General features: G+C 74.2%; 50 protein-coding genes (1 of these 50 running past the window's edge). 25 read left to right on the top strand and 25 right to left on the bottom strand.

The window, feature by feature from the left end:
* Positions 1–103 precede the first annotated feature (103 nt).
* Positions 104–1,621 (bottom strand): sugar ABC transporter ATP-binding protein, encoded by a 1,518-nt coding sequence (locus tag J7I94_RS07585; protein WP_215166119.1) that lies wholly within the window; start codon positions 1,619–1,621, stop codon positions 104–106.
* A 269-nt stretch (positions 1,622–1,890) separates the two neighbouring features.
* On the opposite strand from J7I94_RS07585, the gene rhaI reads away from it, so the two are divergent.
* The 6 genes from rhaI (at position 1,891) to J7I94_RS07555 (ending at position 9,607) form a co-directional block, all read left to right on the top strand.
* Positions 1,891–3,051, top strand: coding sequence for an L-rhamnose isomerase (rhaI, locus tag J7I94_RS07580; protein ID WP_215166118.1), 1,161 nt, complete (start codon positions 1,891–1,893; stop codon positions 3,049–3,051).
* A gap of 109 nt (positions 3,052–3,160) precedes the next feature.
* Positions 3,161–5,200, top strand: a complete 2,040-nt coding sequence (locus tag J7I94_RS07575; RefSeq protein WP_215166117.1) for a bifunctional aldolase/short-chain dehydrogenase — start codon at positions 3,161–3,163, stop codon at positions 5,198–5,200.
* A complete protein-coding gene (locus J7I94_RS07570; protein WP_215166116.1) occupies positions 5,197–6,645 on the top strand; it encodes a rhamnulokinase family protein in 1,449 nt (482 codons plus the stop codon). Before J7I94_RS07575 ends, J7I94_RS07570 begins: the two co-directional genes overlap by 4 nt.
* A 72-nt stretch (positions 6,646–6,717) precedes the next feature.
* Positions 6,718–7,473, top strand: a complete 756-nt coding sequence (locus tag J7I94_RS07565; RefSeq protein ID WP_215166114.1) for a (Fe-S)-binding protein — start codon at positions 6,718–6,720, stop codon at positions 7,471–7,473.
* Positions 7,470–8,975 (top strand): lactate utilization protein B, encoded by a 1,506-nt coding sequence (locus J7I94_RS07560; RefSeq protein ID WP_215166112.1) that lies wholly within the window; start codon positions 7,470–7,472, stop codon positions 8,973–8,975. Before J7I94_RS07565 ends, J7I94_RS07560 begins: the two co-directional genes overlap by 4 nt.
* A complete protein-coding gene (locus tag J7I94_RS07555; protein WP_215166110.1) occupies positions 8,972–9,607 on the top strand; it encodes a lactate utilization protein C in 636 nt (211 codons plus the stop codon). Before J7I94_RS07560 ends, J7I94_RS07555 begins: the two co-directional genes overlap by 4 nt.
* Here J7I94_RS07555 and J7I94_RS07550 read toward each other — a convergent pair.
* On the bottom strand, positions 9,594–10,235 hold the full coding sequence (locus J7I94_RS07550) for a hypothetical protein (RefSeq protein WP_215166108.1): 642 nt from the start codon (positions 10,233–10,235) through the stop codon (positions 9,594–9,596). The genes J7I94_RS07555 and J7I94_RS07550 overlap by 14 nt on opposite strands.
* Positions 10,236–10,377: 142 nt before the next feature.
* Between J7I94_RS07550 and J7I94_RS07545 the strand changes: the two genes are divergently transcribed.
* Together J7I94_RS07545 and J7I94_RS07540 are read left to right on the top strand one after the other, a co-directional pair.
* On the top strand, positions 10,378–11,124 hold the full coding sequence (locus tag J7I94_RS07545; protein WP_374198363.1) for an ABC transporter ATP-binding protein: 747 nt from the start codon (positions 10,378–10,380) through the stop codon (positions 11,122–11,124).
* Between the two features lie 18 nt (positions 11,125–11,142).
* On the top strand, positions 11,143–12,453 hold the full coding sequence (locus J7I94_RS07540; RefSeq protein ID WP_215166127.1) for an FtsX-like permease family protein: 1,311 nt from the start codon (positions 11,143–11,145) through the stop codon (positions 12,451–12,453).
* A gap of 136 nt (positions 12,454–12,589) precedes the next feature.
* Here the strand turns inward: J7I94_RS07540 and J7I94_RS07535 are convergent, their stop codons facing one another.
* Both J7I94_RS07535 and J7I94_RS07530 read right to left on the bottom strand, forming a co-directional pair.
* The gene (locus J7I94_RS07535) at positions 12,590–12,949 is read right to left on the bottom strand and encodes a cupin domain-containing protein (protein WP_215166104.1); all 360 of its coding nucleotides are present in this window, start codon (positions 12,947–12,949) and stop codon (positions 12,590–12,592) included.
* Between the two features lie 152 nt (positions 12,950–13,101).
* On the bottom strand, positions 13,102–14,742 hold the full coding sequence (locus J7I94_RS07530) for a glycosyltransferase (protein WP_215166102.1): 1,641 nt from the start codon (positions 14,740–14,742) through the stop codon (positions 13,102–13,104).
* 45 nt (positions 14,743–14,787) lie between these two features.
* On the opposite strand from J7I94_RS07530, the gene J7I94_RS07525 reads away from it, so the two are divergent.
* The 4 genes from J7I94_RS07525 to J7I94_RS07510 all read left to right on the top strand — a co-directional run bounded on the left by J7I94_RS07525 (position 14,788) and on the right by J7I94_RS07510 (position 17,903).
* Positions 14,788–15,201, top strand: a complete 414-nt coding sequence (locus tag J7I94_RS07525; RefSeq protein ID WP_215166100.1) for a GntR family transcriptional regulator — start codon at positions 14,788–14,790, stop codon at positions 15,199–15,201.
* Positions 15,198–16,097 carry an ATP-binding cassette domain-containing protein gene (locus tag J7I94_RS07520; protein WP_215166099.1) on the top strand — a complete coding sequence of 300 codons (900 nt, stop codon included), beginning with the start codon at positions 15,198–15,200 and terminating at the stop codon, positions 16,095–16,097. Before J7I94_RS07525 ends, J7I94_RS07520 begins: the two co-directional genes overlap by 4 nt.
* The gene (locus J7I94_RS07515) at positions 16,094–17,050 is read left to right on the top strand and encodes a transporter (protein ID WP_215166098.1); all 957 of its coding nucleotides are present in this window, start codon (positions 16,094–16,096) and stop codon (positions 17,048–17,050) included. Before J7I94_RS07520 ends, J7I94_RS07515 begins: the two co-directional genes overlap by 4 nt.
* A gap of 61 nt (positions 17,051–17,111) precedes the next feature.
* Positions 17,112–17,903, top strand: a complete 792-nt coding sequence (locus J7I94_RS07510) for a class I SAM-dependent methyltransferase (RefSeq protein ID WP_215166097.1) — start codon at positions 17,112–17,114, stop codon at positions 17,901–17,903.
* Positions 17,904–17,939: 36 nt separating this feature from the next.
* Here the strand turns inward: J7I94_RS07510 and J7I94_RS07505 are convergent, their stop codons facing one another.
* On the bottom strand, positions 17,940–18,245 hold the full coding sequence (locus J7I94_RS07505; RefSeq protein ID WP_215166096.1) for a hypothetical protein: 306 nt from the start codon (positions 18,243–18,245) through the stop codon (positions 17,940–17,942).
* Between the two features lie 172 nt (positions 18,246–18,417).
* Here J7I94_RS07505 and J7I94_RS07500 point away from each other — a divergent pair, with 172 nt between their 5' ends.
* Together J7I94_RS07500 and J7I94_RS07495 are read left to right on the top strand one after the other, a co-directional pair.
* Positions 18,418–20,082, top strand: a complete 1,665-nt coding sequence (locus J7I94_RS07500; protein WP_215166095.1) for an alkaline phosphatase — start codon at positions 18,418–18,420, stop codon at positions 20,080–20,082.
* A gap of 229 nt (positions 20,083–20,311) precedes the next feature.
* Positions 20,312–21,688: an alpha-lytic protease prodomain-containing protein gene (locus J7I94_RS07495; protein ID WP_215166094.1), complete on the top strand. Its 1,377-nt coding sequence runs from the start codon at positions 20,312–20,314 to the stop codon at positions 21,686–21,688.
* A 16-nt stretch (positions 21,689–21,704) separates the two neighbouring features.
* Here the strand turns inward: J7I94_RS07495 and J7I94_RS07490 are convergent, their stop codons facing one another.
* The 6 genes from J7I94_RS07490 to J7I94_RS07465 all read right to left on the bottom strand — a co-directional run bounded on the left by J7I94_RS07490 (position 21,705) and on the right by J7I94_RS07465 (position 26,296).
* The gene (locus tag J7I94_RS07490) at positions 21,705–22,778 is read right to left on the bottom strand and encodes a serine hydrolase (RefSeq protein ID WP_215166092.1); all 1,074 of its coding nucleotides are present in this window, start codon (positions 22,776–22,778) and stop codon (positions 21,705–21,707) included.
* The gene (locus tag J7I94_RS07485; RefSeq protein ID WP_215166090.1) at positions 22,775–23,695 is read right to left on the bottom strand and encodes a hypothetical protein; all 921 of its coding nucleotides are present in this window, start codon (positions 23,693–23,695) and stop codon (positions 22,775–22,777) included. The genes J7I94_RS07490 and J7I94_RS07485 overlap by 4 nt, the downstream gene beginning before the upstream one ends.
* Positions 23,692–24,624, bottom strand: a complete 933-nt coding sequence (locus J7I94_RS07480) for a hypothetical protein (protein WP_308114509.1) — start codon at positions 24,622–24,624, stop codon at positions 23,692–23,694. Before J7I94_RS07480 ends, J7I94_RS07485 begins: the two co-directional genes overlap by 4 nt.
* The gene (locus J7I94_RS07475) at positions 24,621–25,316 is read right to left on the bottom strand and encodes a hypothetical protein (protein WP_215166088.1); all 696 of its coding nucleotides are present in this window, start codon (positions 25,314–25,316) and stop codon (positions 24,621–24,623) included. Before J7I94_RS07475 ends, J7I94_RS07480 begins: the two co-directional genes overlap by 4 nt.
* A gap of 21 nt (positions 25,317–25,337) precedes the next feature.
* The gene (locus J7I94_RS07470) at positions 25,338–25,526 is read right to left on the bottom strand and encodes a hypothetical protein (RefSeq protein WP_215166086.1); all 189 of its coding nucleotides are present in this window, start codon (positions 25,524–25,526) and stop codon (positions 25,338–25,340) included.
* A 131-nt stretch (positions 25,527–25,657) separates the two neighbouring features.
* Positions 25,658–26,296: a bifunctional 2-polyprenyl-6-hydroxyphenol methylase/3-demethylubiquinol 3-O-methyltransferase UbiG gene (locus J7I94_RS07465; RefSeq protein ID WP_215166084.1), complete on the bottom strand. Its 639-nt coding sequence runs from the start codon at positions 26,294–26,296 to the stop codon at positions 25,658–25,660.
* Positions 26,297–26,544: 248 nt separating this feature from the next.
* On the opposite strand from J7I94_RS07465, the gene J7I94_RS07460 reads away from it, so the two are divergent.
* Positions 26,545–27,483 carry a LysR family transcriptional regulator gene (locus J7I94_RS07460; protein ID WP_215166082.1) on the top strand — a complete coding sequence of 313 codons (939 nt, stop codon included), beginning with the start codon at positions 26,545–26,547 and terminating at the stop codon, positions 27,481–27,483.
* Between the two features lie 62 nt (positions 27,484–27,545).
* On the opposite strand, the gene J7I94_RS07455 is transcribed toward J7I94_RS07460, so the two are convergent.
* Together J7I94_RS07455 and J7I94_RS07450 are read right to left on the bottom strand one after the other, a co-directional pair.
* Positions 27,546–28,922, bottom strand: a complete 1,377-nt coding sequence (locus J7I94_RS07455; protein WP_251074794.1) for a DUF3500 domain-containing protein — start codon at positions 28,920–28,922, stop codon at positions 27,546–27,548.
* A gap of 121 nt (positions 28,923–29,043) precedes the next feature.
* Complete coding sequence (locus J7I94_RS07450; RefSeq protein ID WP_215166080.1) at positions 29,044–29,370, bottom strand: hypothetical protein; 327 nt, start codon at positions 29,368–29,370, stop codon at positions 29,044–29,046.
* Positions 29,371–29,563: 193 nt separating this feature from the next.
* Between J7I94_RS07450 and J7I94_RS07445 the strand changes: the two genes are divergently transcribed.
* Entirely contained in the window at positions 29,564–29,947 is a 384-nt protein-coding gene (locus J7I94_RS07445; protein ID WP_215166078.1) for a tetratricopeptide repeat protein, read from the top strand.
* Between the two features lie 36 nt (positions 29,948–29,983).
* On the opposite strand, the gene J7I94_RS07440 is transcribed toward J7I94_RS07445, so the two are convergent.
* Complete coding sequence (locus J7I94_RS07440) at positions 29,984–31,402, bottom strand: PepSY domain-containing protein (RefSeq protein WP_215166076.1); 1,419 nt, start codon at positions 31,400–31,402, stop codon at positions 29,984–29,986.
* A 135-nt stretch (positions 31,403–31,537) separates the two neighbouring features.
* Here J7I94_RS07440 and J7I94_RS07435 point away from each other — a divergent pair, with 135 nt between their 5' ends.
* Positions 31,538–32,182 (top strand): peptide deformylase, encoded by a 645-nt coding sequence (locus J7I94_RS07435; protein WP_215166074.1) that lies wholly within the window; start codon positions 31,538–31,540, stop codon positions 32,180–32,182.
* A 108-nt stretch (positions 32,183–32,290) separates the two neighbouring features.
* Here J7I94_RS07435 and J7I94_RS07430 read toward each other — a convergent pair whose 3' ends face one another.
* The gene (locus J7I94_RS07430; RefSeq protein WP_215166072.1) at positions 32,291–33,724 is read right to left on the bottom strand and encodes an NAD(P)/FAD-dependent oxidoreductase; all 1,434 of its coding nucleotides are present in this window, start codon (positions 33,722–33,724) and stop codon (positions 32,291–32,293) included.
* A 119-nt stretch (positions 33,725–33,843) separates the two neighbouring features.
* Between J7I94_RS07430 and trxA the strand changes: the two genes are divergently transcribed.
* Positions 33,844–34,230, top strand: coding sequence for a thioredoxin (gene trxA / locus J7I94_RS07425; RefSeq protein ID WP_215166070.1), 387 nt, complete (start codon positions 33,844–33,846; stop codon positions 34,228–34,230).
* Positions 34,231–34,266: 36 nt separating this feature from the next.
* Here the strand turns inward: trxA and J7I94_RS07420 are convergent, their stop codons facing one another.
* Both J7I94_RS07420 and J7I94_RS07415 read right to left on the bottom strand, forming a co-directional pair.
* Complete coding sequence (locus J7I94_RS07420; RefSeq protein WP_215166067.1) at positions 34,267–35,274, bottom strand: LacI family DNA-binding transcriptional regulator; 1,008 nt, start codon at positions 35,272–35,274, stop codon at positions 34,267–34,269.
* A gap of 118 nt (positions 35,275–35,392) precedes the next feature.
* On the bottom strand, positions 35,393–36,061 hold the full coding sequence (locus tag J7I94_RS07415; RefSeq protein ID WP_251074793.1) for a TetR/AcrR family transcriptional regulator: 669 nt from the start codon (positions 36,059–36,061) through the stop codon (positions 35,393–35,395).
* A 141-nt stretch (positions 36,062–36,202) separates the two neighbouring features.
* Here J7I94_RS07415 and J7I94_RS07410 point away from each other — a divergent pair, with 141 nt between their 5' ends.
* Positions 36,203–36,766, top strand: coding sequence for an NAD(P)H-dependent oxidoreductase (locus J7I94_RS07410; protein ID WP_215166065.1), 564 nt, complete (start codon positions 36,203–36,205; stop codon positions 36,764–36,766).
* Positions 36,767–36,867: 101 nt separating this feature from the next.
* Here J7I94_RS07410 and J7I94_RS07405 read toward each other — a convergent pair whose 3' ends face one another.
* Complete coding sequence (locus J7I94_RS07405; RefSeq protein ID WP_215166064.1) at positions 36,868–37,773, bottom strand: LysR family transcriptional regulator; 906 nt, start codon at positions 37,771–37,773, stop codon at positions 36,868–36,870.
* 136 nt (positions 37,774–37,909) lie between these two features.
* On the opposite strand from J7I94_RS07405, the gene J7I94_RS38175 reads away from it, so the two are divergent.
* The 4 genes from J7I94_RS38175 (at position 37,910) to J7I94_RS07390 (ending at position 42,186) form a co-directional block, all read left to right on the top strand.
* On the top strand, positions 37,910–38,119 hold the full coding sequence (locus tag J7I94_RS38175) for a hypothetical protein (RefSeq protein WP_308114510.1): 210 nt from the start codon (positions 37,910–37,912) through the stop codon (positions 38,117–38,119).
* Between the two features lie 343 nt (positions 38,120–38,462).
* Positions 38,463–39,302: a helix-turn-helix domain-containing protein gene (locus J7I94_RS07400; RefSeq protein ID WP_215166063.1), complete on the top strand. Its 840-nt coding sequence runs from the start codon at positions 38,463–38,465 to the stop codon at positions 39,300–39,302.
* A 239-nt stretch (positions 39,303–39,541) separates the two neighbouring features.
* Positions 39,542–40,747 carry a polysaccharide pyruvyl transferase family protein gene (locus J7I94_RS07395; protein ID WP_215166062.1) on the top strand — a complete coding sequence of 402 codons (1,206 nt, stop codon included), beginning with the start codon at positions 39,542–39,544 and terminating at the stop codon, positions 40,745–40,747.
* Positions 40,747–42,186, top strand: coding sequence for an FAD-dependent oxidoreductase (locus tag J7I94_RS07390; protein WP_215166061.1), 1,440 nt, complete (start codon positions 40,747–40,749; stop codon positions 42,184–42,186). The genes J7I94_RS07395 and J7I94_RS07390 overlap by 1 nt, the downstream gene beginning before the upstream one ends.
* 104 nt (positions 42,187–42,290) lie before the next feature.
* Here the strand turns inward: J7I94_RS07390 and J7I94_RS07385 are convergent, their stop codons facing one another.
* Complete coding sequence (locus tag J7I94_RS07385; RefSeq protein WP_215166059.1) at positions 42,291–42,716, bottom strand: CBS domain-containing protein; 426 nt, start codon at positions 42,714–42,716, stop codon at positions 42,291–42,293.
* A gap of 176 nt (positions 42,717–42,892) precedes the next feature.
* Positions 42,893–44,866 (bottom strand): BTAD domain-containing putative transcriptional regulator, encoded by a 1,974-nt coding sequence (locus J7I94_RS07380; RefSeq protein ID WP_215166057.1) that lies wholly within the window; start codon positions 44,864–44,866, stop codon positions 42,893–42,895.
* 125 nt (positions 44,867–44,991) lie between these two features.
* Here J7I94_RS07380 and J7I94_RS07375 point away from each other — a divergent pair, with 125 nt between their 5' ends.
* The gene (locus J7I94_RS07375) at positions 44,992–45,870 is read left to right on the top strand and encodes an alpha/beta fold hydrolase (RefSeq protein WP_215166056.1); all 879 of its coding nucleotides are present in this window, start codon (positions 44,992–44,994) and stop codon (positions 45,868–45,870) included.
* A 43-nt stretch (positions 45,871–45,913) separates the two neighbouring features.
* On the opposite strand, the gene J7I94_RS07370 is transcribed toward J7I94_RS07375, so the two are convergent.
* The 4 genes from J7I94_RS07370 to J7I94_RS38170 form a co-directional block, all read right to left on the bottom strand.
* The gene (locus J7I94_RS07370) at positions 45,914–46,342 is read right to left on the bottom strand and encodes a VOC family protein (protein WP_215166055.1); all 429 of its coding nucleotides are present in this window, start codon (positions 46,340–46,342) and stop codon (positions 45,914–45,916) included.
* Between the two features lie 158 nt (positions 46,343–46,500).
* Positions 46,501–46,926, bottom strand: a complete 426-nt coding sequence (locus J7I94_RS07365; RefSeq protein ID WP_215166054.1) for a PPOX class F420-dependent oxidoreductase — start codon at positions 46,924–46,926, stop codon at positions 46,501–46,503.
* A 227-nt stretch (positions 46,927–47,153) separates the two neighbouring features.
* On the bottom strand, positions 47,154–48,044 hold the full coding sequence (locus J7I94_RS07360; RefSeq protein ID WP_215166053.1) for an NAD(P)-dependent oxidoreductase: 891 nt from the start codon (positions 48,042–48,044) through the stop codon (positions 47,154–47,156).
* Between the two features lie 40 nt (positions 48,045–48,084).
* Positions 48,085–48,267 (bottom strand): hypothetical protein, encoded by a 183-nt coding sequence (locus J7I94_RS38170; RefSeq protein WP_308114508.1) that lies wholly within the window; start codon positions 48,265–48,267, stop codon positions 48,085–48,087.
* 524 nt (positions 48,268–48,791) lie between these two features.
* Here J7I94_RS38170 and J7I94_RS07350 point away from each other — a divergent pair.
* Positions 48,792–49,256 (top strand): type II toxin-antitoxin system PemK/MazF family toxin, encoded by a 465-nt coding sequence (locus tag J7I94_RS07350; protein ID WP_215166052.1) that lies wholly within the window; start codon positions 48,792–48,794, stop codon positions 49,254–49,256.
* Here J7I94_RS07350 and J7I94_RS07345 read toward each other — a convergent pair.
* A protein-coding gene (locus tag J7I94_RS07345; protein WP_215166051.1) for a TIGR02452 family protein crosses the window boundary here: on the bottom strand, positions 49,241–49,609 show its final stretch. Its footprint extends 456 nt past the window's final position; 369 of the gene's 825 nt are visible here — the last part of the coding sequence; its start codon lies off the right edge, out of view; its stop codon occupies positions 49,241–49,243. The genes J7I94_RS07350 and J7I94_RS07345 overlap by 16 nt on opposite strands.

The raw sequence follows: 49,609 nt of genomic DNA, 5'->3' as shown, positions 1-49,609 counted from the left end.
TCCGAGGCAGCCGCCGCGGTCGTGGACGCACGGCGAGCCCCCGGCGTGGGCGTCGCGGTCGGGGCCGTGCGGTGGCCCTCCAGGGTGGCCGTTGTGGTCGGGGTCATGCCGCGGCCCTCCCCGTGGCCGCCGCCATCACGGTCTCCTCGGTGGCCTCGTCGCGGGAGATCTCGGCGGTCAGCCGGCCCTCGTGCATCACGAGGACCCGGTCGGCCATGCCGAGCACCTCCGGCAGGTCGGAGGAGATCATCAGGACGGCGACGCCGTCGGCGGCCAGCTGGCTCAGCAGCCGGTGCACCTCGGCCTTGGTGCCGACGTCGATGCCTCGGGTGGGCTCGTCGACGATCAGTACCTTGGGGCCGGTGGCGAGCCACTTGGCGAGGACGACCTTCTGCTGGTTGCCGCCGGACAGGGTGCCGACGGCGTCCGCGATCCGGGCGTACTTCACCTGGAGCTTGACGGCCCAGTCGAGGCTGCGGCTGCGCTCGGCGCCGCGGTCCATCAGTCCGGCCCGGACGGTGGTGCGGAGTCCGGTGAGCCCGATGTTCCGCTCGATGGACATGTCCATCACCAGCCCCTGGGCGCGCCGGTCCTCGGGGACCAGGGCGAGGCCCGCGGCCATGGCCGTCGACGGCGCGCCGTTGACCAGTGCGCGGCCATCCACCTCGACCTCCCCGGCGTCCCAGCGGTCCACGCCGAACACCGCGCGGGCGACCTCGGTGCGCCCGGCGCCGACCAGTCCGGCCAGGCCCACGATCTCGCCGCGCCGCACCTCGAAGGAGACGTCGGTGAAGACGCCCTCGCGGGTCAGCCGGCGCACGCTGAGGGCGACCTCGCCGGGGGTGACCTCCTGCTTCGGGTACAGCTCGTCGAGGTCGCGGCCGACCATGCGGCGCACCAGGTCGTCCTCGGTCATGCCGTCGAGCAGCTCGCTGGAGATCCAGGCGCCGTCGCGCAGGGTGGTGACCCGCTTGCAGATCTGGAAGATCTCCTCCAGCCGGTGGGAGATGAACAGCACCGCGGCGCCCTCTTCGCGCAGGGTGCGTACGACGCCGAAGAGGCGGGCCACCTCGCTGCCGGTGAGGGCGGCGGTCGGCTCGTCCATGATCAGGACGCGGGCGTCGAAGGAGAGCGCCTTGGCGATCTCCACGATCTGCTGGTCGGCGATGGACAGGCCGCGCGCCGGGCGGTCGGGATCGAGGTCGACACCGAGGCGGCGCATCAGGTCGGCGGTGGTGGCGTGGGTGGCCTTGTGGTCGATCCGGCCGAGGGCGCGCCGCGGCTGGCGGCCCATGAAGATGTTCTCGGCGATCGACAGGTCGGGGAAGAGGGTCGGCTCCTGGTAGATGACGGCGATGCCGGCATCGCGGGCGTCGCCGGGGCCGTGGAAGACGACGGGTTCACCGTCGAGCAGCACCTGGCCGGCGTCGGGGCGGTGGACTCCGGCGAGCGTCTTGATGAGGGTCGACTTGCCCGCGCCGTTCTCACCGGCGAGGGCGTGCACCTCCCCGGGGAACAGCTCCAGGGAGACGTCCCGCAGGGCACGGACCGCGCCGAAGGACTTGGACACGTCCTTCAATGCGAGAACCGGGGCCGGACCCGTATCGGACGGGTGGGTCATGGGGGCTCCTCGACGACGCCGGCGGGACGGCCCTCACGGCGTCGTGAAAGGTTTCAACTGGGTTGCCGGGACGTTAGGCAGGTGGGGCATGTCACGTCAATGGGTCCGCGTCGAAAAACTTTCGATAGCCGAAGGTCACGACAGGATCACGGCGAGCCCGGTCCCTCAGAAGGGTTGACACCCCTTCGGGAGCCTCATAGCTTCGCGTTCTGAATCGTTTCACCCATGGTCGTACGCATGGACGGTGCGACCCGACATCAGGAGCCGACGTGACCGAGCTCGCCGCGGTGAAGGCCGCGCTGAAGACCCAGGCTGTCGAGACGCCGTCGTGGGCGTACGGGAACTCGGGCACCCGGTTCAAGGTGTTCGCACAGGCCGGTGTGCCGCGCTCCCCGTTCGAGAAGCTCGACGACGCCGCGAAGGTCCACGAGTTCACGGGCGTGGCGCCGACCGTCGCCCTGCACATCCCGTGGGACACGGTCGACGACTACGCCGCGCTGGCCGAGTACGCCGAGAAGCGGGGCGTGAAGGTCGGGGCGATCAACTCCAACACCTTCCAGGACGACGCCTACAAGCTGGGCAGCGTCTGCCACCCCGACGCGGCGGTGCGCCGCAAGGCGGTGGACCACCTGCTGGAGTGCGTCGACATCATGGACGCCACCGGCTCCAGGGACCTGAAGCTGTGGTTCGCCGACGGGACCAACTACCCCGGCCAGGACGACATCCGCGGGCGGCAGGACCGGCTGGCCGAGGCGCTGGCCGAGGTGTACGAGCGGCTCGGGGACGACCAGCGGATGCTGCTGGAGTACAAGTTCTTCGAGCCGGCCTTCTACTCGACGGACGTCCCGGACTGGGGCACGGCGTACGCGCACTGCCTGAAGCTCGGTGAGAAGGCGCAGGTCGTCGTGGACACCGGGCACCACGCGCCGGGCACCAACATCGAGTTCATCGTGGCGACGCTGCTGCGGGAGGGGAAGCTCGGCGGGTTCGACTTCAACTCCCGGTTCTACGCGGACGACGACCTGATGGTCGGGGCGGCCGACCCGTTCCAGCTCTTCCGGATCATGTACGAGGTGGTGCGCGGGGGCGGGTTCTCGTCGGACGTGGCGTTCATGCTCGACCAGTGCCACAACATCGAGGCGAAGATCCCGGCGATCATCCGGTCCGTGATGAACGTCCAGGAGGCCACGGCGAAGGCGCTGCTGGTGGACCGGGACGCGCTGGTCGCGGCGCAGGCTTCGGGGGATGTGCTGGAGGCCAACGCCGTTTTGATGGACGCGTACAACACGGATGTGCGGCCGTTGCTGCGGGAGGTTCGTGAGGAGATGGGGCTGGACCCGGAGCCTCTGAAGGCGTACAAGGCGTCGGGGTGGGCGGAGAAGGTTGTCGCGGAGCGGATCGGCGGGGAGCAGGCCGGGTGGGGGGCGTGAGCGGCTGCCGGGTTCTGTGACGTCGCGGGCTGCGGGCCGGGTGTGGCCGGCCGCGCAGTTCCCCGCGCCCCTTCGATACTCATCCCTCGTTTGAAAAGGACTGGAAGACATGGCACCGCACCCCGAAGCCGAGGCGCTGATCGCTCGTTCCCATCGGCTCGGTTCCGACCCGCGGAACACCAACTACGCGGGAGGCAACGCCTCCGCCAAGGGCACCGAGACCGACCCCGTCACCGGGGGTGATGTGGAGCTGATGTGGGTCAAGGGGTCCGGTGGTGACCTCGGGACGCTGACCGAGGCGGGGCTCGCCGTGCTGCGGCTGGACCGGATGCGGGCGCTCAAGGACGTCTACCCGGGTGTCGAGCGCGAGGACGAGATGGTCGCCGCGTTCGACTACTGCCTGCACGGCAAGGGCGGGGCGGCTCCGTCCATCGACACCGCCATGCACGGGCTCGTCGAGGCCGCGCACGTGGACCACCTCCACCCCGACTCCGGTATCGCGCTGGCCTGCGCGGCGGACGGCGAGAAGCTGACCGCCGAGTGCTTCGGCGACACGGTCGTGTGGGTGCCGTGGCGGCGGCCCGGTTTCCAGCTCGGACTGGACATCGCGGCGGTGAAGGAGGCCAACCCGCAGGCGATCGGCTGTGTGCTCGGCGGACACGGCATCACCGCCTGGGGCGACACCTCCGAGGAGTGCGAGCGCAACTCGCTGCACATCATCCGCACCGCCGAGGAGTTCCTGGCGGAGCGGGGCAAGGCGGAGCCGTTCGGGCCCGTGCTCGACGGGTACGAGCCGCTGCCCGAGGCCGAGCGGCGCCGGCGGGCCGCGGCGCTGGCGCCGTACGTCCGGGCGATCGCCTCCCAGGACCGGCCGCAGGTCGGCCACTTCACCGACTCCGACGTGGTGCTGGACTTCGTCTCCCGCGCCGAGCACCCGCGGCTGGCGGCGCTGGGCACCTCCTGCCCGGACCACTTCCTGCGCACCAAGGTCCGCCCGCTGGTCCTGGACGTCGCGCCGGGCGCGCCGCTGGAGGAGGCGATCGCGCGGCTGAAGGAGCTGCACACCGCCTACCGCGAGGAGTACGCCGCCTACTACCAGCGGCACGCCGAGCCCGGCTCCCCCGCGATGCGCGGCGCCGACCCGGCGATCGTGCTGGTGCCGGGCGTGGGCATGTTCTCCTTCGGCAAGGACAAGCAGACGGCGCGGGTGGCCGGCGAGTTCTACGTCAACGCGATCAACGTGATGCGGGGGGCCGAGGCGGTCTCGACGTACGCGCCGATCGAGGAGTCGGAGAAGTTCCGCATCGAGTACTGGGCCCTTGAGGAGGCCAAGCTCCAGCGGATGCCGAAGCCCAAGCCGCTCGCGACGCGCGTCGCGCTGGTGACCGGCGCGGGCAGCGGGATCGGCAAGGCGATCGCGCACCGGCTGGTGGCCGAGGGCGCGTGTGTCGTGATCGCGGACCTCAACGGGGACAACGCGGCGCAGGTGGCCGAGGAACTGGGCGGCGCGGACAAGGCCGTCGCCGTGACGGTCGACGTGACGGACGAGGAGCAGATCGCCGCCGCGTTCCGGGACGCCGTGCTGGCGTTCGGCGGGGTCGACCTGGTGGTCAACAACGCCGGCATCTCCATCTCCAAGCCGCTGCTGGAGACCACGGCCAAGGACTGGGACCTCCAGCACGACATCATGGCGCGCGGTTCGTTCCTGGTGTCGCGGGAGGCGGCCCGGGTGATGATCGCCCAGGAACTGGGCGGTGACATCGTCTACATCGCGTCCAAGAACGCCGTCTTCGCCGGTCCGAACAACATCGCCTACTCCGCCACCAAGGCCGACCAGGCCCACCAGGTGCGCCTCCTCGCGGCCGAGCTGGGCGAGCACGGCATCCGCGTCAACGGCGTCAACCCCGACGGTGTGGTGCGCGGTTCGGGCATCTTCGCGGGCGGCTGGGGCGCCAAGCGGGCCGCCGTCTACGGGGTGCCGGAGGAGAAGCTCGGCGAGTTCTACGCCCAGCGCACGCTGCTCAAGCGCGAGGTGCTCCCGGAGCACGTGGCGAACGCCGTGTTCGCGCTGACCGGCGGTGACCTGACGCACACCACCGGCCTGCACGTCCCGGTCGACGCCGGCGTCGCCGCCGCGTTCCTGCGATGAGCACGTCCGTGATCTCGTACGCCGCGGTCGACCTCGGCGCGTCAAGTGGGCGCGTCATGGTCGGCCGCGTCGGCCCCGACACCCTGGAGCTGACCGAGGCGCACCGCTTCCCCAACCGGCCGGTGCGGGTGCCCGAGGGGCTGCGCTGGGACGTGCTGGGGCTGTACGCCGGGGTACTGGAGGGGCTGCGGGCGGCCGGTCAGGTGGCGTCCGTCGGTGTGGACAGCTGGGCCGTGGACTACGGCCTGCTGGACGCGGACGGCGCGCTGCTCGGCAACCCGGTGCACTACCGCGACGCCCGCACCGAGGGCGTCGCGGAGAAGGTGTGGGCGAGTGTGCCGGCCGCCGAGCTGTACGCGGCGACCGGGTTGCAGTACGCGCCGTTCAACACGCTGTACCAGTTGACGGCCGCCCGCTCCACCGATCAACTGACGTACGCCAAACGGCTGTTGATGATCCCCGATCTGCTGACGTACTGGCTGACCGGTGAGCAGGGCACGGAGCTGACCAACGCCTCCACCACCCAGCTGATCGACCCGCGCACCCGCGACTGGGCGTACGACGTCGCCGAACGGCTCGGCATCGACCTCGGGCTCTTCCCGCCGCTGCGGCTGCCCGGTGATCCGGCGGGTGTGCTGCGGCCGGAGGTGCTGGAGGAGACCGGGCTGAGCGGGCCGGTGCCGGTGACGGCGGTCGGCTCGCACGACACCGCCTCGGCGGTGGCCGCCGTACCGGCGACGGACGAGCGGTTCGCGTACATCTGCACCGGCACCTGGTCGCTGGCCGGTCTTGAGCTGACCGCGCCGGTGCTGACGGAGGAGAGCCGCGCCGCCAACTTCACCAACGAACTGGGGCTGGACGGCACGGTCCGCTACCTGCGCAACATCATGGGGCTGTGGCTGCTCCAGGAGTGCCTGCGGGCCTGGGGCGAGACAGACCTGGGCGAGCTGCTGCGGGCGGCGGGCGAGGTGCCCGAGCTGCGGTCGGTGGTCGACGCCGGGGACGCGGCGTTCCTGGCGCCGGGCCGGATGCCGGAGCGGATCGCCGAGGCGTGCCGGGCGTCCGGGCAGCCGGTACCGGTCACGCCCGCCGAGATCACCCGGTGCATCCTGGACTCCCTCGCCCTGGCCCACCGCAAGGCGGTCGAGGACGCGCAGCGGCTCACCGGGCACCCGGTGGACGTCGTGCACGTCGTCGGCGGCGGGGCGCGCAACGCGCTGCTGTGCCAGCTGACCGCCGACGCCTGCGGGCTGCCGGTGGTGGCCGGTCCGGCGGAGGCCGCCGCGCTCGGCAACGTCCTCGTCCAGGCCCGGGCCGGCGGTCCGGTCGGTGACCTGGCCGGCATGCGCGACCTGCTGGTCCGTACCCAGCGGCCGGTCCGCTACGAGCCGCGCGGGGACGCCGCCCGCTGGCGGGCCGCCGAGGCCCGGCTCGCCGACCGGTGACCGGGGCCTGTCCCGGGTCCCGGCCCGCGCACTACCCTTTTCCCGTCCGATGATCAACAGCAAGGAGCCGCGATGCGTGTCGCCCTGTTCCTGACCTGCGTCAACGACACGCTCTATCCCGATACCGGGCGCGCGGTGGTGAAACTGCTGACCAGGCTGGGCGTCGACGTCGACTTCCCGGCCGGGCAGACCTGCTGCGGGCAGGCGCACTACAACACCGGTTACCGGCACGAGGCGGAGCCGCTGGCCCGGCACTTCTCCGAGGTCTTCCAGGAGTACGAGGCGATCGTGACGCCCTCGGGGTCCTGCGGGGCGATGGTGCGGGAGCTGTACCCGCGGATGGGCGAGCGGGCGCGGGCCGAGGGCCGCGGGAACTCCCTCGCGGCCACGCTGGCGCCGGTGGTGCCGAAGACGTACGAGCTGACGGAGTTCCTGGTGGACGTGCTGGGGGTGACGGACGTCGGGGCGTACTACCCGCACACGGTGACGTACCACCCCACCTGTCACGGGCTGCGGTCCCTGGGGCTCGGCGAGCGGCCGCTGACGCTGCTGCGCGCCGTGAAGGGCCTCGACCTGGTCGAGCTGCCGGGCGCGGAGGAGTGCTGCGGGTTCGGCGGCACCTTCGCCGTGAAGAACTCCGACGTCTCCCTGGCGATGGGCACCGACAAGGTCCGCAACGCCGAGTCGACCGGCGCCGAGGTGCTGTGCGCGGCCGACAACTCCTGTCTGATGCACATCGGCGGGACGATGACCCGGCTGCGGACCGGCATGCGGCCGGTGCACATCGCCGAGATCCTGGCGAGCACGGAGGAGGAACCGGCGGTATGAGCGGCACATTCGTGGGGATGCCTGCGTTTCCCCCGCCCGCCCACCCGGCCTTCCCGAAGGCCGCGCACGAGGCGGTGCGGAACACGACGCTGCGGGGCAACCTGCGCCACGCCACGCACACCATCCGCGCCAAGCGGGCCAAGGCCGTCGCCGAGGTCGAGGACTGGGCCGAGCTGCGCGAGGCCGGCAAGCGGATCAAGGACCACACGCTGCGCCACCTCGACCGCTACCTGGAGCAGGTGGAGGAGTCGGTGACGGCGGCGGGCGGCATCGTCCACTGGGCCGCCGACGCCGCCGAGGCCAACCGGATCGTCACCGATCTGGTCAAGGCGACCGGCGAGACGGAGGTCGTCAAGGTCAAGTCGATGGCCACGCAGGAGATCGGTCTCAACGAGGCCCTCGAAGCGGAGGGCATCCGCGCCTACGAGACCGATCTCGCCGAGCTGATCGTGCAGTTGGGCAAGGACCGCCCCTCGCACATCCTGGTCCCCGCGATCCACCGCAACCGGGGTGAGATCCGGGAGATCTTCGAGCGGGAGATGAGCGAGTGGGGCCGCCCGGCCCCCGAGGGCCTGACCGACACCCCCGCCGAACTGGCGGAGGCGGCCCGGCTGCACCTGCGGGAGAAGTTCCTGCGCGCCAAGGTCGGCATCTCCGGCGCCAACTTCGTGGTCGCCGAGACCGGCACCCTGGTCGTCGTGGAGTCCGAGGGCAACGGCCGGATGTGCCTGACCCTGCCCGAGACGCTGATCTCGGTGGTCGGCATCGAGAAGACCGTGCCGACCTGGCGGGACCTGGAGGTCTTCCTCCAGACCCTGCCCCGCTCCTCCACCGCCGAGCGGATGAACCCTTACACCTCGACCTGGACCGGCACCACGGACGGCGACGGCCCGAGCGCCTTCCACCTGGTGCTCCTCGACAACGGCCGCACCGACACCCTCGCCGACGAGGTCGGCCGCCAGGCGCTGCGCTGCATCCGCTGCTCGGCCTGCCTGAACGTCTGCCCGGTGTACGAGCGGGCCGGCGGCCACGCCTACGGGTCGGTGTACCCGGGCCCGATCGGCGCCATCCTCAGCCCCCAGCTGCGGGGCACCGGCAGCGAGATCGACGCCTCCCTGCCGTACGCCTCCTCGCTGTGCGGGGCCTGCTACGAGGTGTGCCCGGTCGCCATCGACATCCCCGAGGTGCTGGTGCACCTGCGGGAACGGGTGGTGCAGGGCGGGCCCGCGGTCCGTGAGGGCAACAAGGTCGTCCTGAAACCGGCCAAGGGACACGCCGCCGAGCGGGCGGCGATGCGGGCCGCGCAGTGGGCGTTCACCCACCCGGGCGCGCTGCGCGCCGGACAGCGGCTGGCGTCGCGCACCCGCCGCTTCCATCCGCGCACGCTGCCCGGGCCGGGCCGGGCGTGGACCGGGGGCCGGGATCTGCCGGCGGTGCCGGCGGAGCCGTTCCGGGACTGGTGGCAGCGCACGCACGGCGGCAAGGAAGGCGGGGCCAAGTGAGCAGCAGGGAACGGATCCTGGGCCGGGTGCGGCGCGCGCTGGCGGACGTACCGCGGGAGGAGACGGCTTACGCGCGGGACTATCTGCGCGAACACGGGGCGCGGAGCGTCGCGGAGACGGTGGACTTGCTGGCGGAGAACCTGGCGGACTACCGGGCGGTCGTGCACCGGTGCACGGACTCCGAACTGCCGTCGGTGATCGCCGGGGTGCTGGCCGCACACGGATCGGCGTCGGTGGTCGTGCCGCCGGGACTGGACGAGGCGTGGCTCGCGGACACGGACGTCACCCGGGTCACGGACCGGGCCGAGGGGAGCGTGTCCGACCTCGACCGGGTCGACAGCGTGGTCACGGGATGCGCGGTCGCCATCGCCGAGACCGGCACCCTCGTGCTGGACGGCTCCCCCGACCAGGGCCGCCGCCGCATCACCCTCGTGCCGGACCACCACATCTGTGTCGTCCGCGTCCCGGACCAGGTCGTCTCCTCCGTGCCCCAGGGCCTCGAACGGCTCGACCCCGCCCGCCCGCTGACCTGGATCTCCGGCCCGTCGGCGACCAGCGACATCGAGCTGGACCGGGTGGAGGGGGTGCACGGGCCGCGCACGCTGGAGGTGGTGCTGGTCACGTCCGCGTGAGCAGCACCGTGGGCAGGAGCCGCCGGCTGATCTCCCGCCGGGGCAGCGAGAGGCCGAAGCACTTCTCCAGCACCTGGAGGCAGTCCCGGTGCACGGTGCGGGGGTCACGCTTGTCGTCGGGCAGCCCGGCGGCGGCCAGCGCCTCCCGCACCCGGGCCACGGTCTCCGGGTCGCCGACGGGCGGCCAGGAGGCCCGCGAACCGTCCAGGTAGAGGTTGAGGGAGCACAGGGACCGGCCGTCGTGCCCGTACTCGAACCCCGGTGCCTTCCGGTAGTTGTCCGGGTCGTGGTCCAGTACGAAGACATGGGCGCCCTCGCGGGAGAGCGCGGCGCGGTCGTCGAACGCGCCGGGCCGGCCGCCGTAGGCACAGGCGAAGGACCACTCCCCCGCCTCCCCGTGGCGCAGGGCGAGCCCGTCGCGCACCTGGCCGTACAGGCCCTCCAGCAGGTCCTGGACCTGGGCGGCGGACAGGCTGCCGATGGCCCGGGCGGTGCGCCGGGGGCCCCGCACCGTGGCGGTGATCCTCGACACCAGTTCGTCGGAGGCGAGTTCGCGGGACATCACGATGCTGTGGCCGCCCGAGCCGGCGGGCTGGGGCACGGCGAGCCAGGCTGTTCCGTCGGTCATGGCCGTCATCCTGTCCGAACCGGTCCGCGGGTGTCACTGAGTACACCCCCCGATACGGGCCCCGCCCCCACTGTGTCCGGACCGCCGCGCTCGTAGCGTCGTCGGTGAGGCACAGGGTGTGCCGGCGGGGAGGGGGATGACGATGTCCCGTGAGGCTTTGCGGCTGGTGAAGGTCAGCAAGACCTACGGCACCGGCAACGGTGCGGTGACGGCGCTGGACGGGGTGACGCTGGGCCTGGAGCAGGGCACGTTCACCGCGGTGATGGGGCCGTCCGGATCGGGCAAGTCGACGCTGCTGCAGTGCGCGGCGGGGCTGGACCGGCCGGACGCCGGGATCGTGTGCGTGGACGGTACGGAGCTGACGGGCGGCACGGAGACGGAGCTGACCAGATTCCGGCGCGGGCGGGTGGGGTTCGTGTTCCAGCAGTACAACCTGCTGGAGACGCTGACCGTCGCGCAGAACACGGTGCTGCCGCTGAAGCTGGCCGGGCGGCGCGTGGACCGGCGGCGGACCCGGGAGATCCTCACCGCGGTCGGGCTCGGCGACCGGCTCGGACACCGGCCCCACCAGCTCTCCGGCGGTCAGCGGCAACGGGTGGCGATCGCGCGGGCGCTGGTCACCGAGCCCCGGGTGATCTTCGCGGACGAGCCGACGGGCGCGCTGGACACGCGCAGCGCGCGGCAGGTGCTGGGGCTGCTCCAGGACGCGGTGCGGGCGCACGGGCGGACGGTGGTGATGGTGACGCACGACCCGGTGGCCGCGTCGTACGCCGACGCGGTGGTGTTCCTCGCCGACGGCCGGGTGGCCGGACGGATGCGGGCACCGACGCCGGACGCGGTGGCCGAGCGGCTGGCGCACCTGGGCGACGACGTGCCGGCGGGGGTGTGAGCCGTGGGGGTACTCACCATGGGCGCCCTGGCGGTGCGGTCGGTCCGGCACCGGCCGGGACGGTTCCTGGCGACGCTGCTGTCCGCCTTCCTCGGCGCGGGGGTCGTCATGACGTTCAACTCGCTGCACGACACGGCGGCGGGCGACCACGTCGACGCCGTGAGCGCCGAGACCCTCGGTCTGTCGGCGGGGGTGGTGGGCGGGTACGGCACGCTGCTGGTGTTCTTCGCGATCGCCTCGACGCTGACCGTCAACGTACGCCGGCGCGCCGCCGAGCTGGAGCTGCTGCGCTGCTCGGGGGCGACCCCGGCGCAGCTCCGGCGGATGGTGGTGGGCGAGGCGGTGGCCGTCGCCCTGGCGGGGACGGTACTGGCGAGCGGGCCGGCGATGCTCGGGGGGCGGGCGCTGCTCGGGGTGTTCCAGGACAGCGGGCAGGTGGCGGAGTCGGTGGAGTACGCCTTCGGCCCGGTCGCCCTGGTGTCCGGGGTGGCCGTGACCTTGCTCGCGGCGGCGGGCGCCGCGTTCCTCGCCGTGCGCCGGGTGACCCGGCGGGCCGGGCGGCGGGCCGGGGCACGGCGGGCGCTCGCGTACGGCGCGCTGGCGGCCGGGGCGGCGAGCACCTGCTCGACGTTCGCGTTCTCCGCGACGGACGAGGCGCTGATGGCACCGGCCGCCTACGGGGCGATCCTGCTGTCGGTCGGTTTCGCGCTGCTGGCGGCACGGCTGCTGACGGCGGTGACGGCGCGACTGCCGCTGGGCGGGGCGAGCGGCTGGCTGGCGGTGCGCAATCTGCGGGAGCGCGCCGGTGACCTGGCCGGCATCCTGATGTCCCTGATCCTGTTCACGGCGGTGTCCACGGCGACGCTCACCCTGCAGGCCGTGGAGAGCGACGCGGTCGCGGCGTCGGGCCGGGTGAAGTCGGTCGACGCCAAGAACCTGGAGACGCTCAACTTCACGGTGGTCGGCATCATCGCGGTGTTCGTCTGCGTGCTGCTGGTCAACTCGCTGTACGCGGCGACGGCCTACCGCTCCCGCGAGTTCGGGCAGCAGCGGCTGGCGGGCGCGGCGCCCGGGCAGGTGCTCGGCACGGTCGCGGTGGAGGGCGCGCTGCTCACCGTGACGGGGGTGCTGTTCGGCACGGCGGCGGCCCTGGCCGGGATCGTCCCGTTCACGGTGGTGCGCACCGACGCGGTGCTGCCGGACGCGTTCTGGGGCACCTGGCTCGCGATGACGGCGGTGGCGGCGGCCGTGACGCTGGGGACGAGCCTGGCGACGGCCCGCCGGGTGCTGCGCGTCCCGGCGGTGGGGGCGGTCGCCGAGGCGGCGTGAGGTACGGGTCCGCGCCGTGCGCGGCAGGCGGTCGGCGTCAGGGACCGCACCGTGCGCGGCAGGCGGTCAGGGGTCAGAGCCCGCTCCGACCGCCTGCCGCAGTCCCGTACGCCGACGATGTTGCGCCCAGGGCCCGTCAGCCGGCCTTGGCGTACTCCTGGGCCATGCCGCCCGCGAAGTCGTGGACGACGACCTGCTCGTCCCCCACGACCCAGGCGTCGTGTCCGGGCGGGCAGACGAAGACGTCGCCGGGGCCGACCTCGCTCTCGGCGCCGTCGTCCATGCGCAGGCGCATGCGTCCCTGGAGCACGTAGCCGTTGTGGTGGATCATGCAGCTCTCGGTGCCCGCGAGCGGGGCCACCGACTCCGACCAGCGCCAGCCCGGTTCGAAGGTGGCGACGGCGAAGTCGAGTCCGGTCATGTGGACGGCCTCGATGTGTCCCCGGGGGAAATCACGTCGTTCGTCGGGCTTGTCGAGCGTCTTGATCTCCAGCATGACGCTCCTCCTTTCCGGCCGCGTTCGCACGCGGCCGAGGCCGGCCTCCGTCTGGCCCGCGCTCCCCACGGATGACACCGGCGGGGCCCGCCCCACTCCTCCATCGTCCGCCCGTCAAGCGGGGTGCGCCATCCGGGTGACGTCCCGCGCCTTCACCGCTCCGGCGGCAGGGTGATCACGGTGGCGGTGCCCAGCGGGCCACCGGTCGGGATCGTGGTGCGGTGGCCGGGCGGCAGGGCGGCCGGGTCGGGCTGGAGGCGTCCGTGGGTGAACCAGAGCAGCCGGACCGTGGTGCCCGGGGGCGGGGTGAGGCGCCGGTACTGGGCGTAGGTGACGGCGTCGCAGCCGGAGTACCAGCCCGCCTCGGGTTCGTAGCCGGTCACCAGCAGACAGGGGCGGTCGGCGGCGAGCCGTTCGGCGACGGGGACCGTGGACCGGGCCTGGGCGGTGGGGCCGGGCATCGCGCCGTGTGCCACGACCTGGGTGGTGCCGAGGACGGTCAGCGCGGCCAGCGCGCCGGTCGCGGCGAGGAGCGGGGCACCCCAGCGGCCGGTGCCGCGCGGGAGCGCCTCGACGCCGAGCAGGGTGAGCAGCACGACCGGCAGGTAGACGAAGCGGGGCTCGCCGTCGGTGACCAGACCGAGGACGACGAAGACCAGGACGGCCGTCGTCCCGAGGAACACCCGGCGCGCGGCCAGGAGGTCCCCCTCGCCACACCGGCCGCGCAGTGCCGACACCGCGAGCAGCAGGCCGCCCGTCATGATCACGGCGCCCAGGTCGCCGGCCAGGCGGTACGGGAAGACCGCCGCGTAGTAGACGAGGCCGTCGCCGACGTAGGAGCGGTTGGCCTGCGAAGTCGCCCACAGGATCAGGCCGAGGGGGGAGCCGGTGACCCGCTCGGCGTGGACGAAGTGCGGGAGCAGGCCCGCGGCGAACACCCCGGCGGCGAGGGCGAGCCGGCGGCCCCGGGCGAGCCAGGCGCGCGGGCCGTACGCGAAGAGCGCGGCCAGGGCGATCGCCAGGAGGTTGCCGAGGCTGCCGTAGCGCAGGTAGAACGCGGCGAGCGCGACGAGGGCCGTGGCGAGCGGGGTCCAGCGGGAGCGCGGGCGTTCCTGGCAGCGGACCAGCAGGGCGACGACCAGCAGGAGCAGGCCGGTGGCGCCGATGTCGTTGAGGAACTCCGGTGTCCGGCGCAGGAATCCGAGCCCGCCGAGGACCAGCAGCGCCACCAGCGCGCCCCGGCGCGGAGTGGTCCAGCGGGCGGCGACCAGGCAGGTGACGGCGAGCGTGAACAGGGTCAGCAGCAGCGCGACCGCGCGCAGCGCGCCGACACTGTCGTGGACGGCGAGGGCCGGCCGGCCCAGGGCGGGCAGGCCGACCGGGCGGTAGGGGCCCCAGCCCGCGGCAGGCGTGCCGTCGGCCCAGGAGCGGGCCTTGTTGGCGTACACGGCCTCCTCATGACCGAGGTAGGGCTCGTGGTCCTGGAGGACGGCCCACACGGCACCGGCCGTCAGCAGGACGCCCGCCGCGTACGCCGGTCCGGGGACGCGGCGCAGCAGGCGGACGGCGAGGGCCAAGGCGCGGGGTGTCTCCGTCCGGCTCCACCGGGCGCGCGCCGCCCACCAGGCCGGGGCCGCGCCCAGCAGGAAGGGCCACGGCTGCCACCCGGGGAGCAGACCGCCTCCGCCGGCCACGAGCAGGAACTGCTGGGCGACGGCCGCGGCGGTCAGGGCGACGGCCAGGACGAGTGCCGCTCGTCTCCATGAGCCCGTACCGGCGGCGGTGTTTGACATCCACGTACTCCCCGATCATGCTTGTACTAGTGAATTAATGAAAGCATGGAAGGTGACGTGGTCGAGTACCGGATCGACCGGCAGAGCGGCATCCCGGCCTATGTGCAGATCGTTCGGCAGACCGAACAGGCACTGCGGATGGGTGTGCTGCGGGTCGGGGACAAGCTGCCGACGGCCAAAGAGGTCGTCGCCGCCACCGCCATCAACCCGAACACCGTCTTCCGGGCCTACCGCGACCTGGAGCAGGCCGGCCTGGTCCGGTCCCGGCGCGGCCTCGGCACCTTCGTGACGCGGTCGCTGGCGCGGCCGGGCGCGGAGGACGACTCGCCCCTGCGCGCGGAACTCGCCGAGTGGGTCGGCCGGGCCAGGGCGGCGGGGCTCGAACGGGACGACGTACTGGCGTTGGTGACGGCGGCCCTGGACACCTACGAGGAACAGCACAACCAGGAGGACACATGACCGGGCCTGACGAGCCCGCCGCACTGCGCGCCACGGGACTGGGTTTCCGGTACCGGGCACGCGGCGGCCGGGCGCTGGCGGACTGCGGGTTCGCGGTGGACCGGGGCCGCATCACCGCGCTGGTCGGGCGCAACGGCGCGGGCAAGAGCACGCTGCTGCACCTGGCCGGCGGGCTGCTGCGCCCCACCGACGGGGAGATACGGGTGCTGGGCACCGCCCCCGGGACGGCCGAGGCCCGCGCCCGGGTCGCCCTGGTCACCCAGGACAAGCCGCTCTACCCGCGTTTCACCGTGGCGGACACGCTGCGCCTGGGCGCCCGCCTCAACTCCGTCTGGGACCGGTCCGTCGCCGAACGGGTCGTGCGCGACGGGCACATCGCCGACGACGCCCGCGTGGGCGAACTGTCGCCGGGTCAGCGCACCCGCGTCGCGCTCGCCCTCGCCCTCGGCAAGCGGCCCGAACTGCTGCTGCTGGACGAGCCGCTCGCCGATCTGGACCCCGTGGTGCGCGGTGAGGTGATGGCCACGCTGATGGCGGAGGCGGCCGAGCGGGAGCTGACCATCGTGCTCTCCTCGCACGTGCTGCCCGAACTGGAGGAGACCTGCGACTGGGTGGTGCTGCTGCGGGACGGGCGGGTCGGACTGAGCGAGGACGCGGACACGCTCCGCGAGGACCATCTGCTGGTCACCGGGCACCTCGACGGGGCGCCCGCGCTGGCCGGCCACGACGTGGTGCACCGCCGCGCGCACGGCCGGCAGCTCACCGCCCTGCTGCGGCCGCGCGGCCCGCTCGACGGTGACTGGCACGTCGAGCGGCCGGGCCTGGAGGAGATCCTGCTCGGCCACCTGCGGACCGGTTCCGAGGAGCCGGCCGGACGGACGGAGGAGGCGGCGTGAAGGGCTCGTTGTGGCTGGCCTGGCGCCAGCAGCGGCTGCTGGTCGCCTGCGGCGGACTCGTCCTGGCCGTCGCCGCCGCGCTCGCCGTCCACTACCGCTCCGGCATGGTGGACGCCCTGGCCGGCGGCACGTTCGACCACTGCGACCCGGGACCGCTGTACTGCACCCGCCCCGGCGACGGCCTGCCGCTGTTCCTGGACATCGAACCGCTCCGGTTCCTCGGCGCGCTCAACATCGCGCTGCCGGTGCTGATCGGCATGTTCTGGGGAGCGCCGCTGCTGGGCCGCGACCGCGAACTGGGCACCCACCGCATGGTCCTCGCCCAGGGCGTCGGCCGCGCCCAGTGGTTCACCACCCGCCTCGCCCTCGCCGCGCTGTCCACGGTGACCCTCTCCGGCATTCTGGCCTGGCTGTTCCACTGGTGGTGGCAGCCGGCCGCCGACCACAGCTACGGCCTGTTCTGGTACGAGACGACCGCGCTGAGCGGCTCCGGACCGTCCGCCGTCGCCGCCGCCCTGTTCGGCCTGGCCACCGGCACCCTCGCCGGACTCCTGACCCGCCGTGTCCTGTCCGCGATGGCCTGGACCCTGTCGGTGACGACCGCGACGACGCTCCTGGCGCAGTGGCTGCACCACACCCGCCTCCTCGTCCCGCCGCACACCTACGTCAGCCGGGGCACCGCGCCCAAGCCGCCCATGGGCGAGAAGTGGTCCACCGGGAACTACGGCCTGATCACCGCCTCCGGCCACCGCGACTCCGTGCTCAGCTGCCCCTACCCGTCGGGCGCCGAGCTGAAGGAGTGCATGACACGGCACGGGTACGTCGCCCGCTTCTACGAGGCCAACCCGGCCGGTGACTACTGGACCTTCCAGTGGTACGACACCGCCCTGTTCGGCGTCCTCGCCGTCGCGCTCACCGCCGTCACGGTGCTGCTGCTGCGCCGCCGCGTCTGACCCCGGCGCACCCCGCCCCACCCCTTCCCTTCCCTTCCCGCACGCGAAAGGTCTCCTCGTCATGCCCAAGGACGCCAGGAAACTGCGCAGCAACCGCGCAGCGCTCACCCACAAGGCCGCCTACGCCCTGCGCCACCCCGGCCGCGTCGGCCCCTACCTGCGCCGCGCCGGACGCGACACCTGGCTGCGGCTCAAGCACCCCGACCACGTCGGCTACTACCGCGCCGTGATGGCCTCCGACACCCGCCGCGATCCCGAGGCCGCGGTCGGCAGCCGCACCCACGACCGCTGGCTGGCGCTCGGGCAGATGCAGTACGACTACCTGGTCGAACACGGGCTGCGGCCCGGGCACCGGATGCTGGACATAGGCTGCGGCAACCTCCGCGGCGGCTGGCGCTTCATCGACCACCTCGACACCGGCCACTACTACGGCATCGACATCTCCCCCGACATCCTGATCGCCGCGAAGAGGACCCTCGCCGAGCGCGGGCTCCAGGACAAGCTGCCGCACCTGACCATCACCGGCGACCTCACCCTGGACTTCCTGCCCGACGGCCACTTCGACGTCGTGCACGCGCACAGCGTCTTCTCGCACTCGCCGCTCGGCGTCATCGAGGAGTGCCTCGCCCACGTCGGCCGGGTGCTGACCGACACCGGGTTTTTCGACTTCACCTTCGACCGGACCGAGGGCACCGAGCACCAAGTGCTGAGAGAGGACTTCTACTACCGCACCGACACGCTGCTGGACCTGGCCCGGCGGCACGGACTGCACGCACGGTTCATGGCGGACTGGGAGACCCGCCCGCACGGCCAGTCGAAGATCCGCGTCAGCCGCGCGCCGCTGCCCGCGTAGGCTGCTCACGGCCGCCGATCGGTCCGCGTGATCTGCTCACGGCCGCGGATTTGTCCGCCGCCAGCCGGGGCGGGCACCCGCCCCGCGGCGGCCCGCCGCGGCCGCGCAGCGCGGACACACCCGGCGCACCTCGTCGGCCGCACCACCGGACTCCGGCAGCACGTCGACCCAGGTGACCGAGGGGAAACGGGACAGCTGCGACCGGTGCAGGGACAGGCCGCACACCGTCTGGTTCAGGCCTTGTTCCCACGCGTGCACCTCACCGGCCGGCAGCCAGCGGTTGTCCTCCTCGTCCCACCAGCGGCCCGAGGCCGCCACGTCGTACCGCCTCGCCCTGGGCACCGGAACGCTCACCGCCTCCCTCGTCCCCGTCCGGGTGCCCCCGGCGGACCGCGGACACACGCGCGTACCGCCTCCTGTGTGATCAGCCCCCACACCCCGCACGTTTATCCCTTTTTGGGTTTTTCGTCTGCTTAGCATGCAGGGTCCGCCGCTCCCTACGAGAGGACCCCAGATGGCGTTCCCGGGCCGTCCCAGAGCACTGGCCGCGCATGCTTTCTCCCCGCACGACGCCGTGCTGGGCGCCGCCGCCCGCTACTTCGGCCGCCGGCGCTTCCTCACCGTCACCGCGGCCGCCGCGGCGCTCGCCTTCTCCACCAACCTGCCGGCCCGCGGCGCCGCCGCCGCACCCGAACTGGACGCCGCCCGTCTCACCGACGACCCCTTCACCCTCGGCGTCGCCTCCGGTGACCCGCTGCCCGACTCGGTGCTGCTGTGGACACGGCTGGCGCCGGAGCCGTTCGCGGCCGACGGCGGGCTGGGGGAACAGCGCGTGGCGGTGGAGTGGGAGGTGGCGCTGGACGAGTCCTTCGCCGTCCGCGTACGGACGGGCACGGCGACGGCCTACCCGGAGTACAGCCACAGCCTGCACGTCGAGGTCCAGGGCCTGGACCCCGCCACCGTGTACTACTACCGGTTCCGGACCGGCGGGTTCATCAGCCCCGTCGGCCGCACCCGCACCGCGCCCGCCGCGGACACCGACGCGGCCTCCCTCCGCCTGGCCGCCGTCGCCTGCCAGGCCTACCAGGACGGCTACTACACGGTGCACAAGCACCTCGCCGAAGAGGACGTCGACGTGGTGTTCCACCTCGGCGACTACCTCTACGAGTACGCGGTGAACGCGGCGGGCGGCGAACGCCGGTACACCGACATCACCCTGCCCGACGTGTTCGACCGGGAGACGATGACCCTCGCGGACTACCGGCTGCGGTACGCGCTGTACAAGAGCGACAAGGACCTCCAGGCGGCACACGCCGCCCACCCGTTCGTCGTCGCCTGGGACGACCACGAGACGGAGAACAACTACGCCGGTGCCGTCCCCGAGAACGACGTCCCGCAGTCGGAGTTCCTGGTCCGCCGGGCCGCCGCCTACCGCGCCTACTGGGAGAACCAGCCGCTGCGCTCCGCCCAGCTCCCCCAGGGCCCCGACGCCCAGCTGTACCGGCGGCTGCACTGGGGCACGCTCGCCCAGTTCGACATCCTCGACACCCGCCAGTACCGCTCCGACCAGGCCTACGACGACCGGCCGCACGCGCCCGGCGCCGAGTCCGACGACCCGGCGCGCACCATCACCGGCGCCGCGCAGGAGCGGTGGCTGCTGGACGGCTGGAAGTCCTCCGGCGCGCTGTGGAACGTGATGCCGCAGCAGGTCACGTTCTCGCAGCGCAAGTTCGACCTGACCGCCGAGGCCCGGATGTCCATGGACGCCTGGGACGGCTACCGCGCCTCCCGCAACCGGGTCGTCGCCGGCGCCAAGGCGGCCGGGGTCGACAACTGGCTGGTGCTCACCGGCGACGTGCACGTCGCCTACGCCTTCGACATCAAGGAGAACTTCGACGACCCGGACTCCAGGACCCTGGGCACCGAGCTGACCTGCACCTCCGTCGCCAGCGGCAAGGACGGCGCGGAGAAGCCCGACAACTGGGACACGTACATGAAGGCCAACCCGCACCTGAGGTTCTACAACGGCAAGCGGGGCTTCGCCCGGGTGGAGCTCGGCCGGCAGAACGCCCGGGTCGACTTCAAGACCGTCTCCGCCGTCACCCGGCCTGGCGCCGCGCTGACCACCGCCGCGTCCTTCGTCACCGAGGCGGGCGCGCCGGGGCTGAAACCGGCCTGAGCCGCCGGCCGGGTCCGGGTACTGCACTTGGCACCCGTCGGCGTCCCCCAAAGCGCGAACCGCGCGCCTGTGCTGCATCACCGGGGGCGAATCGGGCTAGGGCTAGCACTTCCCCGCCCCTTCACTTCCCACCCCTTCGCCCCCTCTCCCCTTCGCTTCCCCGCCCCTTCACTTCCTCTCCCTTTCCCTTCCTCTCCCTTTCTCCGGAACGCTTCAGGAGGCACATCGCATGGTCGGCAGACACGTCACGGGCCGTCGCCGCGCCGCGCTCACCGCGCTCGGCGCCCTCGTCCTGACCGCCGTCCCCTCGGCCGCGTCGGCCGGGCCGCCGCCCGCGCCGGGCCCGCTGCCCACCGCCGCCCAGACGCTCGGCGCCGACCGGCCGTCCGCCCAGGTACTGCGCGCCCTCGAACGCGACCTGGGGCTGACGGCGGCTCAGGCGACGGCCCGGCTGGTCAACGAGGCGGAGGCGGGCACCCGCGCCGGACGGCTCCGCACCACCCTGGGCACGCACTTCGCCGGTGCCTGGGTGAGCGGCACGACCTCGGCCCGGCTCACCGTCGCCACCACCGACGCCTCGCGGGTGGCCGCCATCCGGGCCCAGGGCGCGGAGGCCACGGTGGTCAAGCGGACACTGGCCGACCTGCGGGCCGTCAAGGGGCGGCTGGACGCCGCCGCCCGGCGGGTGGACACCCCCGACACGCCGGTCTGGTACGTCGACGTGCCGGCCAACCGGGTCGTCGTCCAGGCCACCAGCAAGCAGGCCGCCACGGCCTTCGTGCGGGCCGCCGGGGTGAGGGCCCAGGACGTGGGCGTACGGATCTCGGCGAACCGGCCGCGGGTGCTGGCGGATCTGGTGGGCGGCGAGCCGTACTTCATCGACGACAAGGCGCGCTGTTCCATCGCCTTCTCCGTCACCAAGGGCCAGGAGCACGGCTTCACGTCGGCCGGGCACTGCGGCAAGCCGGGCGCGAAGACCACCGGCGCCGACCAGAGCGCGCAGGGCGAGTTCAAGGCGTCCACGTTCCCCGGCAAGGACATGTCCTGGGTGGGCGTCAACGACAACTGGACCCCGACCCCCGACGTGAAGGCCGGCGACGGCCAGACGGTGCAGGTGGCCGGCTCGGTCCAGGCGCTGGTCGGGGCGGCGGTCTGCCGGTCGGGCTCCACCACCGGCTGGCACTGCGGCACCATCGAGCAGCACGACGCCAGCGTCACCTATCCGCAGGGCACCGTCGACGGTCTCACCCAGACCACGGTGTGCGCCGAACCCGGCGACTCCGGCGGCCCGTTCGTCGCGGGCGTCCAGGCGCAGGGCATCACCTCGGGCGGCTCGGGCGACTGCGCCAACGGCGGGACGACCTTCTACCAGCCGGTCAACCCGGTCCTCAAGGAGTTCGGCCTCACCCTGAAGACGAAGGCGATCCAGACCACCCTGCCCGCGCCGGCGGACGAGGGGGCGGCCGACGGATGGCAGTCCGGCCGGGTCTACGAGGCCGGGGCCACGGTCGCCTACGGCCGGGTGCGGTACACGTGTCTGCAGGACCACCAGGCGCAGGTCGCCTGGTCGCCGGAGGGCACCCCGGCGCTGTGGCAGCGGACCTGACGGGCTGACGGCGCCGTCAGCTGTCCGCGAGCAGGGCGTAGGCGGTGGCGACGAACGGGTCGTGGGCGCGGAAGCGGCGGGTGCAGACTGCGGCCAGGGCGGTGCCGGTGTCCGGCCGGAAGCCCAGGAACGCCTGCTGGCCGAGGGTCGCGCCGCTGTGGAAGTACAGGGGCCCGCCGTCGACGGGGTGCCGGAACCACGCCACCGTGTGCACATGACGGTGTCCCCAGCCACGGCGCAGGACGGGCACCCGGACCGCCCGCAGTGCCCCGGCGAGCGGGGAGCCGTCCGGGTCGAGGTGGGCTTCCAGGAAGGTGAGCAGGTCGTGCGGGGTGGCGCGGACGGCGCCCGCCGCCCGGAAGCCGCCGGCGTCGAAGGGGGGCAGGGGGGTGCGGCCGTCCTTGGCGCGGCCGACGGCGTCGGTGGCGGGGCCCTCGGGGGCGAGGCCGGTGCCGGCCAGGCCGAGCGGGCGCAGGACGTGTCCGGTGAGCAGGTCGTCCCAGCTCCGCCCGGTGGCCGCGGCGAGGGCGTGGCCCAGTACGGCGACGCCGAAGTTGGAGTAGCGCCAGCGCGTTCCGGGGCGGTGCCGGGGGCGGTGGCGCAGGAAGGCGTCGACGACCCGGTCGGCGGGGTAGCGGCCGTAGGGGTTGGTGCGCCAGGCCGGCAGCGCCCGGGCGCGGAAACCGGACGGCAGGACGGGCAGTCCCGCGGTGTGGGTGATCAGGTGGGCGAGGGTCACCGGGTCGGGGCCTGCGGCCCGGCCGGGGTCCAGGCAGGCGGCGGCCGGTTCGCCGCCGGTGAGCCGGCCGGAGCGGATCAGGTGGGCCAGCAGCAGTCCGGTGAACGTCTTGGTCGCCGACCCGGCCTCGTAGCGCAGGTCCTCGCGCGGGACGTCGGGGGGCGGTGCGGTGCCGCCGGCGCGGACGGTGCGGCGGCCGTGCCGGGAGAGCGCGAAGACGGCGTCGGGCGCGTCACACGCCTCGACGGCGGCGGTCAGCCGTTCGGCGAGGCCGCGGTCGTCGGCCGGGGCGGGGGCCGGGGCGGGGTCGTCGAGGGGGGCGTCCGGCCAGAGCGCGGCGGGGGCGGTCATGAGGCGCTGTGCGCGAGGGCGGTGAGGGAGCGTGAGGTCGCCAGGGCGGAGGCGAAGGCGGCGACCAGCGTCGGGTGGTAGACGATGTCGAACACCTCGTCCGGGTCGCCCTCGGGCATCTCGCGGATCGCGGGCATGGCGCCGTCGGGCTGCTGGGCGGCGGCGAACGCCTCCCAGGCCCGCTGGTCGAGGGTGGGTTCGGGCAGGCAGGCGTCGACGACGAGGAGTTCGCCGAGCAGGTCCCAGCGCTCCAGGTCCAGCCAGTCGTCGATCCAGACCGGCAGCCAGGCGGTGAGGTAGTCGGCGACGCGGGGCGGCAGGCCGGCGGGGTTCTCGCCCCAGTCGGTGAGGTGGAACACCGCGTGGGTGATGTCGTAGGCGATGTGTCCCTCGACCGTCCAGGGTTCGGGGGTGCGGGCCAGCCAGGTACCGGTCAGGGCCTCCGCCTCGGGCGGGTGGGGGGTCAGGCCGAAGCGGCGCTGGAACGCGGCCAGGCCCAGCCTGCGGGTGGGGGTCCGCTCGAAGGACCGCCAGCCGTCCAGACGGTGGTTGAGGACGACGGCCCGTTCCAGCTCGGGCTGGCTGTAGCCGAGTTCCTTGAAGGGCAGGTACACCTCGAAGGGGATGGAGGAGACCGGTTCGGTGCGCTGGCCGCGCACCAGCATGCGGCCCCCGTCCAGGGTCTCGCGCCAGGTGTGGTCGAGGAGCCGGTGGGCCAGCCGCTCCTGCCGGGAGCCGGCCACGCCCTCGCGGAAGAGCACCTTGCAGATCAGGGCCAGTTCGCCGATGGGCTGGAACCGCTGGAGGAAGCCCACCTCCGGGTCGACGTCGGGCTCCAGCCGGAAGCCGTCCCGGTGGGCCCACAGCCATTCCAGGGCGCGGGCTCCGACGGTGTGCGTCAGGCGCGTGTCGGTCATCCGAGCGCTCCTTGTGCGCCGAGGTGTACGTGGGTGAGGGTCGCGGCGAACGCGGCCATCAGCGTGGAGTGGTAGCAGTGGGCGAAGTCGTCGTCGGGGGCCGTGGCCGTCTCGGGGAGCGCGCCGCAGGGGTGCCGGGCCGCCGCGAGGCGCTGCCACGCCTCCTGGAACCCGGCCGGGTCCAGGGGGCCGGGCACGCTCGCCGCGACGGCGAGGAGTTCGCAGCCGAGGTCCCACAGGCCGGCGTCCAGGCAGGTGTCCAGCCAGGGCGGCAGCCACTGCGTCAGGTACTCCGCGAGGCGGGCGGGGACGCCGTCCGGTCCGGCGCGGCCCCAGTCGGTGAGGTGGAAGACGACGTGGGTGAGCGCGTAGCCGGAGGGAGCCTCGAAGGTCCACGGTTCGGGCAGGCCGCCCAGCCAGGTGCCGTCCCGTACGGCGTCGGCCGGGCCGGGCCGGGTGATGCCGCTGTGCCGTTCGGCCGCGAGGACGCCGAGCCGGCGGGTCGGGTCCTGCTCGGTGCGCCGCCAGCCCCGGGTGCGGGCCACCGTCGCGGCGGCCGTCTCGTAGCCCCGGTGGCGCAGCCCGGCCGCGGCGAAGGCGGCGTAGACCTCCAGCGGGTACGTCGCGAAGGGCTCCCTGCGTTGCAGGGCGAGGAAGAGGCCGCCCTGCCCGGTCTGCCGCCAGGCGTGGGCCAGCAGGTCGCGGGCGCGGGTGTGCAGCGGATCGGCGGGGGCGGTGCGCCGGATCACGGTGGCGCACACCTGGGCGAGTTCGCCGAGCGGTTTCCAGGTGCGGTTCACCTCGCCGGACGCGGCGAGGGCGTCGTCGCCGAGGGTGAAGGCGTCGCGGTGCGCCGCCGCCCAGGCCAGCGCCGACTCCGCCACGTCCCGTACGCCCCGGGACGCTTCCCGGACGGTCGCGGCGCTCACACGAGCGCTCCGGCCCGCAGCCGCCGGGCCGCCCGTACCTGGAGGTCGACCTGCGGGTCGCCGTCGGCCATCAGTTCCACGAAGTCCAGTCCGGGTGCCAGGCCGAGGGTGTCGGGGACGCCGTCCAGCAGGGTCAGCCAGCGTCCCGCGCCGGCTGCCTGGAGCCAGTCCCGGCGGCGGACCGCGCGGACGAAGCCGCGGGCGAGGTCGAGGGGGCGCTGCCGGGCCGCACGGGCCACGGCGCACTCCTCGCCGGGCAGCGCGAGCGGGGCCAGCACTGCCAGTTGGTGGGTCAGGGTCCGCCAGTCGGCGACGTCGAGCCAGCCGGTGCCGGGTTCGGCGCCGGGGCCGGCCGGGCCGGGGCCCGCCAGCCGGTGCAGGGTCCGGGTCATCGCCCAGTGGCTCCACACCACGGTGGGCGCGGCGTCGGCGCGCGGCGGGTAGGTCTCCACGGCCTGCCGGAACAGGGCGAGTTCCGTCTCGCCCGGACGGGTGCCGAAGAGGAGGTGCGGCAGCAGGAAGTCGGCTCCCAGGACCCGGACGGCGGCCGGTGCGAAGCCGTCGGCCCCGGTGGCCGGGGGCAGGTCCCCGGGCACCGGGCGGTGGCCCCCGCTGCTCAGAGCGGAGGCCACGCCGGTAGCCAACTCCCGCACCGCGCCCTTCAGGAGGGACGAGGTGCCTGGCTGGTGCATTCACTGCTCCTGTCGGTCAGGTCAGCCCTTCTTCGGGCGCGGGGTCGGGGGCGACAGCAGCAGTCCGTACTTGCCACCCGACAGGGCCAGCGCCGCGCACTCGCGGCTGTCGCGGAAGACGCCTTCCGCCTCGGCCGGGTCGAGCGCCGCGTCGATGTCGATGTCCTGGGTGCGGATGACCTCTTCGATCATCTTCTCCTTGGAAGGCATGTCACCATCTCCCTCTGGTTGGCCAATGACCTTCACACCACAAGTGTCCCTCTAGTCACAAAACATGCCTACCTCACAAAAAACCCATGAGGTAACTATTTCAACAAACCGGACAGGATCGACCTGCCGGTTCACCGGCCGCGCCGCAGCCGCCACACGTGGTCCTCGCGGTGGCCGTCGACGCCGTCGGGGGAGGCACTCGCGCGGCGGACCGTTTCCCGGGTCTCGACGGTCCACTCGGCGGCCGGCAGGTCGAGGTCGGCCAGCAGGCCGTCCAGGGTGGGGAACTCGGCGTCGAACGGGGGCTCGGTCTGCCAGGACGGCCAGCCGGCGTGCAGGACGAGCAGGAGGGTGCCGCCGGGTGCGACGGCGGCCGCCGCCCGGCGCAGTACCCCCCGCTGGTCGAGGGCGACCGGGGACTGCAGGTAGTGCGCGCTCACCAGGTCGAAGGAACCCTCGGGGAACGACTCGCCCAACTCGTGCCGCTCCCACGCGACACGGTCCCCGACGCCGGCCTCGGCGGCGTGTGCGGCGGCGCGCTCCAGGGCCGTGGCCGCGATGTCCACGCCGGTGACCCGCCATCCCCGCGAGGCCAGCCACACGGCGTCACCGCCCTCGCCGCAGCCGAGGTCCAGGGCGGTGCCCGGGGTCAGGCCGGACGCCTCCCGTACGAGCAGTTCGTTCGGGCGCCCGCTCCAGACGCGGCCGGAGTCGCGGTAGCGGGACTCCCAGAACTCGGCGGGCTGGGCAGGCGGGGGGACGCTGGTCATGGGTGCCTCCAGGGCGGACGCTGCGGCCGTGCGCCGCGGGAGTGCGGCGCCTCATCGGCGACCCTGCACCGGACACCGCGCCGACGGCGAAGGACTTTGCCGGTTCGGCAAACGGAAGGCGGCGGACCCCGCGCCGGGTCCGGGCGTGCGGCCGTCCGCACGCGGAACAGAGCGGCCGTCCGTCCACCGACAGGAGTGCCGATCTTCGCCATCGGGGCCCCGATGGCAGGGGCGGCTACGCTGGCGCCATGAAGCACCGCACTCCGGCCCGGGAGGAGCCGTCGGCCACCGGCGGCCGGGGGCTCCCGCCGCACGCGGACCTGAATCTGCTGCGCACCTTCCTGGCCGTGTACCGCGCCGGTTCGTTCACGGCGGCGGCGCCCGGGCTCGCCCTGTCCCAGCCGACGGTGACCGCCCAGATCCGCACCCTGGAGCAGCAGACCGGACGCGTCCTCTTCACGCGGCTGCCGCGCGGGGTGGAGCCGACGCCGTACGCGCGGGAACTGGCCGGGCGGGTCGCCGCCCCGCTCGACGCGCTGGCGGTGCTGGGGGACTCCGATGCCACGGCCGCGCCCGTGCACCTGGCCGGGCCGTCCGAGCTGCTGTGCGTGCGGGTGCTGCCCTCGCTCGCCCCGCTGGTCGCCGACGGGGTGCGGCTGCGGGTGGCGCAGGGGCTGCCCGAACCGCTGATGGAGGAGATGCGCGCCGGCCGCCACGACCTGGTGATCACCACCCGCCGCCCGCGCGGCCGGGCCCTCGCCTCGGTCCCGCTGGCCGACGAGGAGTACGTCCTGGTCGCCGCGCCCCCCTGGGCCGACCGGGTCGCCGGCGCCGAAGAGGTGGGCGCGGCCCTGCGCGAGGTGCCGATGGTGACGTACGCCGAGGACCTGCCGATCCTGCGCCGCTACTGGCGCACGGTCTTCGGCCGGCAGCTCGTGGCCGACGCCGCCGTGACCGTGCCCAACCTGTACGCCGCCCTGGCGGCGGTGAACTCCGGCGCCGGCTACAGCGTGCTGCCCCGCTCGCTGTGCCGGGAGCAGCTGGACAGTGGCCGGCTGGTGCTGCTGCACTCCCCCGCGGAGCCGCCGCTGAACACCCTCTTCCTGGTGCAGCGTCCGGGCGCCGACGCCAACCCCGACGTGCGCCGCGTCCGGGACCACCTCAGGCGGGCCGCCGGCGACTGGTAGCCGGTGGGCCACGGGCAGCGCGAAGGCCCCGGCCGAGGCCGGGGCCCGAGGAGGCGGACCGGTCAGTGGTCGGTCGCCAGGTGGAGCTTGAGCAGGTCCACGCCGTAGTCGTTGCCGTTGGGCGTGCGGATGATGGTGTGGATGTGCTGCTGGGTGGGGTCGCCCATCTGGCCGGGGCCGCCCGCGCCGGGGCCCGTGGAGGCGGAGGCCGAGGCGGACGCGGAGGCCGACGCCGAGGGGGAGGCCGAGCTGCCGTCCTCGTCCTCGTGGTAGGCGAGCGGGGACTGGGCGTCGTACTCGATCAGCACGACGGGGCTGTGGATCCGGTAGTAGAACGCGGAGTCGTCCTCGTACTCGCCGATCCAGTAGAAGTACGTGTCGTCGAGGTGCTTCTCGATCTCCCGCAGCTTCACCCGCGCGTGGCCCTCGTCCTGGTAGCCGACGTACACCTCGGCCAGGTCGAGCAGGAGCTGCTGCTGGCGGTTGTTCAGGGCGGAGCCCTTGACGCCGGCGTACGGGATCTGCGCGTTGTCCTGGCCGGCGCCGGCGATCAGGTCGGTGCCGGACTTCTCGTCGGCGGAGAGGGCGGCGGCGCGCTGGGTGTCGTTCAGGGAACGGAAGAACTTCAGGCCGGCGACGGTCTCCTCACGGAAGAGGTGGTAGTCCACGCCGTCGTAGGTGATCTTCGTCGGCTCGGAGCCCATGAAGGTCGGGGTCATCACGACCTGGTCGCCGAGGACGAAGTAGTTGATGACGAGGTGGTGGCCCTCGAACTGGAAGCCCCAGGCGTCGGTGGCCGACGGGGTGCCCATGACGGTGAACCAGTAGGCGTCCTCGTTGAGCGCCTTGGAGGTGTCGCCCGAGTACTCGCCGAGGAAGTGGTTGAGCTTGCGGATGCTCTCGGCCTGCTTGAGGCCGCGGGCCGACAGCGCCGACTTCAGCAGCTTCATGCCGAGCGCGTACTGCTTCTCCGTCAGGTCGCGCAGGGCCACGCCCTCGCGGTCGTTGGAGTCGACGTTGGTCCAGTCGAGCCACTGGTCGGCGTCGATGTCGAAGAGGGTGGCCGACTTCTGGTCGTCGGTGAGCGAGTCGACGAAGGCCGCGGCGGCGCGCACCACGGGGGTGGTGGAGACGCCGGTGGAGTGGATCGCGTAGAGGTCCTCGACGACCGTGCCGTCGGTGGTGACGCCGACGAAGTCGTCATAGGCGATCGTCTGGCCGAAGCCGCCGCCGGCCGGCGGGCCGGAAGGGCTGGCGCCGGCACTGGCCGTCGCGTCGGCCGTGGCCGTCGTCTCGGCGCCGGCCTGGGTGGCGGCGTACCCGCCCATGGCCGCGACGGCGGAGACGCCGCCCGCGAGCAGGGCCTTGTTCATGAACCACCGGCGGGAGCGGTGCGCCGCCCGCGTGCGGGGCTTGTGTCCGTGCGTTCCGTTGACCATGTGCTGAACGATTTCGTCAACAATTAGGGAGACGGTAGCAGGAAGCTGTGCGTGGCTTAGGAACACTTGCCTCAGCCGGTGTCAACTGCCCTGTTGTCGGGCTTCGTTGGACGTGCGTCCGTCATGCCGCGCGGGCCCACTGCCGGCGTGCGCGGGCGGAGGCGGTGTGGGCGGGGACGGGCCGGACGCGGCAGGTCGTCTTGGCGGGGTCGACGATGGGGTCGTCGAGGGCGATCCGGCCGGCGGAGCGCAGTTCCTCGCAGACGGCGGTGGGCAGGGCGACGTAACAGCCGCCCGTCGGCATGCCGGGCTCCATGGGCCGCCAGTAACCGTATCTGCGCCGCCCGCCCGGGTGTTCGGTCACGAAGACGGGGGTGCGCGGGTCGGAGACGACACGCAGGACCTGGGCGGCGTCCGGGCTGGACTGGCCGGCGGTGGTGGACGGCATCGACGAGGGCCTTTCTGCGGGGCGGGACCCGAGACCGCCTACCCGGTCCGGCCGGAGTTGATCTCGCTGACCCGCATTCTGCGGCAAGGCACTGACATCGCCGCCGGCGCTCGGGGCCCGGCGGGCACGCACCCCGCCGGTCGTGGAATGTTCAACCACCTCGCGTGGTTGACCGGTCCGAAGGAGGCCACCCGTGAACACGACCCACTCGACACGCCCCGCCCGCCCGGCCTACCCGGCGTACTACGACCACGGAACGCCCGCCGAGCGCTGGGAGCGCGCCCGGACGTTCTTCGACGCCAAGAACTACGCGGCGGCGGCCCTGGTCCTCGGCCGGCTGGTCGAGGAGGTGCCGGAGCAGACCGGGCCGCGGCTGCTGCTCGCCCGCTCCTACTACCACTCCGCCCAGCTGAACCGCGCCGAGGCCGAGTTGCGGGTCATCGTCGAGCGTGACCCGGTGGAGCACTACGCCCGGCTGATGCTGGGCCGGACGCTGGAGCGGCAGGGCAGGCAGGACGAGGCCGACTCCCAGCTGCGGATCGCCGCGGCCCTCGGGGGCGACTTCGCGGAGGTCTGAGCCGGCCGCCTGGTCCGGGCGGCCCGGCCGCGGGGCTCAGCGCCTCGCCGCCGGGCCGCTCGCGTACGTCCGGCGGCCCCGGCGGTACATGATCTCGCCGAGGACGATGTCGGCCGCGAGGAACGCCGCGAGCGGGATGCCGAGCAGCGGCACGAAGTAGCCGAGGACCGCGGCGCAGGCCAGCAGCGGTACGAGGAGGTACGGCGGCACCTGCTGCCAGGCGCCGCGCGGGATCGGGCGGCCGAAGGAGGAGCCGCGTCCGCGCTGCCACCACATGCGGTAGCCCCAGACGATGAGCAGGACGAGCGCGAGCGCCAGTGCCATCAGGGCGAGCTGGTTGACGAGGCCGAACAGGTTGCCGGTGTGCAGGTCGATGCCCCAGCGGGTGAGCTTGGCCAGCACCGGGTAGTCCGCGAACCGCAGCACGTCGGTGACCTCACCGGTCGCCGGGTCCACGGCGACCGAGTCCTGCTTCTCCGGCCAGCTGCGCTGCACCTGCCGCACGACGTACGCGGTGGACGCGTCGGCGGGCGGGACGATCTCGACCGGGTCGCCGAGGCCCTCGGCGCGGGCGGCGGCCAGCACCTGGTCGAGGCCGACCCCGTGCGCCGCGTCCCCTCCGGCGCCCGCCGCCGCGCCGTGGCCCGCGTGCTCGCCGCCCGCCGCGGCCGAGGACACGGCGGGGGTGGTCTGGCCGAGCGAGACACGCAGCTTCTCGACATTGGCCCCGGCGTACGTGGACCAGGTCAGGCCGGTCGCCGAGAGGAAGACGAGCCCGGCCGCGATCCAGGCGCCGGTCGCACCGTGCAGGCCGAGGGTGCGGCGGCGGCCGCTGGTGCCGCGCAGCTTGCGCCGGGCTCGCCGCCGGGAGAACCACAGCACCAGTCCGCCGCCCGCGATCACCCACAGCCAGCTCGCCGCGAACTCGCTGTAGAGCCGGCCGGTCTGACCGAGGTGCAGGTCGCGGTGGAACTCGTCGATCCAGGTGCGCAGCGGGAGCGCGCCGGTGGAGCCGTACTGTTCGAGGGCGCCGCGCACCTCGGCGGTGCAGGGGTCGACGAAGACGGCGAGCGTGTGGGCGGGGTCGACGCCCGCGACGCCGGAGAGCATCACCCTGGTGGTGGCGTCGTCGGCGGGCGAGGGGCGCACGGCGGAGACGGTGCCCTCGGGGTGGGCCTCGCGGGCGGCGGCGACCTGCTCGGAGACCGGCAGCTTGGCCCCGCCCACCTCGGGAACGGTCAGTTCGTGGGCGTAGACGAGCTTCTCGGCCTGGAAGGAGGCGGCGTACAGCAGGACGGTGACGGCCGCGACCAGGAGGAAGGGGGCGACGAACACCCCGGCGTAGAAGTGCAGGCGCAGCACGAGGGGGCGCAGCGGGGACCATCTGCCGGGCGCTGGCTGCGCGGCGGCCGGTTGCGGGGCCTCGTCCGTGGTGGTCGAGGAAGCGGTGGTCATGGGCGTCTCTCCGGGGCGTCGTCGGGCGTGACGGTCCAGTGGTCGGCTCCGGGAGGCACCGAGTGCCCGGCGATTCCTGTGATGTGCGTCACTCGCGCGCGGGGTGGTGTCAGTGGGCCGTGGCATCCTGGCGTGATGGGAACTTGGGCCGGGCGTACGCCGATCGCCGAGCGTGTCGAGGAACTCCTGGCCCCTGGTGGCCCGTTGCCGATCGTCGAGGCCGGTGATCCGGTGCTGCGGCGCGCGGCCGAGCCGTTCGACGGACAGTTGGAGCCCGCGCTGCTGGCCCGGTTCGTCGAGGCGCTGCGGGTGACCATGCGGGCGGCGCCGGGGGTCGGCCTGGCGGCCGTGCAGGTGGGGGTGGGGCTGCGGATCGCGGTGATCGAGGACCCGGCGCCGGTGCCGCCCCAGGTGCGCCGGGCGCGCGGGCGGGTGCCGCAGCCGTTCCGGGTCCTGGTCAATCCGGCGTACGAGCCGGCCGGTGACGGCCGGGCCGCGTTCTACGAGGGCTGTCTGAGCGTGCCGGGCTGGCAGGCGGTGGTGGCCCGGCCCGCGGCGGTACGGCTGACGGGGGCGGACGAGCACGGCCGCGCGCTGGACGAGGTGTTCACCGGGTGGCCCGCCCGGATCGTGCAGCACGAGACGGACCACTTGGACGGGACGCTGTACCTTGACCGCGCGCAGCCGCGCTCGCTGGCGTCGGCCCGGGCGATGACGGAACGCTGGTCACAGCCCACACCGCACGAGGCGGCGGCAGCGCTCGGCTTCGACCTGGACTGAGTGCTCGGCGGGCCGCACCCGTACGACGGCGACTGCGGCCCCGCTGCCCGCGCCGGGCCGGCCCGCGGGCGGGCGGGCCGGACGGGCGGCGGTGCCGCGGGACGGCGGTCAGCTGTCGCGGTAGGACTCCAGCAGCCGCAGCCACACCTCGCTGATCGTCGGGTAGGACGGCACCGCGTGCCAGAGCCGGCCGACCGGGACCTGGCCGGCGACGGCGACGGTCGCCGAGTGGATCATCTCGCCGACCCCGGGGCCGACGAAGGTCACGCCCCGCACGATCTCGTCCTCCAGGTCGACGACCATCCGGGCGCGGCCCCGGTAGCCGTCGGCGTAGAGACCGGCGCCGGCCACCGTGGAGAGGTCCACGTCGACGGCGCGGACGCGGTGGCCCGCCTGTTCGGCCTCGGCCAGGGTCAGGCCGACGGAGGCCGCCTCGGGGTCGGTGAAGACCACCTGGGGGACGGCGGCGTGGTCGGCGGTCGCGGCGTGCGCGCCCCACGGGCCGGAGTCCAGGGCGCCCTCGCCGGAGGCGCGGGCGGCGATGGCGGCGCCCGCGATCCGCGCCTGGTACTTGCCCTGGTGGGTGAGGAGGGCCCGGTGGTTGACGTCCCCGACGGCGTACAGCCAGTCGTGGCCGGTGACGCGCAGGCTGTCGTCGGTCTCCAGCCAGGAGCCCGGCTCCAGTCCGACGGTCTCCAGGCCGAGGTCGTCGGTGCGCGGCGCGCGCCCGGTGGCGAAGAGGATCTCGTCGGCCTCGATCCGGTCGCCGCCGTCGGTGACGGCGACGACGGTGCCGTTCTCCCGGCTGACGGACTTCACGGACGTGCCGGTGCGCAGGTCGGCGCCGGCCTCGGTGAGCGCCTCGGCGACCAGTTCCCCGGCGAACGGCTCCATGCGCTCCAGCAGTCCCCCGCCCCGCACCAGTACGGTGACGCGCGCGCCGAGGGCCTGCCAGGCGGTGGCCATCTCGACGGCCACGACTCCGCCGCCGACCACGATCAGCCGGCCCGGCGCCCGCTGGGCGCTGGTCGCCTCGCGGCTGGTCCACGGGCGGACGTCGGCCAGGCCCGGCAGCGGGGGCAGGGCGGCGCGGCTGCCGGTGCAGACGGCGACGGCGTGCCGGGCGGTGAGGACGCGCCGCTCCCCGTCGGGTCCGGTCACCTCCACGGTGCGCGGCCCGGCGAGGCGTCCCTGTCCGCGGTACAGGTCGGCGCCGATGCCCTCGATCCACTGGACCTGGCCGTCGTCCTTCCAGTCCGAGGTGTAGTAGTCGCGGTGGGCGAGGACCGCGGAGGCGTCGAGGGGGCCCTGGACCGCCTGGCCCAGTCCGGGGGTGCGGCGGGCGTCGGCCCGGGCGATGACCGGGCGCAGCAGGGCCTTGCTGGGCATGCACGCCCAGTAGGAGCACTCACCGCCGACCAGTTCGCTCTCCACTATCGCGGTGGTCAGTCCGGCCGCCCGGGTGCGGTCGGCGACGTTCTCGCCGACCGGGCCGGCGCCGATCACCACGACGTCGTACACGTTGGATTCCGTTTCCGTCATGGGGCCAGTCTGGTGGGTGGTGTGCGCCGGGGCCACATGGGTACGTGCGCGGAATACCCGCTCGGCCTTCGCTGTTTGCGCCGACGGCACCCGCCCCCGACCAGGAAGAGGGATCAGCCATGAGCAGCACCGTGGAGCTCACCAAGGAGAACTTCGACCAGACGGTCACGGACAACGAGTTCGTGCTGATCGACTTCTGGGCGTCCTGGTGCGGGCCGTGCCGTCAGTTCGCCCCGGTCTACGAGAAGGCGGCACAGGACAACCCCGACCTGGTCTTCGGCAAGGTGGACACCGAGGCGCAGCCGGAGCTGGCCGCGGCCTTCGGCATCCAGTCCATTCCGACGCTGATGATCGTCCGGGACCAGGTGGCCGTGTTCGCGCAGCCGGGCGCGCTGCCCGAGGCGGCGCTGACGGACGTCATCGGGCAGGCCCGGAAGCTGGACATGGACGAGGTCCGCAAGGCGGTCGCCGACCAGCAGGCGCAGGGCCAGCAGAGCGGGCGGTAGTCCGGCCGCCGGCGCGGTCCTCGCGCGGGGCCGGGCTCAGCTGGAGTCGCGGTGCACCACGGACGCGCCGAGGACCGCGCGGTGCTCGGGCACGGCGCCGGGTTCGCGCACGGCACGGTCGACGAGCGCGGCGAGTTCGCGGCCCGCGGGCAGTTCGAGGCGTACGGTGCTCAGCCGCGGCCTCAGCAGCCGGCCCAGCACGAGGTCGTCGGCGCCGAGCACGGCCGTCCGCCCGGGGATGGGGACACCGGCGTCCTGGAGGGCGCGGCAGAGCAGCATGGCGTACTCGTCGTTGTAGGCGAACACGGCGTCCAGGCCCAGGGTGTCCCAGCGGGCGGCGAGCCGGGCGGCGGCCTCCTCCTCGTAGGGGAGGGGCAGTTCGGTCAGGGTCGCGTCGGTGCCGCGCAGGGCGCGGCGGACGCCCGCCAGGCGGGGTACGGAGAAGAGCCGCAGGCCGGGTTCGGCCGGCATGACCACACCGACGCGGCGGCGCCCGCGTTCGTACAGGTGCCGGCCCGCGGCGTGGCCGACGGCCCGGTGGTCCATGATCAGGGCGTGGGCGCCGTCGACGGCCTCGGGCCCCAAGGTCACCACCGCGCGGGCGCCCGAGCGCTTCAGCACCTCCACGCCGCGCGGGCCGAGGCCGGGTCCGGGGACCAGGACGGCGATCGGCCGCAGCTCCGCCCAGGCGCGGGCGCTGTCGTCGCCGTACGGGCCGCCGGCGCCGTACTGCACGACGGTGTAGTCGAGGTGGGCGAGGGCCTTCTGGAGTTCGCCGACGAAGCGGGTGTAGAGCGGGCCGGCGGGGAACGCGGGCGCCGGCATCACGACCGTGCGGCTGTGGCCGGCGCGCAGGGTGCGGGCCGCCGCGTGCGGGACGTAGCCGAGCTGTTCGGCGGCCTCGCGGACCCGGCGGCGGGTGGGTTCGCTGATGCGGACGGCGTGGGTGTTGTTCAGGACGTAGGAGACGGTCGCGCGGGAGACGCCGGCCAGACGGGCCACATCGGCGCTCGTGGGCACGGGCGGGTTCGGTATCTGCACCATGACGTACGGCATCCTGGCAGAGCCGCGGGGCGGGACGGCGGCCGGGGGAAGGTAGTCCGGATCGGACCAACTACGGGACCGCGTAGGGAAACTGACGGAGTGTGAGCGTGCGTTCCGGTCACCGGGGCGGCGGCGTCCCGGTCGTCCGGGCCACCAGGTCCGTCCAGGCCCGCTCCAGCCGGGCCAGGGGCATCCCGCACTGCACGGTCAGGTGATGGACCAGCACCGGGTCGAGCGAGGACATCAGGGTGTGCGCGAGCAGTTCGCTGTCGGCGTCCGGGACCAGCTGGCGCAGCAGCAGGGCCACGTGGGCGTTGTGGAAGCGGCGGGCCGGGACGGTGTAGCGGCGCCCGGGGCCGGGTTCGGCGGCCAGTTGCAGGTCCAGTTCCTCGCTCGCGCGGCGCAGCAGCGCGCAGCCGAAGGCGCGCAGCCGCTCCACGGGCGGCGCCCCGGGTCCCAGTGGCGGCGGGCCGCTGAGCAGGGCGGCCTGGAACTTCCGCTCCGAGTGGTCCATCAGCGCCATCAGCAGTCCGGTGCGGTCGCCGAAGCGGCGGAACACCGTGCCCTTGCCCACCCGGGCCGCCGCGGCCACCGCCTCCATGGTGACCCCGGCCGCGCCGTGCTCCGCGACCAGGCGCGCGGCGGCCTCCAGCAGCCGGGCGCGGTTGCGCGCGGCGTCCGCGCGCAGGCACGGCTCCTTCTCCAGCGGGCCGGTGCCGAGCTGCAGCAGTTCGGGCGGGTCGACGGGAACCGGGGACGCGGGACGGGGCGGAAGGGCGGCGGACATGTCGCCAGCGTAAAGCATCGGGAAGAAAACTGGACCGTGGTCCGCTTAAGGTGCTACAACATTAAACGGACCTCGGTCCGGATTCGTAACCGCAGTGTTTCGCGGTGTCCCGCAGTGTTTACAGCGCCTGGAGTCATCACCATGTCTGTTCGTATCCTCGCCCTCGTCGGCAGCCTTCGCGCCGGTTCGCACAACCGCCAGCTCGCCGAGGCGGCCCGCAAGCTCGCCCCGGCCGGGGCCGAGGTGGAGCTGTTCGAGGGACTGGCCGAGATCCCCTTCTACAACGAGGACATCGACGTCGAGGGCAGCGTCCCGGCCGCCGCCGCCCGGCTGCGTGAGGCCGCCCAGGCCTCCGACGCCTTCCTGGTCCTGTCGCCGGAGTACAACGGCACCATGCCGGCCGTGCTGAAGAACGCCATCGACTGGCTGTCCCGCCCGTTCGGCGCCGGCGCCTTCGGCGGCAAGCCCGTCGCCGTCATCGGCACCGCCTTCGGCCAGTACGGCGGCGTGTGGGCGCAGGACGACGCCCGCAAGGCCGTGGGCATCGCGGGCGGCAAGGTGATCGAGGAGCTGAAGCTGTCCATCCCCGGCTCGGTGACCCGTTTCGCCGAGACCCACCCGGCGGACGACTCCGAGGTCGCCGCCCAGCTGACCGAGGTCGTCTCGCGTCTGCACGGCCACGCCGGGGAGATCACCGCCGCCTGAGTGCGGCAAGCTCGGCACCGCGCGGGGCCGGGGTCCTTCGGGACTCCGGCCCCTTGTGCTGTTCCCGTGCTGTTCCGCGGCTGCTGTTTCGCGGCGCGGTGTCAGGCCACCGCCGTCGGTGCCAGGGCGCGCAGTTCCGCCAGTGCCGCGGCGACCGCCGGCCGCCGGTGTCCGCCGCGCCGGGTGCAGGTCAGCAGCGTGCGGTGCGGGCGGTCGGCGCAGCGCAGCCGGGTGACGGGCAGGTGCGGGACCAGATGGGCCAGGCGCGGGATCAGGGCGACGCCGAGGCCGTGCGCGACGAGGTGGGCGGTCACGTTCCAGTCCCGCGCGTGGTGGACCACGTCGGGGGTGAAACCGGCGGCGCCGCACGCCGACATCACGTGCAACCGGCAGGGACTCCCGGGCACCGGGGCGATCCAGGGCTCGTGCGCCGCGTCCGCCAGACCGACCCGGTTCCGCCCGGCGAGCGGATGGCCCTCGGGGACGACCAGGTCGAACGGGTCGTCCAGCAGGGGCCGCTGGTCGAAGCGGGCGTCGCCCGGCGGCGGGTTGCGCGGGGTCGCCTCCACCACGGCGAGATCGGCCTCCCCCTCGAAGAGCAGGTCGAAGCTCTCGGGTACGTCCGTCTCCCGGATGCGGACGGTGAGGCGGGGATGGCGTTCGCGCAGCCGGGCGGTCATCGGCGCCAGCAGCACCGAGACGGCCACCGGGAACCCGGCCACGTGCAGCGGACCGGCGGGCTCGTCCCGGCCCGCGTGCAGTTCCAGCTCCGCCTCCTCCCAGCGGGCCTGGATGGCGTCGGCGTGCGTGAGCAGGCTCTCGGCGGCGGGGGTGAGCCGTACGCCGCGGCCCTGCGGCTCCAGCAGGTCGACGCCCAGTTCCCGGGCGAGCCGGCGGATCTGCTGCGAGGCGGCGGAGGGCGTGAAGTGCAGGGCGCGGGCGGCGGCGGTGACCGTGCCGTAGTGGGCGACCGCCCTGAGGACGTGCAGCCGGCGCAGGTCAATCATGAAGTCCACGCTTCACGGTGAGGTCCGGTAAGTCAACCTGGACGTGTACGGACCTCTCGTCGCACCCTTGGCTGTGTCGCGACGATCAGCCGGCCGAGCAGGACATCGACCGCACCGGCACGGACAAGGAGACGCCATCACCAGCACGACCGGCACGACCGGTACCGCCTGCCCGCACTGCGGGTGGCCGGACGCCGCCGAGCCCTGCCAGGTGGTGTCCCGGCACCCCACGGCCACCGGCCACACGGTGTGGTCCCGGTGCGCCTGCGGCTCGCTCCAGATGCGGATCGTCGACGCGACGGGCGTCCGCGTGGTCTCCCGCAGCCGTCCCGCGCCGGGGCGCTGAAGATCACCGGTGCGCTGACCGCCGTCGGTCCCGGCGGATCGCGCTCCGCGCCGCACGCCGTGCCCGGTGGCACGGTGCCCTCCGCGCCGAAGGGGCCGCCCCGGGCCTTCCTGGACAACGGCGGAACGTTCCGGTCGGCGCCAGGCCGGCGGGGTGGCCGCACCGCGAGTGCGGCCGGTCGGGTCCCACGGCTGCGACGTCCTGGTCCCGCACCCGGCCGTCCCCGGTCGGCCCGCGGCCCGGCCGGGGACGGCCGCGCCGCCTCCTGTGCGCCACGTCGGGTCCGCTTCCTGGGACCAGCGGTACCAGGTACGCGGGGGCCCGGCGGTGTTCACTGGGAGCCATGACGACGACCGAGTTCGGACGGACCGTACGCCGGTGGCGCGACCGCGTCTCCCCCGAGTCGGCCGGGCTGCCGGCCCGCGGTCCGCGGCGCGCGGCCGGGCTGCGCCGGGAGGAACTGGCCCTGCTGGCCGGCATCTCGGTCGACTACGTCACCCGGCTGGAACAGGGCCGGGCGGCCAACCCCTCGCCGCAGGTCGTCGAGGCACTCGCCCGGGCGCTGCGCCTGCCGCTGGAGGAGCGGGCCTATCTGTACCGGCAGGCCGGGCTGGTGCCGCCGGGTCCGGACACGGTGCCCTCGTACATCCCGCCCAGCGTCCACCGGCTGCTGGACCGGCTGGCCGGCACCCCCGTCGCCGTGTTCGACGCCGCGTGGACGCTGCTGCTGGCCAACCAGCCGTACGCCGCCCTGATGGGCGATCCGTCCGACTGGCGCGGGCACGAGCGCAACAGCGTGTGGCGCACCTTCGCCGGCCCGCGCGGCCGGGCGCGGCAGAGCCCGCCGGAGCGGCGGGCGTTCGAGGAGGCGCTCGTCGCCGATCTGCGCCACACGGTGGGCCGGTACCCCGCCGACCGGCGGCTGCGGCGGCTGGTCGAGGACCTGTGCGCGCACAGCGAGCGGTTCGCCGAGCTGTGGGAGTCGGGGATCGTGGGCCGGCACGAGGTGGCCCGCAAGACGATCGACCACCCCGCCGTGGGGCCGCTGGACCTGGACTGCGACGTGCTCAGTGTGGCGGGCAGCGACCTGCGCGTCATGGTGTACTCCGCCGAGCCGGGCACCCCGGACGCCGAGCGGCTGGCCCTGGTCACCGTCCTGGGCACCCAGTCGCTGGTGGATTAGCCCGCGTACCGGCCCCGGTCATGCGGCGGGCGGCGCGGTGGGGCGGTGGGGCGTCGTGCGGGCCGGTGCCTCCCGGACCGGCGCGGGAGGGGCTCAGGCGTGGGCGGACGAGACGAGGGGTTTCCGGGGGACGACGCAGGCAACCCGGGACCCTGCGCAGGCCCCGCCCGCCTGAGCACCCCGCGTGAGCACCACCCCGGCCGGCGGCCCGCCCGGCCCGACCCGACGGGAGCACCCGGATGACCACCGCACCTCCGCATCCGCCCGCCGCCCGGTCCGGCCCGCGCATCGGCGTGCTCGGCTCCTACGGCGGTTTCAACACCGGCGACGAGGCGATCCTCACTTGCGTCCTGGGCTGTCTGCGCGCCCACCGGCCGGACGCCCACCTCGTCGTCCTCAGCCGGAACGCCGAGCACACCCGCGCCCATCACTCCGAGGCCGACGAGGTCGTCGACTGGGAGGGTGTCAGCCGCAACCACGTCCTGGACGTACTGCCCCGCCTGGACCTGCTGGTACTGGGCGGCGGCGGCCTCCTCTTCGACGGCGAGGCCCGGCGCTACCTGCGGCTGGTGCGCGCCGCGCAGGACCGGGACGTGCCCACCTTCGCCTACGCCATCGGCGCCGGACCGCTGCGGGAGGCCGAGGACCGGGAGGCGGTACGGACCGTGCTGGCCGACATGGACGACGTGGTGGTACGCGACGAGGAGTCCCGGCTGGTGCTGGAGGAGGTCGGCCTGGAACGCGAGGTCACCGTCACCGCCGACCCGGCCCTGCTGCTGCGCCCCGAACCCTTCACCGACGCCATGATGCGCGACGAGGGCGTGCCCACCGACGCCCGGCTGGTGGGGATGTCGGTACGGGAACCGGGCCGGGCGGCCGAGGCGCTGGACGAGAGCGACTACCACGCGCTGCTCGCCACCGTCGCGGACTTCCTGGTACGGCGCCTGGACGCGCACGTGGTGTTCCTGCCGATGGAGCGGCACGACGTACGGCACGCGCACGCCGTGCTGTCCCACATGACCGCGCCGGACAAGGGCCGCATCCTGCACGGCTCCTACAGCCCGGGGCAGGTCCTCGGCCTGATGCGCCACCTGGACCTGGCCGTCGGCATGCGGCTGCACTTCGTGATCTTCGCGGCGCTGACCGGCGTACCGGTGCTGCCGCTGCCCTACTCCGGCAAGGTGTTCGACTTCGCGCGGCGGCTCGGGGCTCCGGCGCTGGTGGGCGTGGCGCGGGAACAGGCCGGGCTGCTGCTGGCGGAGGTCGACCGGCTGTGGGACGAGTATCCGCGGCGCGAGGAGGACCTCAGGGCGCGGATGCGGGAGCTGACGACGGCCGCCCGCGAGACCTGTGTGCGCTGCGGCTCGCTGCTGGACGCGGTCGGCGGCGGGCGGGCTGACGGGGCGCTGTCCGGCGCGGCCGAGCCGCGGCCCCTGGAGGTGTGATGCCGGTTCTGCGCGAACCCGCCGAGCCACGCACGGTGACCCTGCCGCCGCGGTCCGCCCAGCACGGGGGCCGCTGCGACGTGCTGGTGGTGGGCGGCGGTCCGGCCGGGTTCGCCGCGGCGCTGGCGGCGGCCGACGCCGGGGCCGACGTGGTGCTGGTGGAGCGGTACGGGTTCCTCGGCGGCAACGCGACGGCGGCGCTGGTGATGCCGCTGATGTCGTTCCACAACGAGCACAAGCAGGCGGCGTTCACCGAGGCCGGGGACGCCTCCCGGCTGCTGCCCACCGACCACGGCGAGGGCGAACCGGTGGTCGCGGGCGTGCTGTGGCGGCTGCTGGAACGGCTGATGGAACGCGGCGGCTGCCTGCGCCCGACCCCGAGGACCGGCTACACCGTCCCCTTCGACCCCGAGCTGTTCAAACTGACCCTGCTGGAGATGATGGACGAGTCGGGTGTGCGGATGCTGTTCCACGCGTTCGCGTCGACGGCGCTGCGGCAGGGCGACGGCTGGCGGGTGGTGTTCGAGACCAAGTCGGGTCCGGTGGTGATCGACGCCGGGGTGGTCGTGGACGGCACCGGGGACGGGGACGTCGCGGCGGCCTGCGGGGCGCCGTACGAGATCGGCCGGCCGGAGGACGGGCTGGTGCAGCCGATGACGCTGATGTTCCGGATGGCGGACTTCTCGCGGCCGGACTTCGCGGAGTACGTGCGCGAGCACCCGGACCAGTGGCGCGGGGTGCACGGGCTGTGGGACCTGGTGGAACAGGCGCGGGCCGACGGCGACCTGCGGCTGCCGCGCGAGGACATCCTGTTCTTCGCGACGCCGCACCCGCACGAGGTGAGCGTCAACTGCACGCGGGTGACCAGGGTGCTCGGCACCAGCGTGTGGGACCTGACCCGGGCCGAGTACACCGCCCGCCGCCAGCTCGCCCAGATCGACCGGTTCCTGCGCGCCCGGGTCCCCGGCTTCGAGGCGTCGTACGTGGTGCAGAGCGGCGTGCACGTCGGCGTCCGGGAGAGCCGGCGCGTCCTCGGCGACTACCAGCTGACGGGCCACGACATCCTGGCCGCCCGCCCCTTCGCGGACGTCGTCGCGCACGGCGCGTACCCGGTCGACATCCACAACCCGCGCGGCTCCGGAACGGTACTGAAGCGGGTGCCCAGGGGCAGCTTCTACGACATCCCGCTGCGCTGCCTGCTGCCGCGCGGTACCGACCGGCTGCTGGTCGCCGGGCGCTGCATCTCGGGGACGCACGTCGCCCACTCGTCGTACCGGGTCATGCCCATCGCCATGGCCACCGGCCAGGCGGCCGGGGTGTGCGCCGCGCTGACCGTACGGCACGGGCAGGGCCCGCGGGGGCTGCCGTACCGGCTGGTCCAGCGGGAGCTGCTGCGGCAGGGGGCGCGGCTGCGGATCGATCAGGCGGAGGGTGCCTGACCGATCCGGCGGAGGGTGCCTGACCGATCCGGCGGAGGGTGCCTGACCGATCCGGCGGAGGGTGCCTGACCGATCCGGCGGAGGGTGCCTGACCGATCCGGCGGTCAGTGGCCGGGAGCCGCCGTGCTGATGCCGCCCAGGGCCGAGCGGGGGTCCTCGGCGGCGGCGAGGTCACCGAGGCTGACGATGCCGACCAGGTCGCCGCCGTGCTCGACGACCGGGAGGCGGCGCACGGCGTACCGGCGCATCAGCTCGGCCGCCCGGTCGGTGGTGTCCTCCGGGGTGAGGGTCACCACGGGCGGCGGCGTGCACACGGAGCCGACCCGGGTGTCGTCGGGGTCGCGGCCGTCGGCGACGGCCCGCAGGACGATGTCGCGGTCGGTCAGCACGCCGAACAGGTCGCGGTCGTAGGCGACGAGGACGTCCCCGACGTTCCGTTCGCGCATCAGCTCGGCGGCGTGGGTCACGGTGGTCATGGGCTCGACGGTCGCCGTGGCGGGCGACATCACGTCCCGGATGCGGTGGGTCATGGCGGGCGCCTCCCGGGCGCTGTGTCGGTGCCTGTGGTCGTGCCTGCGGTGGCGGTGTCCGTGGTGGCGGTGTCCGTGGTGGCGGTGTCCGTGGTGGTGTCCGTCTTCGACCGCGTTGCCGACATCGGCCCGGTCAAACCGCCCGGCCGGCGGGGAACGGCTCCGGGACCCGCCGGTCAGGGCCGGTCGAGCGCCCGGCCGAGGGCGGTCAGCCAGTCGTCGACCGGGCCGAACGTGAGCACCCCGCTGCCCGCGCCCGCCAGTTCGCCGGACGCGGGCAGCAGCCTGTCGTACGTCCGCCGCACCGCCGCCCGGTCGCCGAGCGCGAGGGCGAGCGCGGCCTCGGCGCAGCACAGGGCCTCGTAGAGGAGGTCGGGCGGTGGTTCGGGCAGGTTCCGCAGGGCGGTCCCGGCGGCCGTCCGTTCGCCCTCGGCCAGGAGGGCGAACGGCTGTGCCCAGGGGCGGTAGGGGCCCCAGTCCGCCCGCAGGTCGACCCGGGGCGGCAGGCCCCGGGACAGGCGCAGGCCGAGAAGGGCGAGCGGCAGCAGGCCCCGTTCCAGGCCCGGCATCCCGGCGCCGTCCAGGCGCGCGGCGGCGGCCCGGTACCCGGCCTCGGCGCGGTCGTACGGGGCTTCGCCGGCGGCCTGGCGCAGGGCGCGGTACCAGTCGGTGAAGACGGCCACCAGGGGCCGTTCGTGCCGGGCGGCCAGCCGGTCCGCGGCGGCGGCGTGCTCGTCGGCACCGGTGAAGTCGGCCAGGGCGGAGCGCGCCTGGAGGCGGATCAGGTGGCCGAGGACCTCGTAGGTGACCAGGGCGTGGCGGGCGGCGAGGGCGACGAGTTCGGCGCCGATCGCGTCGCGGCGCGGGGCCGTCCCTGCGGTGGTGCAGGACTGCATGTAGGTGCCGTTGAGGGCGAACGCCAGCAGCGCGGGGTCGTCCAGGTTCCGGGCGATCTCCTCGGCCGCGCGCGCCGCCCGGGGGCCGCGCGGTGACCGTACGCCGCGGCTCTCCAGGGCGACGGTGGCGAGCAGGCGGCAGCGGGCGGGGGCGGCCGACGGGGTGTCCGGGAGGGCGGCGAGGGTGCGTTCGGCGGCCTCGACGATCCGGCGGGCCGCCTCGGGGTCGTCGCTGCGGGTCCAGTTGGCGGGGACGTCGTAGGCGCCGATGACCCGGGCGGTCAGTGCGGCGTCGCCGGTCTCCTCGGCGGCGGCGACGGCCGCCGGACGGTGCAGCCGGGCGGCCTCCAGACCGCCGCCGCCGGTGACGGCGAGGGCGCGCAGCAGGCCGACGGTGGATTCCAGGCGGGCCCCGGAGCCGGCGGCGACCGCGCGGTCGTACGCCTGCGTCGCGCGGGTCCACAGCCGGGCCGCCGCCTCGGCCGGTTCGGCGGACGGGTCCAGGGCCGGGTCCTGGGCGAGGACGCCGGCCTCCAGGCGGCGCAGCCGCGGCCCCGGCTCGATGCCCAGTTCCCCGGCGAGCCGGGCGCGGGCCCGGCGCAGTACCGCGAGGGCGTCCGCCTGCCGTCCGGTGCGGTACAGGGCGAGGGCGAGCAGCCGCCACGCCTCCTCGCGCCACGGGTGGCCGTCCAGGTGGGCGTCGAGGTCGGGGACGGCCTCGGCGGCGCGGCCCAGCTCCACCAGGAGTTCCGCCCGGCGTTCGACGGCGCCGAGCCGCAGTTCGGTCAGCCGGGACCGCTCGCCCCGCGCCCATTCCTCCCCGGCGAACTCCGCGTACGCCGGTCCCCGCCACTCACCCAGGGCCGCCCCGAGCCGGTCCGGCGCCTGCGCGGCGGGCAGCCGGCCGGCCGCCGTGACGGCCGCCTCGAAGCGCCACGCGTCCACCGCGTCCGCCGCCGCGCGCAGCGCGTATCCCGGACCCTCGGTGACCAGCAGCCGGGCCGGGGCGCGGCGCGGCCGGTCGGGTTCCAGGGCCCGGCGCAGATCACCGACGAAGGTGCGCACCGCTCCCACGGCCCGCGCGGGCGGTACGTCCCACAGGTCCTCGACCAGCCGGGACACCGGGACGACCCGCCGCCGGGCCAGCACCAGCCGGGCCAGCACGGCGCGGTGCCGGGGTCCCCGCAGGGCGAGCGCCCGGCCGTCGCGCTCGGCCGTGACGGGCCCGAGCACCCCGAAGGTGACCGTCTCCATGTTCCGTCCGACCTGTTCCGTTCGCTTCCGACCAGGTCACCACGGTACGCGCGCTGATCGGTTGCTGATCCACGCCCGGCAGGGTCAGGGGTGCGCGAAGGACCGTTGAAAGGAACGCACCCCTCATGACACCGACCCTCCCCGGCTTCTCCTACGACCGGGTCCCCGTCGCCGACGGCGTGGCGCTGAACGTCGCCGTCGGCGGCTCCGGCAGCCCCGTCGTCCTGCTGCACGGCTTCCCGCAGACCCACTTGATGTGGCGGCACGTCGCCGCCGACCTGGCGACCGAACACACGGTCGTCTGCCCCGACCTGCGCGGCTACGGCGACAGCGACAAGCCGGCCGACCCGGACGGCACCGCGTACGCCAAGCGGACGATGGCCGCCGACGTCGTCGCCCTGGCCCGGGCGCTGGGGCACGAGCGGTTCGCGCTGGCCGGGCACGACCGGGGCGCGCTGGTCGCCGTCCGGGCCGGGCTGGACCACCCGGACGCGGTGACGCACCTGGCCGCGCTGGACGTGCTGCCGACCCTGGACATGTGGGACGTGCTGCACGGCACCACGGCCGCCGTCGGCTTCCATCTGTACCTGATGGCCCAGCCGCCCGGACTGCCGGAAGCGCTGATCGGCGGCGCGCCGGACGCGTTCTTCGGTCACTTCCTCGACGTCTGGACCCGCGACCCGGACGCCCTCCCGGCCGACGTGCGCGCCGCGTACCTCACGGCGTCCCGGGAGGCGGTGCCGTCCATCGTGGCCGACTACCGGGCCTCGGCCGGCGTCGACGTCGACCACGACCGCGCCGACCGGGAGCGCGGCAACCGGCTGCGGATGCCGGTGACCGTGCTCCAGCAGGACTGGGGCGCGGCCCTCGGCTACGACGCCGCCGCGCTGTGGCGGGCCTGGGCCCCGGACCTGCGGCATCTCACCGTGGACTGCGGGCACTTCATGGCGGAGGAGGCGCCGGCGGAGGTGTCGGGGGCGCTGCGGGAGCTGCTGTCCCGGTAGGCCCCGCGGGCACCGCCGCCGCTGTGCCGGTCCGGCCCGCCGGTCACACCGCCCCGGGCACCTCCTCCGTGACCCCGTTCAGGGGTGAGGCGGGGTCGCTGCCGTAGGGGCGGGTGAAGATCTCCAGCGCGTGGCCCGCCGGGTCGGTGAAGTACACGCCGCGCCCGCCGTCGTTGCGGTTGATCCGGCGCGGGTGCCGGCCGTGCGGGTCGGCCTGGATCGGCACCCGGTCGGCGACCAGCCGGGCCAGGGCGGCGTCGAACGCCTCCTCGGAGACGAGGAACGCGTAGTGCTGCACGGGGATCTCGGTGTCGACGGTGGCGAAGTCCAGGGTGACGCCGTTGGCGGTGGTCACGGGCAGGAACGGTTCGGCGGGTTCGCCGACCTCCAGGTCCAGGACGTGGGCGAGGAAACGGGCGGACTTCTCCCGGTCTCGGGTGAGAACGATGGTGTGGTTGAACTCGACCGACATGGGTCAATGCCTCCACGGGCATCTCCGCGGCGCCTCCATGCCTCACCCGGCCGGTGACCGGCACGCGACGCCGCGGCCAGGATGTCAGGCGGCTGCGCGCCACGGTGTCGAGCGTTTTTCGGCGTGGTGACCGGGGCTGCCCGGACCGGGGCGGCGGCTCACGAGGAGGCCTGGTCGCTGTCCTTGTGGGCACCCCAGCCGTGCCAGCGCTCGACCTCGATGAGCGCGCTGACCCGGGACCGGACCCGGTCGGGGTAGGCGCCGCCGGTGTAGTGGGTGGAGATGCGGTCGATGTCGGCCAGGCCCTCGTCGTCGCGGAACTCGGCGACCCGGCCGATGAGGGTGACGTGGGTGTACCAGTCCTCCCCGTCGAGGACGGTGAGGGTGACCCGCGGGTCACGGCGCAGATGTCCCAGGCGTACGCGCCCCTCGTCGAGGCTGATCAGGACCCGGCCGTCGTCCTCCCAGACGTACCAGGTCGGGGTGGAGACGGGGGTGCCGTCGGAGCGGAGGGTCGCCATGACGCAGGGGTTGGCGCGGCGCAGCATCTCGACGGCGTCGGCGGGCAGCGGCGGCTTGGACATGCGGACTCCTTGGTCGTTCTGGTTCTCGGTCGTTCTGGTTCTCGGTCGTCCCGGCTCTCAGCCGTTCTGGTTCTCGATCGTCCCGGCTCTCAGCCGTTCCGGCTCACGATCGTCCCGGTTCTCAGCCGTTCCGGCTCTCAGCCGTTCCGGTTCTCGGTCGTTCCGGTTCTCGGTCGTTCCCGTTCTTGATCGTTCCCGTTCGCCGGGGCGGCACGCCCCGTTCCCGGTCAGTCGGACGGCTCCTCGGTGAAGCTGGCGTAGTACGCAGCGGCCATGTCCTCGTCGCCGTGCCCCTGCGCGGCGGCCCGGGACAGGCGCTCGGCGCCCGCGGCGGCCACGTCCAGGCGGACGCCGCCCCGTTCGCCGGCCTCGACGATCAGCCGGGCGTCCTTGGCGGCCGTGTGCACGGCGAACTGCGCGGGGGTCAGCCTGCCCTCGCGGATCAGCGCGGCCTTGGCCCGCAGATAGCCCATGTCGAGCCCGCCGCCGGCGATGGCGTCGAAGAAGTGGTCGGGGTCGACGCCCAGCGCCCCGGCCAGCGCGAGGACCTCGCCGGCCGCGTTGGTGGCGGCGATGACCCAGCTGTTGGCGACCAGCTTGAGCCGGGTGGCGCTGCCGGCGGCGCCGTCCTCGCCGGTCCACACCGTGCGGTTGCCCACCGCGTCGAAGACGGGCGTCACCGCGTCCCGCGCCTCGGCCGGTCCGGCGGCCAGCACCAGCAACTGGCCCGCCTCGGCGGGCTGCCGGGTACCGAGCACCGGGGCGTCGAAGAAGACGAGGCCGTGCTCGCGGGCGAAGCCGGCCAGGTCGTCGAGGGCGTCGACGCCCGCGGTGGTCGACTGCGCCCAGGCGGCGCCGGGGCGCAGACCGGGCGCGGCCTCCCGCATGACGTCGAGGGCGGCGGGGCCGTCATGGAGCATGGTCAGGACGACGTCCGCGCCCCGCACCGCCTCCTCGGCCGTGCCGGCGACGTGCGCGCCGTCGGCGGCGAGCGGCTCGGCCTTGGCGCGGGTGCGGTTCCAGACGCGGACGGCGTGTCCGGCGCGGGCGAGGTTGCGGGCCATCGCGGCGCCCATGATGCCGGTGCCCAGGACACTCACGGTGAGCTGGTCGGTCATGAGGTCGGCTTCCTCCTCCAGGGGGTCACGCGTACGGGGATCAGCCTGCCACCTGGCCGCGGGCGGCCCGGACCAGCCCGTCCAGCCAGGCCTGGTGGCCGTTGAGCATCGGGTTCGGGGTCTGTCCCGCCAGGTCGGCCGCGGGCTTGCCGAACTGCGACTCCTGGGTGAGGATCCGCACCCGGCCGCCGGGCAGGTCCTCCACCAGCCAGGCGTGCAGCACGTCGAGCCGCTCGTCGGGCCCGCCCTCCTAGAGCCGTCCACGACAGGCGGCCCGGGACGCCCTCACCGGGCGCCTGGAACTCGACGACGCGGGCGTCCAGCGGCGGGAACCCGAAGGTGCCGAAGGCGAAACGGACGCCGTCGGCCGGCTCGGGGCCGTCACCGTCCGGGAAGGAGATGTCGGCGACGTTGTCGTAGTACGACTCCCAGGTGGAGGTGTCGACGAGGAACCGCCAGGCCCGGGACGCGGTGACGCCCTGGACGATCACCTCGTTGGAGACGAAGTTGTCGCCGGTGCCGGGCAGGTACTTCTCCGGCCAGTCGATCGCGTGCTGGGTGGTCATGGGGGCCTCTCTCGGTGCTCCTGGCTGCATGCTGGCCGCTCGGGCGGCGCGCTGCCACTCGGCGACGCCTTCGACCGTAGGCCGGGCGCCATCGGCGTACCAATAGGACCTCCGATGGCCGCCATCGGCCCTCCGATGCCCCAGCGGCCGGCGGCACGCCCGCGTCCCGTACGGTACGGCCGTGACTGCCTTCACCGATCAGAGCCACGGGACCGAGGGGAACGCCCCCGGCCGCCACGGCCCGCACGCCACCACCGAGGCCGACGTCCACGCGGTGGGCCCGGTGCGCACCGAGTACTCCCCCGCCTACGACGGCGACCCCGACCCGGGCGAGATCGTCTGGACCTGGGTGCCCTACGAGGAGAACGACGGCCGGGGCAAGGACCGCCCCGTGCTGGTGGTCGCCCGCGAGGCGGCCGGCACCGTGCTCGCCGTGCGGCTGTCCAGCAAGCGGCACGACGCCGACCGGGACTGGGTGCCCATCGGCAGCGGCCCGTGGGACCGTTCGGGCCGGGACTCCTGGGTGGACACCGACCGGGTGCTGCGGCTGCACGAGGCGGGCATGCGACGGGAGGCGTGCGCGCTGGACCGGATGCGGTTCAACCTCGTACGGCACCGGCTGCGGGAGCGCTACGGCTGGAGCTGAGCCTCGTCGAACGTCCGCTCGAAGGCGGCGCGGACCGTGCCGCCCGCGGTGCGGTCCAGGATGCCGAAGACCACGTGCGAGAACGCGGACGCGAACCGGCCGCCGGGTCCGAGCAGCGCCTGGAACGCGCCCGCGACCTGGGCCGGTTCGTTGCGGAAGACGCCGCATCCCCACGCGCCGAGGACGAGACGGCGGTGCCCGTGGGCCACGGCCGTCTCCAGCACCCGCTCGGCCCGGACGGCCAGGGCGCGCGGCAGGTCGGCGGCGCGGTCCGGCGCCGTGCGCAGCACCACGCCCGCGTTGGGCGCGGCGGCGGTGAGGAAGGCGGCGGTGTACGGCGCGTCCAGCAGCCG

The sequence above is a fragment of the Streptomyces sp. ISL-12 genome (genome assembly GCF_018614415.1).
In the GTDB taxonomy this organism is placed as follows: Bacteria; Actinomycetota; Actinomycetes; order Streptomycetales; family Streptomycetaceae; genus Streptomyces.
The sequence above is the reverse complement of the archived record's forward strand: the minus strand, read 5'-3'. Positions and strand labels throughout refer to the sequence as shown.

What these genes read in the sequence shown, in the direction of transcription:
- J7I94_RS07585 (WP_215166119.1), bottom strand. Translation starts at nt 1,621, where the DNA reads ATGACCCACCCGTCCGATACGGGTCCGGCCCCGGTTCTCGCATTGAAG.
- J7I94_RS07575 (WP_215166117.1), top strand. Translation starts at nt 3,161, where the DNA reads ATGGCACCGCACCCCGAAGCCGAGGCGCTGATCGCTCGTTCCCATCGG.
- J7I94_RS07570 (WP_215166116.1), top strand. Translation starts at nt 5,197, where the DNA reads ATGAGCACGTCCGTGATCTCGTACGCCGCGGTCGACCTCGGCGCGTCA.
- J7I94_RS07565 (WP_215166114.1), top strand. Translation starts at nt 6,718, where the DNA reads ATGCGTGTCGCCCTGTTCCTGACCTGCGTCAACGACACGCTCTATCCC.
- J7I94_RS07560 (WP_215166112.1), top strand. Translation starts at nt 7,470, where the DNA reads ATGAGCGGCACATTCGTGGGGATGCCTGCGTTTCCCCCGCCCGCCCAC.
- J7I94_RS07550 (WP_215166108.1), bottom strand. Translation starts at nt 10,235, where the DNA reads ATGACCGACGGAACAGCCTGGCTCGCCGTGCCCCAGCCCGCCGGCTCG.
- J7I94_RS07545 (WP_374198363.1), top strand. Translation starts at nt 10,378, where the DNA reads ATGTCCCGTGAGGCTTTGCGGCTGGTGAAGGTCAGCAAGACCTACGGC.
- J7I94_RS07540 (WP_215166127.1), top strand. Translation starts at nt 11,143, where the DNA reads ATGGGCGCCCTGGCGGTGCGGTCGGTCCGGCACCGGCCGGGACGGTTC.
- J7I94_RS07535 (WP_215166104.1), bottom strand. Translation starts at nt 12,949, where the DNA reads ATGCTGGAGATCAAGACGCTCGACAAGCCCGACGAACGACGTGATTTC.
- J7I94_RS07530 (WP_215166102.1), bottom strand. Translation starts at nt 14,742, where the DNA reads ATGTCAAACACCGCCGCCGGTACGGGCTCATGGAGACGAGCGGCACTC.
- J7I94_RS07525 (WP_215166100.1), top strand. Translation starts at nt 14,788, where the DNA reads ATGGAAGGTGACGTGGTCGAGTACCGGATCGACCGGCAGAGCGGCATC.
- J7I94_RS07520 (WP_215166099.1), top strand. Translation starts at nt 15,198, where the DNA reads ATGACCGGGCCTGACGAGCCCGCCGCACTGCGCGCCACGGGACTGGGT.
- J7I94_RS07510 (WP_215166097.1), top strand. Translation starts at nt 17,112, where the DNA reads ATGCCCAAGGACGCCAGGAAACTGCGCAGCAACCGCGCAGCGCTCACC.
- J7I94_RS07500 (WP_215166095.1), top strand. Translation starts at nt 18,418, where the DNA reads ATGGCGTTCCCGGGCCGTCCCAGAGCACTGGCCGCGCATGCTTTCTCC.
- J7I94_RS07495 (WP_215166094.1), top strand. Translation starts at nt 20,312, where the DNA reads ATGGTCGGCAGACACGTCACGGGCCGTCGCCGCGCCGCGCTCACCGCG.
- J7I94_RS07490 (WP_215166092.1), bottom strand. Translation starts at nt 22,778, where the DNA reads ATGACCGCCCCCGCCGCGCTCTGGCCGGACGCCCCCCTCGACGACCCC.
- J7I94_RS07485 (WP_215166090.1), bottom strand. Translation starts at nt 23,695, where the DNA reads ATGACCGACACGCGCCTGACGCACACCGTCGGAGCCCGCGCCCTGGAA.
- J7I94_RS07475 (WP_215166088.1), bottom strand. Translation starts at nt 25,316, where the DNA reads ATGCACCAGCCAGGCACCTCGTCCCTCCTGAAGGGCGCGGTGCGGGAG.
- J7I94_RS07470 (WP_215166086.1), bottom strand. Translation starts at nt 25,526, where the DNA reads ATGCCTTCCAAGGAGAAGATGATCGAAGAGGTCATCCGCACCCAGGAC.
- J7I94_RS07465 (WP_215166084.1), bottom strand. Translation starts at nt 26,296, where the DNA reads ATGACCAGCGTCCCCCCGCCTGCCCAGCCCGCCGAGTTCTGGGAGTCC.
- J7I94_RS07460 (WP_215166082.1), top strand. Translation starts at nt 26,545, where the DNA reads ATGAAGCACCGCACTCCGGCCCGGGAGGAGCCGTCGGCCACCGGCGGC.
- J7I94_RS07455 (WP_251074794.1), bottom strand. Translation starts at nt 28,922, where the DNA reads ATGGTCAACGGAACGCACGGACACAAGCCCCGCACGCGGGCGGCGCAC.
- J7I94_RS07450 (WP_215166080.1), bottom strand. Translation starts at nt 29,370, where the DNA reads ATGCCGTCCACCACCGCCGGCCAGTCCAGCCCGGACGCCGCCCAGGTC.
- J7I94_RS07440 (WP_215166076.1), bottom strand. Translation starts at nt 31,402, where the DNA reads ATGACCACCGCTTCCTCGACCACCACGGACGAGGCCCCGCAACCGGCC.
- J7I94_RS07435 (WP_215166074.1), top strand. Translation starts at nt 31,538, where the DNA reads ATGGGAACTTGGGCCGGGCGTACGCCGATCGCCGAGCGTGTCGAGGAA.
- J7I94_RS07430 (WP_215166072.1), bottom strand. Translation starts at nt 33,724, where the DNA reads ATGACGGAAACGGAATCCAACGTGTACGACGTCGTGGTGATCGGCGCC.
- trxA (WP_215166070.1), top strand. Translation starts at nt 33,844, where the DNA reads ATGAGCAGCACCGTGGAGCTCACCAAGGAGAACTTCGACCAGACGGTC.
- J7I94_RS07420 (WP_215166067.1), bottom strand. Translation starts at nt 35,274, where the DNA reads ATGGTGCAGATACCGAACCCGCCCGTGCCCACGAGCGCCGATGTGGCC.
- J7I94_RS07415 (WP_251074793.1), bottom strand. Translation starts at nt 36,061, where the DNA reads ATGTCCGCCGCCCTTCCGCCCCGTCCCGCGTCCCCGGTTCCCGTCGAC.
- J7I94_RS07410 (WP_215166065.1), top strand. Translation starts at nt 36,203, where the DNA reads ATGTCTGTTCGTATCCTCGCCCTCGTCGGCAGCCTTCGCGCCGGTTCG.
- J7I94_RS07405 (WP_215166064.1), bottom strand. Translation starts at nt 37,773, where the DNA reads ATGATTGACCTGCGCCGGCTGCACGTCCTCAGGGCGGTCGCCCACTAC.
- J7I94_RS07400 (WP_215166063.1), top strand. Translation starts at nt 38,463, where the DNA reads ATGACGACGACCGAGTTCGGACGGACCGTACGCCGGTGGCGCGACCGC.
- J7I94_RS07395 (WP_215166062.1), top strand. Translation starts at nt 39,542, where the DNA reads ATGACCACCGCACCTCCGCATCCGCCCGCCGCCCGGTCCGGCCCGCGC.
- J7I94_RS07390 (WP_215166061.1), top strand. Translation starts at nt 40,747, where the DNA reads ATGCCGGTTCTGCGCGAACCCGCCGAGCCACGCACGGTGACCCTGCCG.
- J7I94_RS07385 (WP_215166059.1), bottom strand. Translation starts at nt 42,716, where the DNA reads ATGACCCACCGCATCCGGGACGTGATGTCGCCCGCCACGGCGACCGTC.
- J7I94_RS07380 (WP_215166057.1), bottom strand. Translation starts at nt 44,866, where the DNA reads ATGGAGACGGTCACCTTCGGGGTGCTCGGGCCCGTCACGGCCGAGCGC.
- J7I94_RS07375 (WP_215166056.1), top strand. Translation starts at nt 44,992, where the DNA reads ATGACACCGACCCTCCCCGGCTTCTCCTACGACCGGGTCCCCGTCGCC.
- J7I94_RS07370 (WP_215166055.1), bottom strand. Translation starts at nt 46,342, where the DNA reads ATGTCGGTCGAGTTCAACCACACCATCGTTCTCACCCGAGACCGGGAG.
- J7I94_RS07365 (WP_215166054.1), bottom strand. Translation starts at nt 46,926, where the DNA reads ATGTCCAAGCCGCCGCTGCCCGCCGACGCCGTCGAGATGCTGCGCCGC.
- J7I94_RS07360 (WP_215166053.1), bottom strand. Translation starts at nt 48,044, where the DNA reads ATGACCGACCAGCTCACCGTGAGTGTCCTGGGCACCGGCATCATGGGC.